56 protein-coding genes and 2 tRNA genes (1 of these 58 only partly in view) are annotated in these 54,843 nt (G+C 64.4%); 32 read left to right on the top strand and 26 right to left on the bottom strand.

Annotated elements, in window-relative coordinates:
* On the top strand, positions 1-175 hold the 3' portion of the coding sequence (locus XH98_RS18865; RefSeq protein WP_057740634.1) for a DNA topoisomerase IB. The gene continues 995 nt to the left of window position 1, outside the view; 175 of the gene's 1,170 nt are visible here — the last part of the coding sequence; the start codon falls outside the window, past its left edge; the stop codon is at positions 173-175.
* 104 nt (positions 176-279) lie between these two features.
* Here the strand turns inward: XH98_RS18865 and XH98_RS18860 are convergent, their stop codons facing one another.
* A complete protein-coding gene (locus tag XH98_RS18860; RefSeq protein WP_271599556.1) occupies positions 280-735 on the bottom strand; it encodes an SRPBCC family protein in 456 nt (151 codons plus the stop codon).
* A gap of 101 nt (positions 736-836) precedes the next feature.
* Here XH98_RS18860 and XH98_RS18855 point away from each other — a divergent pair, with 101 nt between their 5' ends.
* Complete coding sequence (locus tag XH98_RS18855) at positions 837-1,937, top strand: adenylate/guanylate cyclase domain-containing protein (protein ID WP_271619559.1); 1,101 nt, start codon at positions 837-839, stop codon at positions 1,935-1,937.
* Between the two features lie 90 nt (positions 1,938-2,027).
* Here the strand turns inward: XH98_RS18855 and XH98_RS18850 are convergent, their stop codons facing one another.
* The 6 genes from XH98_RS18850 to tsaD all read right to left on the bottom strand — a co-directional run bounded on the left by XH98_RS18850 (position 2,028) and on the right by tsaD (position 7,327).
* Positions 2,028-2,978: a tetratricopeptide repeat protein gene (locus XH98_RS18850; protein ID WP_271619535.1), complete on the bottom strand. Its 951-nt coding sequence runs from the start codon at positions 2,976-2,978 to the stop codon at positions 2,028-2,030.
* Positions 2,979-2,980: 2 nt separating this feature from the next.
* Positions 2,981-4,105 (bottom strand): AAA family ATPase, encoded by a 1,125-nt coding sequence (locus tag XH98_RS18845; RefSeq protein WP_271619534.1) that lies wholly within the window; start codon positions 4,103-4,105, stop codon positions 2,981-2,983.
* Between the two features lie 51 nt (positions 4,106-4,156).
* Positions 4,157-4,723: a hypothetical protein gene (locus XH98_RS18840; RefSeq protein WP_271619533.1), complete on the bottom strand. Its 567-nt coding sequence runs from the start codon at positions 4,721-4,723 to the stop codon at positions 4,157-4,159.
* A gap of 131 nt (positions 4,724-4,854) precedes the next feature.
* Positions 4,855-5,268 carry an EVE domain-containing protein gene (locus XH98_RS18835; RefSeq protein WP_271619532.1) on the bottom strand — a complete coding sequence of 138 codons (414 nt, stop codon included), beginning with the start codon at positions 5,266-5,268 and terminating at the stop codon, positions 4,855-4,857.
* Between the two features lie 2 nt (positions 5,269-5,270).
* Positions 5,271-6,251, bottom strand: coding sequence for an NAD(P)H-dependent glycerol-3-phosphate dehydrogenase (locus XH98_RS18830; RefSeq protein WP_271619531.1), 981 nt, complete (start codon positions 6,249-6,251; stop codon positions 5,271-5,273).
* 2 nt (positions 6,252-6,253) lie between these two features.
* Positions 6,254-7,327 carry a tRNA (adenosine(37)-N6)-threonylcarbamoyltransferase complex transferase subunit TsaD gene (gene tsaD, locus XH98_RS18825; protein ID WP_271619530.1) on the bottom strand — a complete coding sequence of 358 codons (1,074 nt, stop codon included), beginning with the start codon at positions 7,325-7,327 and terminating at the stop codon, positions 6,254-6,256.
* A gap of 150 nt (positions 7,328-7,477) precedes the next feature.
* On the opposite strand from tsaD, the gene XH98_RS18820 reads away from it, so the two are divergent.
* The 5 genes from XH98_RS18820 to XH98_RS18800 all read left to right on the top strand — a co-directional run bounded on the left by XH98_RS18820 (position 7,478) and on the right by XH98_RS18800 (position 12,028).
* Positions 7,478-8,239 carry a uroporphyrinogen-III synthase gene (locus XH98_RS18820; RefSeq protein ID WP_271619529.1) on the top strand — a complete coding sequence of 254 codons (762 nt, stop codon included), beginning with the start codon at positions 7,478-7,480 and terminating at the stop codon, positions 8,237-8,239.
* A gap of 66 nt (positions 8,240-8,305) precedes the next feature.
* Complete coding sequence (locus tag XH98_RS18815; RefSeq protein WP_271619528.1) at positions 8,306-9,559, top strand: COG4223 family protein; 1,254 nt, start codon at positions 8,306-8,308, stop codon at positions 9,557-9,559.
* A gap of 35 nt (positions 9,560-9,594) precedes the next feature.
* On the top strand, positions 9,595-11,352 hold the full coding sequence (locus XH98_RS18810; protein ID WP_271619527.1) for a heme biosynthesis protein HemY: 1,758 nt from the start codon (positions 9,595-9,597) through the stop codon (positions 11,350-11,352).
* 99 nt (positions 11,353-11,451) lie between these two features.
* Positions 11,452-11,527, top strand: a tRNA-Thr gene (locus XH98_RS18805).
* 123 nt (positions 11,528-11,650) lie between these two features.
* Positions 11,651-12,028, top strand: a complete 378-nt coding sequence (locus XH98_RS18800) for a hypothetical protein (protein WP_271619526.1) — start codon at positions 11,651-11,653, stop codon at positions 12,026-12,028.
* Between the two features lie 72 nt (positions 12,029-12,100).
* Here XH98_RS18800 and XH98_RS18795 read toward each other — a convergent pair whose 3' ends face one another.
* Positions 12,101-13,165, bottom strand: a complete 1,065-nt coding sequence (locus XH98_RS18795; protein WP_271619525.1) for a polysaccharide deacetylase family protein — start codon at positions 13,163-13,165, stop codon at positions 12,101-12,103.
* A 253-nt stretch (positions 13,166-13,418) separates the two neighbouring features.
* Between XH98_RS18795 and XH98_RS18790 the strand changes: the two genes are divergently transcribed.
* Both XH98_RS18790 and XH98_RS18785 read left to right on the top strand, forming a co-directional pair.
* Entirely contained in the window at positions 13,419-13,712 is a 294-nt protein-coding gene (locus XH98_RS18790) for a hypothetical protein (protein ID WP_220006886.1), read from the top strand.
* Between the two features lie 164 nt (positions 13,713-13,876).
* A complete protein-coding gene (locus XH98_RS18785; RefSeq protein WP_057740614.1) occupies positions 13,877-14,092 on the top strand; it encodes a hypothetical protein in 216 nt (71 codons plus the stop codon).
* A gap of 125 nt (positions 14,093-14,217) precedes the next feature.
* Here the strand turns inward: XH98_RS18785 and XH98_RS18780 are convergent, their stop codons facing one another.
* Positions 14,218-15,900, bottom strand: a complete 1,683-nt coding sequence (locus tag XH98_RS18780) for an MFS transporter (protein ID WP_271619524.1) — start codon at positions 15,898-15,900, stop codon at positions 14,218-14,220.
* A 138-nt stretch (positions 15,901-16,038) separates the two neighbouring features.
* On the opposite strand from XH98_RS18780, the gene XH98_RS18775 reads away from it, so the two are divergent.
* From XH98_RS18775 to XH98_RS18745, 7 genes are all read left to right on the top strand, one after another.
* Positions 16,039-17,409, top strand: coding sequence for a hydrolase (locus XH98_RS18775; RefSeq protein WP_271599546.1), 1,371 nt, complete (start codon positions 16,039-16,041; stop codon positions 17,407-17,409).
* A 34-nt stretch (positions 17,410-17,443) separates the two neighbouring features.
* Positions 17,444-18,811, top strand: a complete 1,368-nt coding sequence (locus XH98_RS18770; RefSeq protein ID WP_271619523.1) for a cytochrome P450 — start codon at positions 17,444-17,446, stop codon at positions 18,809-18,811.
* A gap of 50 nt (positions 18,812-18,861) precedes the next feature.
* Entirely contained in the window at positions 18,862-20,271 is a 1,410-nt protein-coding gene (locus tag XH98_RS18765) for an adenylate/guanylate cyclase domain-containing protein (RefSeq protein WP_271619522.1), read from the top strand.
* A 240-nt stretch (positions 20,272-20,511) separates the two neighbouring features.
* Positions 20,512-20,997 (top strand): tellurite resistance TerB family protein, encoded by a 486-nt coding sequence (locus XH98_RS18760; protein WP_271619521.1) that lies wholly within the window; start codon positions 20,512-20,514, stop codon positions 20,995-20,997.
* A 231-nt stretch (positions 20,998-21,228) separates the two neighbouring features.
* Positions 21,229-22,008, top strand: a complete 780-nt coding sequence (locus tag XH98_RS18755) for an SDR family NAD(P)-dependent oxidoreductase (RefSeq protein ID WP_057740600.1) — start codon at positions 21,229-21,231, stop codon at positions 22,006-22,008.
* Positions 22,009-22,167: 159 nt separating this feature from the next.
* The gene (locus tag XH98_RS18750) at positions 22,168-22,962 is read left to right on the top strand and encodes a glutamine amidotransferase (protein ID WP_271619520.1); all 795 of its coding nucleotides are present in this window, start codon (positions 22,168-22,170) and stop codon (positions 22,960-22,962) included.
* Between the two features lie 103 nt (positions 22,963-23,065).
* Entirely contained in the window at positions 23,066-23,878 is an 813-nt protein-coding gene (locus XH98_RS18745) for an enoyl-CoA hydratase (RefSeq protein WP_271619519.1), read from the top strand.
* A 122-nt stretch (positions 23,879-24,000) separates the two neighbouring features.
* On the opposite strand, the gene XH98_RS18740 is transcribed toward XH98_RS18745, so the two are convergent.
* A tRNA-Ala gene (locus XH98_RS18740) sits at positions 24,001-24,076 on the bottom strand.
* A 185-nt stretch (positions 24,077-24,261) separates the two neighbouring features.
* On the opposite strand from XH98_RS18740, the gene XH98_RS18735 reads away from it, so the two are divergent.
* The 3 genes from XH98_RS18735 to folD are packed head-to-tail and all read left to right on the top strand — an operon-like array spanning position 24,262 to position 25,805.
* Positions 24,262-24,552: a YggT family protein gene (locus XH98_RS18735; protein ID WP_271599540.1), complete on the top strand. Its 291-nt coding sequence runs from the start codon at positions 24,262-24,264 to the stop codon at positions 24,550-24,552.
* Between the two features lie 22 nt (positions 24,553-24,574).
* Complete coding sequence (locus XH98_RS18730) at positions 24,575-24,919, top strand: DUF167 domain-containing protein (RefSeq protein WP_271619558.1); 345 nt, start codon at positions 24,575-24,577, stop codon at positions 24,917-24,919.
* 1 nt (position 24,920) lies between these two features.
* Positions 24,921-25,805 carry a bifunctional methylenetetrahydrofolate dehydrogenase/methenyltetrahydrofolate cyclohydrolase FolD gene (folD, locus tag XH98_RS18725; RefSeq protein ID WP_271599539.1) on the top strand — a complete coding sequence of 295 codons (885 nt, stop codon included), beginning with the start codon at positions 24,921-24,923 and terminating at the stop codon, positions 25,803-25,805.
* 3 nt (positions 25,806-25,808) lie between these two features.
* Here folD and ppa read toward each other — a convergent pair whose 3' ends face one another.
* Positions 25,809-26,345: an inorganic diphosphatase gene (ppa, locus tag XH98_RS18720; protein ID WP_220003554.1), complete on the bottom strand. Its 537-nt coding sequence runs from the start codon at positions 26,343-26,345 to the stop codon at positions 25,809-25,811.
* Between the two features lie 211 nt (positions 26,346-26,556).
* Complete coding sequence (locus XH98_RS18715) at positions 26,557-27,066, bottom strand: GNAT family N-acetyltransferase (RefSeq protein WP_027555342.1); 510 nt, start codon at positions 27,064-27,066, stop codon at positions 26,557-26,559.
* A gap of 266 nt (positions 27,067-27,332) precedes the next feature.
* On the opposite strand from XH98_RS18715, the gene XH98_RS18710 reads away from it, so the two are divergent.
* Genes XH98_RS18710 through XH98_RS18695 form a run of 4 tightly spaced genes read left to right on the top strand, consistent with a single transcriptional unit; the run spans position 27,333 to position 30,422 of the window.
* Positions 27,333-28,220, top strand: a complete 888-nt coding sequence (locus XH98_RS18710; RefSeq protein WP_271619518.1) for a dienelactone hydrolase family protein — start codon at positions 27,333-27,335, stop codon at positions 28,218-28,220.
* Positions 28,217-28,684, top strand: a complete 468-nt coding sequence (locus tag XH98_RS18705) for a DUF2269 family protein (RefSeq protein ID WP_271619517.1) — start codon at positions 28,217-28,219, stop codon at positions 28,682-28,684. Before XH98_RS18710 ends, XH98_RS18705 begins: the two co-directional genes overlap by 4 nt.
* Positions 28,685-28,692: 8 nt before the next feature.
* On the top strand, positions 28,693-30,012 hold the full coding sequence (locus tag XH98_RS18700; protein WP_271619516.1) for an SDR family oxidoreductase: 1,320 nt from the start codon (positions 28,693-28,695) through the stop codon (positions 30,010-30,012).
* A complete protein-coding gene (locus tag XH98_RS18695; RefSeq protein WP_271619515.1) occupies positions 30,012-30,422 on the top strand; it encodes a thiol-disulfide oxidoreductase DCC family protein in 411 nt (136 codons plus the stop codon). Before XH98_RS18700 ends, XH98_RS18695 begins: the two co-directional genes overlap by 1 nt.
* Positions 30,423-30,428: 6 nt before the next feature.
* Here XH98_RS18695 and XH98_RS18690 read toward each other — a convergent pair whose 3' ends face one another.
* The 8 genes from XH98_RS18690 to XH98_RS18655 all read right to left on the bottom strand — a co-directional run bounded on the left by XH98_RS18690 (position 30,429) and on the right by XH98_RS18655 (position 39,065).
* Complete coding sequence (locus tag XH98_RS18690; RefSeq protein ID WP_271619514.1) at positions 30,429-31,997, bottom strand: DUF262 domain-containing protein; 1,569 nt, start codon at positions 31,995-31,997, stop codon at positions 30,429-30,431.
* Between the two features lie 71 nt (positions 31,998-32,068).
* Positions 32,069-33,307, bottom strand: coding sequence for a flavin monoamine oxidase family protein (locus XH98_RS18685; protein WP_271619513.1), 1,239 nt, complete (start codon positions 33,305-33,307; stop codon positions 32,069-32,071).
* A 157-nt stretch (positions 33,308-33,464) separates the two neighbouring features.
* Complete coding sequence (typA, locus tag XH98_RS18680; RefSeq protein ID WP_220003560.1) at positions 33,465-35,291, bottom strand: translational GTPase TypA; 1,827 nt, start codon at positions 35,289-35,291, stop codon at positions 33,465-33,467.
* A 242-nt stretch (positions 35,292-35,533) separates the two neighbouring features.
* Positions 35,534-35,815, bottom strand: coding sequence for a hypothetical protein (locus XH98_RS18675; RefSeq protein WP_271619512.1), 282 nt, complete (start codon positions 35,813-35,815; stop codon positions 35,534-35,536).
* 9 nt (positions 35,816-35,824) lie between these two features.
* Complete coding sequence (locus XH98_RS18670) at positions 35,825-36,076, bottom strand: mercuric transport protein (RefSeq protein ID WP_271619511.1); 252 nt, start codon at positions 36,074-36,076, stop codon at positions 35,825-35,827.
* Positions 36,073-37,518 carry a radical SAM protein gene (locus XH98_RS18665; protein WP_271619510.1) on the bottom strand — a complete coding sequence of 482 codons (1,446 nt, stop codon included), beginning with the start codon at positions 37,516-37,518 and terminating at the stop codon, positions 36,073-36,075. The genes XH98_RS18670 and XH98_RS18665 overlap by 4 nt, the downstream gene beginning before the upstream one ends.
* Positions 37,499-38,215, bottom strand: a complete 717-nt coding sequence (locus XH98_RS18660) for a prolipoprotein diacylglyceryl transferase (RefSeq protein ID WP_271599530.1) — start codon at positions 38,213-38,215, stop codon at positions 37,499-37,501. The genes XH98_RS18665 and XH98_RS18660 overlap by 20 nt, the downstream gene beginning before the upstream one ends.
* Before the next feature lie 82 nt (positions 38,216-38,297).
* Entirely contained in the window at positions 38,298-39,065 is a 768-nt protein-coding gene (locus tag XH98_RS18655; RefSeq protein ID WP_271619557.1) for a Crp/Fnr family transcriptional regulator, read from the bottom strand.
* A gap of 185 nt (positions 39,066-39,250) precedes the next feature.
* Between XH98_RS18655 and XH98_RS18650 the strand changes: the two genes are divergently transcribed.
* Positions 39,251-39,625, top strand: a complete 375-nt coding sequence (locus XH98_RS18650; RefSeq protein ID WP_271599528.1) for a response regulator — start codon at positions 39,251-39,253, stop codon at positions 39,623-39,625.
* A 6-nt stretch (positions 39,626-39,631) separates the two neighbouring features.
* On the opposite strand, the gene XH98_RS18645 is transcribed toward XH98_RS18650, so the two are convergent.
* The gene (locus XH98_RS18645; RefSeq protein WP_271599527.1) at positions 39,632-41,179 is read right to left on the bottom strand and encodes an alkaline phosphatase D family protein; all 1,548 of its coding nucleotides are present in this window, start codon (positions 41,177-41,179) and stop codon (positions 39,632-39,634) included.
* Between the two features lie 192 nt (positions 41,180-41,371).
* Positions 41,372-42,817: a TAXI family TRAP transporter solute-binding subunit gene (locus XH98_RS18640; protein WP_271619509.1), complete on the bottom strand. Its 1,446-nt coding sequence runs from the start codon at positions 42,815-42,817 to the stop codon at positions 41,372-41,374.
* Between the two features lie 150 nt (positions 42,818-42,967).
* Between XH98_RS18640 and XH98_RS18635 the strand changes: the two genes are divergently transcribed.
* Entirely contained in the window at positions 42,968-43,270 is a 303-nt protein-coding gene (locus XH98_RS18635; protein WP_057740564.1) for a 4a-hydroxytetrahydrobiopterin dehydratase, read from the top strand.
* Positions 43,271-43,361: 91 nt separating this feature from the next.
* Positions 43,362-43,742: a YkvA family protein gene (locus XH98_RS18630; protein WP_220003569.1), complete on the top strand. Its 381-nt coding sequence runs from the start codon at positions 43,362-43,364 to the stop codon at positions 43,740-43,742.
* 72 nt (positions 43,743-43,814) lie between these two features.
* On the opposite strand, the gene XH98_RS18625 is transcribed toward XH98_RS18630, so the two are convergent.
* The 3 genes from XH98_RS18625 to XH98_RS18615 form a co-directional block, all read right to left on the bottom strand.
* Complete coding sequence (locus XH98_RS18625) at positions 43,815-44,969, bottom strand: TAXI family TRAP transporter solute-binding subunit (protein ID WP_271619508.1); 1,155 nt, start codon at positions 44,967-44,969, stop codon at positions 43,815-43,817.
* An 18-nt stretch (positions 44,970-44,987) separates the two neighbouring features.
* Positions 44,988-45,821, bottom strand: coding sequence for a hypothetical protein (locus XH98_RS18620; RefSeq protein WP_271599524.1), 834 nt, complete (start codon positions 45,819-45,821; stop codon positions 44,988-44,990).
* A gap of 335 nt (positions 45,822-46,156) precedes the next feature.
* The gene (locus XH98_RS18615; protein WP_271599523.1) at positions 46,157-47,131 is read right to left on the bottom strand and encodes an NADPH:quinone oxidoreductase family protein; all 975 of its coding nucleotides are present in this window, start codon (positions 47,129-47,131) and stop codon (positions 46,157-46,159) included.
* Positions 47,132-47,369: 238 nt separating this feature from the next.
* Between XH98_RS18615 and XH98_RS18610 the strand changes: the two genes are divergently transcribed.
* The 6 genes from XH98_RS18610 (at position 47,370) to argG (ending at position 53,505) form a co-directional block, all read left to right on the top strand.
* Complete coding sequence (locus XH98_RS18610; protein WP_271619507.1) at positions 47,370-48,209, top strand: SDR family oxidoreductase; 840 nt, start codon at positions 47,370-47,372, stop codon at positions 48,207-48,209.
* A 114-nt stretch (positions 48,210-48,323) separates the two neighbouring features.
* Positions 48,324-48,995, top strand: a complete 672-nt coding sequence (locus XH98_RS18605) for an invasion associated locus B family protein (protein ID WP_271599521.1) — start codon at positions 48,324-48,326, stop codon at positions 48,993-48,995.
* A gap of 166 nt (positions 48,996-49,161) precedes the next feature.
* Entirely contained in the window at positions 49,162-50,364 is a 1,203-nt protein-coding gene (rlmN, locus tag XH98_RS18600; protein ID WP_271619506.1) for a 23S rRNA (adenine(2503)-C(2))-methyltransferase RlmN, read from the top strand.
* A gap of 166 nt (positions 50,365-50,530) precedes the next feature.
* A complete protein-coding gene (locus XH98_RS18595) occupies positions 50,531-51,025 on the top strand; it encodes a hypothetical protein (RefSeq protein WP_271599519.1) in 495 nt (164 codons plus the stop codon).
* 269 nt (positions 51,026-51,294) lie between these two features.
* Positions 51,295-52,071, top strand: a complete 777-nt coding sequence (locus XH98_RS18590) for a phosphatase PAP2 family protein (RefSeq protein ID WP_271619505.1) — start codon at positions 51,295-51,297, stop codon at positions 52,069-52,071.
* 96 nt (positions 52,072-52,167) lie between these two features.
* Positions 52,168-53,505 carry an argininosuccinate synthase gene (argG, locus tag XH98_RS18585; RefSeq protein ID WP_271599517.1) on the top strand — a complete coding sequence of 446 codons (1,338 nt, stop codon included), beginning with the start codon at positions 52,168-52,170 and terminating at the stop codon, positions 53,503-53,505.
* Positions 53,506-53,681: 176 nt separating this feature from the next.
* Here the strand turns inward: argG and XH98_RS18580 are convergent.
* Positions 53,682-54,843 (bottom strand): OmpA family protein (locus XH98_RS18580; RefSeq protein WP_271619504.1); only part of this gene is annotated, 1,162 nt, incomplete at its 5' end.

Genomic DNA, 54,843 nt, shown 5'->3' with positions numbered 1-54,843 from the left:
CGACAAGCTCTCCAACACCCCGGCGATCTGCCGCAAGAGCTACGTCCACGACACCATCGTCACCGCGTTTGAAGAGGGCATCCTCGAGCGCTTCGCTGCGACCATGAAGGGCCAGCGCTCGCAAGCAAGGCGCGAGCAGCTCTTGGCGCAGGTGGTTGCGACCGCGGCTGTCTAATGCCGTGCTGTAGGGTGGGCAAAGCGAAGCGTGCCCACGATTTGCTGGTGGTGAAAGGTGGTGGGCGCGGCGCGAAGAGCGCGCCTTTGCCCACCCTACAAGATCTACATATTGTCTGAGACGCCTTTGTCCGGACCGGGATCGCGGCCGGCGGCGACACTGGTGAGCCGCTCCAGATAATGCGCCCAACCCTTGGCGTGCGCGGCCACCTGTTCCTCGGTCGGCAGCCCGCTATGCGTCATGCGCAGCAACGTGCCGCCATCGCGCTCGATCAGGTCGATCTCGATCAGGCTCGAACCGGGCGGCACTTCCTGGCCGCCCTCCCAGCCGAACGTGTAGGCGAGACGATGCACCGGCACGACCTCGCGGAAGGCGCCGCGGGCGACGCTGGCACGCGGGCCGATGCCCTTGAGCAGGTAAAGCCCGCCGGGATGCGGCTCGGTGGTCGCATCGGAGCCCATCCAGCTCAGGATTTTCTCGGGATCGGTCAAATAGGCGAAGACGGTGGCGCGCGGGGCGGCGATCTGGGTCTCGCGTCGCAAGACGAACGGCTCGGTCATCGGCGATCATCCCTGAGGTGATACTGGCACATGGCGGCGCCAAAGCAGCCCGTCAAGGATTGCCCGTGACAAAGGCGGCCCTCCTTCGCCATCATCGGGTCATGCAGCTCTCCCCAACCCTTGCCTGGCTTGTCGATTTCGCTTCCGAGTGTCCCGGCGCCGATCGCCTGCTTGCGGAACTCGGCGCGCATCTGCTCGCCGATGGCGTGCCGCTTGCGGCAGGCGCCCTGACGCTGGAGGTGCCGCATCCTCTGATCGCGAAGCGGACATGGCTGTGGCGGGCGGACAATGGCCGGGTGATCGAGGCCCTCGGCTTCGCGCCGGGCGGGCTCGCGCCCGATTTGCCTGACGATGCCGGCCGCCGCTGGCTGCGCGGCATCGCTGATGGCGACGTGCACGAAGATGTTGTCGGACGTGACGGGCCGCTGCTCGGCTGGATCGGGCCGCGTCCGTTCACATCAGACGACATCGAGCAGCTGCGCCAGGCCGCACGCTTTGCCGCAACGCCGCTCGCGACGCTCGCAGCGCGCGCCACGTTGCGGGCGACGCTGGAAGCCTATCTCGGCAAGCGCAGCGCCGAGCGGGTGCTGGCGGCACCCCTGCGGCGCGACCTCGGCGAGACCATCCAGGCCGCGCTGCTCTATGCCGATCTACGCGGCTTCACCACCTTGTCGGAAACCAGTCCGCCCGTTGAAATCGTCGCCGCGCTTGATGCCTGGTTCGATCGCATTGCCGGTGCCGTCCATGCCTTCGGCGGCGAGGTGTTGAAATTCATCGGTGACGGCGTGCTGGCGATCTTTCCGGTGGTCGAGGCGTCGCCACGCAGAGCCTGCGAGGCCGCTCTGCGCGCCGCAGGCGCCGCCGAGGCCGGGATGGCGTATCTCAACGCCGAGCGCGGCGCGCAAGGTCTGCCGCCGCTTGCGTTCGGCGCTGCCCTTCATCTCGGCGAGATGCTCTGGGGCAATATCGGTGCCGCCAATCGGCTGGACTTCACGGCGATCGGCCCCGCCGTGAATCTCGCCAGTCGGCTCGAGGGCCTGTGCAAGCCGCTCGGCCGGACCGTGCTGGTGTCGGGCGCGCTCGCGGCCGAGACGGACATGCCCCTGATTGCGCTCGGCCTGCACAAGCTGCGCGGCATTGCCTCGCCCTGCGAGGTCCTCGCGCTGCCGGAAGCGCAGTCTTCGACGTCGCGGCCTGCATGAGCGCAGCCAACCGCCGCCCATCCTGCAAACCAGTTTCCATGCCTCGGCCTGTGCGAACTGCGTCTGGCGCAGGTGCGGCGACCACGGTGGTCAGGTCGGGGGCGGTTCGGCAGGACGGCTCTTCGCAGGAGCATCATCCTTTACCTGTTCGCGAAGACGGTCGCGTTCCGACCTGGCGAAATCGCTGTCGGGCGCCAGCGTGACCGCGGCGTCCAGTGCCGTCAGGGCCTCGCGCGGCCGTCCCGTGGTTTCGAAGATCGCCGCACGCGCCAGCAGACCGCGCGGATCCTTCGGCGCGCGCTTGCTGAACTCGTCGAAGTCGCCCAAGGCGGCGTCATAGCTTTCCTGACCCTGCAGGGCCTCGCCGCGCGCCAGGTAATAGTCGGCATTGTTGGGCAGCCGCCTGATCGCTTCGTTCAGATCGGCGACCGCCTTCGCGTAGTCTTTCAGCCGTAAATAGGCGAAACCGCGGTAATAGTAAGCGACGGCTGCAATTGCCCAGGGCGTGCTCTGGCTGGCCGTCTTGTTGAGGTCCTGGAGAGCGGTGTCGTAATCTCCGCGCGTCATGTAGATCCAGGCGCGGTCGTTCAGGGCTGCCGGATAGTCGGGCTGTATCTTCAGCGCGGCGTTGAAATCTGCCATCGCGCTATCGGGGTCCCTGTCGCGTCGCATAAATCCTCGTTGCGTATAGACAGATGCCAGCCTCGAGCCGGATATCTTGCCGCCCTCGATCAGCTTGGTGCAAACCGCCTCCGAGCCGACGGTGCTGTTGGCAAAGCAGCTGAAGACCTCGAGGTCCAGCGCATTGGCCGTGGTCGTCTTGATGGGGGTTGCGGTCGATGTAGCCGCCTTCTGCACGATCGGCTTGGCCCAGCTCCCGGTGTTGCCCCAAGCGCCGGTGTTGACCGGCTTGCTGAGGAGAATCCAGCCCGCGATCAGCACGGCCATCGCGGCGGGCCATGCGTACCACGACCACCGATACCAGGGATCGATGTTCCACAATGCTCCGTGGAAGGCGACGATACGCACTGCGGGCGTCATGATCAGCTGTCCCGGATGGCCGATTGAATATCACTGAGCTCGAACTCGGCGACGCTCGCATTGGGATCTCGCGACGTGCGCAGGGCATGCGCCTCGCGGGTCTTTTCCAGCAAGGTCCGCATCGAGCGCGCATTGCCCCATTGCGGATCATCGCGTTGCGATTCGATCCATGGCGCCAGCGCGGCCTCGAAGCCGATCGGCAGCAGATATTGCTGCTCGGAAGCCATGGCACGGAAGATTTCGCAAAGCTCAAGTGCGTCGTAGGCCGGGAAGTCGATCGTCTTTGTGAAGCGGCTGGCAAGCCCTGGATTGCTGGCGATGAAGCGGTGCATCTCGGCGGGATAGCCGGCGACGATCACGACCAGGCGATCGCGATGGTCTTCCATGTATTTCAGCAGTGCCTCGATGGCCTCGCGACCGAAATCGCCCTTCCACTCCGCAGCGCTCAGGCTGTAGGCCTCGTCGATGAACAGGACGCCGTCGAGCGCGGTGCGGCAGACGTCAAGCGTCTTCGGCGCGGTCTGACCGACATAGCTCGCGACGAGCTGGCTGCGGTCGGCTTCGATCAAATGGCCTTTCCGCAGCACGCCGAGGGAGCGATAGATGTCGCCGATAGCGCGTGCCACCACGGTCTTGCCGACTCCCGGAGGTCCGGTGAACACCATGTGCCGGCTCGTTGCGAACACCGGCAAGCCCTGCTCGCGCCGCCGATGCTCGACCTCCAGGCTCGCGAGCAGCTTGTTGATCTCTGTTTTGACCGAGGCGAGCCCGACCATCATGTCGAGGTCGTCGAGTGCATCGTCCGCGGTGCGCGTCACCATCCGGGTCTCGCCGGTCCCGGGATCGGTGGTCAGCCTGCGGCCATAGGTATAGCCGCTTCCGATCGGGACGAAGCCCGATGCCGTGGGGTCGGCCCCGAGACGAGAGGCGATGTAGCCGACGCTGGTCGCAGCGACGGTCGTCAGCGCGATGCCGACGAATCGCAGCGCCGTCATCTCCGAGAAGAGCGACCCGATCCAGCCGAAAAAGCCGATCTGCGGATTGAACAGCAAGGCGCTAACCCCTGCCGTCACCACGCCGATCAGGATAAACGCGAGGATGAAGCGCGCGTTCAGAAAATTCTGCATTCAAGTCTCACTTGGAAAAGGTCACTTGCAACACTCACTTGCGCGCAAATCTCACTTGCAGGGAGGACGCGCAGGCCATCGCACCGTGACGGTGGTGGAGCCGGTGGCCGGCTCCATCCGTGCCGTTGGATAAAGCGATACGAGCAAGCCCTTGGCGTTGCCCTCTACGGTCAGCGGGTCCAGCCCGCCGCTGTCAGGCAGCGGATTTGGCAGGGCAATTCTCTGCGGCTGGTCGGTGACGTGGAACGAAGGCGATCGATATTTGCTGGTGCGAAACGTGACGGTTCCTCCGGCAGGATTGCCGGGAGTCGACACCGTGATGAACGCGACGGGATAACGGCATTGCCGGCTGTCGGATTGCGCGATCCGCTGGTTATCCGGCGTCAGGGTCGGGATGGCATCGGCAATTTGCTCCTGGGGCACCAGCGCGATGATCGGCGCGTCGGGCTCCGCGCGCATTGTCAGAAACCATCCGATGAAGGCTCCCAGGATGGCGACGCCGGCCAGCAGCATCGCCGGCATCGATGAGGCATCTTTTCCAGGACGGAATGGAAAGGCCCCCAGGCCATCGGTGGACCCTGGCGATTGCTCGCCGCCGTCCCTTTCCTGCATCGCCATGACGCGAGAAGACCCGTTGAACGTCCATTCCTGTGCCGAATCTAGGAACTCTGTCGGCAGATATCAATGGTTGTAACGGCGCCCTCCCACTATCACAAACTTGTCACAGGTCGGCCTTCAATTGGGGCGAATTATACCCCGCCCATCTTGCAGACGAGCTTCCACTCATCCGCGGTCACCGGCTGCACCGAGAGGCGCGAATATTTCACCAGCGCCATGTCTGCGAGTTTCTTCTCGGCCTTGATCGCGGCCATCGTCACCGGCGTCTTCAGCGGCTTGTCGGCCTTGATGTCGACGCAGACGAATTTTTCGGTCTTGTCGGTCGGATCGGGGTAGGCCTCCTTGATGACCTCAGCGATGCCGACGATCTCCTTTCCTTCGTTGGAATGATAGAAGAACGCCTTGTCGCCCTTCTTCATGTTCACGAGGTTCTGGCGCGCAGTAAAGTTGCGCACGCCGGTCCAGGCTTCTCCCTTGGCGCCTTTCGCGACCTGCTGGTCCCAGGACCACACCGACGGTTCGGATTTCACCAGCCAGTACGCCATGCTTATTCCTCTGCCTTGAAGGGTCGGGTCAAGAGCCCTGATATCGCTGCGTCGATCGTGCTTCGGCCGCCCAGGATCGACGCGACCGCTTCCGATACCGGCATCTCGATGCCCTGCGAAGCTGCAAGTTCGATCAGGACCGGTGCGGTGAACTCGCCCTCGGCCAGCTTGCCGGCCGGTGGCTGCTCACCTCGGCCCAGCGCGAGCCCGAGCGCGAAATTGCGTGATTGCGGGCTCGCGCAGGTCAGGATCAAATCGCCAAGACCGGACAGGCCGGTGAGCGTTTCGCTGCGCGCGCCGAGAGCGCGGCCGAGGCGCGTCAGCTCGGCGAAGCCGCGGGTCGTGAGCGCAGCCTGCGCGGACGCGCCGAGCTTGCGCCCGACCGCAATCCCGACCGCAATCGCCAGCACGTTCTTGGCCGCGCCGCCGATCTCGACGCCGCGGATGTCGGTGGAATGATAGGGACGGAATGTCGGTGAGCCCAGCGCCTGCACCAGGCTGCTTGCGAGCGCATCGTCCCTGGCCGCGAGCGTCACGGCCGTCGGCAAGCCGCGCGCGACGTCGTCGGCAAAGCTCGGGCCCGACAGGATCGCAGGCTGCGCATGGGGCGCGGCTTCCGCGATCACGTCGGTCATGAATTTATGGGTGCCGTGCTCGATGCCCTTGGCGCAGGCGATGACAGGGACAGGTTTTGTGAGATACGAGGCCAGCATGTTGACCGCGCCGCGCAGATGCTGTGCCGGCGTCGCGATCAGCAGCATCTCCGCGCGCGATGCCGCCGCAAGATCGCTTGTCACCACGATGTCTGGTGCGAGGCGCACGCCCGGCAGCCGCGGATTGTCGCGGCTCGATTGGATGCGCGCGGCATGCTCGGCGTTGCGCGCCCACAGCGTCACGTTCCGTCCGGCCCGCGCGGCCATTGTCGCCAGCGCCGTGCCCCAGGCCCCGGCACCGATCACCGCGACGGAGCGGAATGCGGTCATGGCTAGTATCCCGCCCGCGTCTTGCCGTAGCCATCAGGCGCCGTAGCGTTGGCGTCGAGCAGCCAGCGCGCGCGCGGCTGCGCTTCCATCGTGTCGGTGATGCCGAGGGCAAGGCGCTCGGCGCCGGCCCAGGCGATCATCGCGCCATTGTCGGTGCAGAGCGCCGGCGGCGGCATGATCAGCTGCGTCCCCGCTTGCCGTGCGACATCATCAAGCGCGCCGCGGATCGCCTGATTGGCGGCGACACCGCCGGCGGCGACCAGGGCGCGCGGCGCGCCAAACCGCTCGCGGAACAGTTTCAGGCCAACGCTTAAGCGGTCGGCCGTTGAGTCCAGCACTGCAGCCTGGAAACTGGCGCAGAGATCGCTGATGTCCTGCGGCGTGATTTCAGTGAGCCGGCTCGCTTCGGTACGCACCGCCGTCTTCAATCCCGACAGCGAGAAATTGGCATCGGGACGATGCTGCATCGGCCTTGGAAACGCAAAGCGCGAGGCATCGCCATTCGCGGCCGCGCGCTCGACCTCGGGGCCGCCGGGATAGGGCAGGCCCAGCATCTTTGCGACCTTGTCAAAAGCCTCGCCGATGGCGTCATCCACAGTGGTGCCGAGCCGCACATATTGACCGACGCCGGTGACCGCGACGATCTGGGTGTGGCCGCCGGAGGCGAGGAACAGGCAATATGGAAATTCGATGCCGTCGGTGAGACGAGGCGTCAGCGCGTGCGCCTCGAGATGATTGACCGCGACCAGCGGCGTGTCATGCACCATCGCGATTGCCTTCGCGGTGGTGAGCCCGACGATGACGCCGCCGATCAGGCCCGGCCCTGCAGCGGCCGCGACACCGTCGAGCTGGGCGAAGCCGATGCCTGCATCGCTCATGGCGCGATCGATGATGCCGTCGAGCAAGTCGACATGGGCGCGCGCAGCGATCTCCGGCACGACCCCGCCGAAGCGGGCATGCTCCTCGACTTGCGATCGCACGACATTGGACAGAATCCTGCCGCTGCCGTCGGGCGCGCGCTCGATCACGGCCGCCGCGGTCTCATCGCAGGTGGTCTCGATGCCCAGTACCAGCATTGGCGAATTGTTATCCAATTTGCGCCCTTGCGCTCATCCGTAAAGCAGAGTTCTGCTAACGCGGTAGCATTCCGGGGTTGGCTTAGGCAATCGTCACGCGCCGCCATCCCGCGCGAATGCTCCACCGCCACGTGTTTCGGGAACAGCGCGATGTCCATTCTTGTCACACGGCCGCATCCCGACAACGCGGCAACGGCGGAAAATCTGCGCGCGCGGGGACATGTGGTGCTGCTCGCGCCGGTGCTCAAGTTCGAGCCGGTCGCTTTCCATGACGAGAGCGAGGCCGGTTACGGCGCCATCATCGTCACATCGGCCAATGCGATCCGCGCCGTCGCGCCGCAATTGCAAGATCCTGGCCTGAAGAACCTTGGCCTCGTGGGGTTGCCGCTGTTCGCGGTCGGCGAGCACACGGCTTCCGTGGCGCGCGAATTCGGCTTTACGGACGTGATCGTCGCCGGTGGCGATGCCGCATCCTTGCGCGACAGGGTGATGCAGGCTGTGCGTGACAAGCGCGTTAGCAAGAACAGCACGCTGCTCTATCTTGCGGGGGCGGATCTGTCGCGGGATCTCGGCGGCGAGCTCGGCGCCGAGGGGTTTAGCGTGATCACGCAGACGACCTATCGCATGGCCCCGGTCAAGATTCTGCCGCGCGAAGTCTGCAAAGGCTTCGCCGCCCATGGCATCGAGGCGGTGCTGCATTACTCCAGGCGCAGCGCGCGGGCCTTCCTGGACGCGGCCCGGGACGAGGGTGTCGAAATCTCGGCACTGGCAGTCCCGCAATGCTGCCTGTCCGAGACGGTCGCAAGCGTGCTGCGCGATGCCGGTGCATCGCAGGTCCTGGTCGCCGCGACCCCGGACGAAAATGCCCTGTTCGACGCCTTGGAGCGTGCTTTGCGGACCCGTTTGGCGTAAGAGGACGGGCCGAATCCGACGCAATCGGGCTCGTCTCTGGTAATGCAAGTGTGAGGAACCGTCACGATGGCCGACGACAAGCCTGAAGACGCAGGCAAGCCTGAAGACGCCGGAATGCCCCCCGAGTCCGGCCGTGCCAAGCGCACCCCACCGACCATCGACCTCGAGGCGACCGAAGTCACCACCCAGCCCCAGGACGTGGTGGTCGAGCCGGAGGCCGGGCCGTCGGCCGAGCAGGCCAATGCCGGGCAGGCCAGTGCCGAGGACGCCGAGGTCGAAACCGCCAAGGCCGAAACCGCCAAGGCGGAGCCGGAGCGCGATGAGGCTCAGGCCGCCGCTGCGCCTACAGCCATTTCACCCTGGGTCATCGCGCCATTTTCAGGCGCCGTTGCAGCTGCGGTTGTGATTGCGGTCGGCTGGATGCTGGGCTGGCCCACGGTGCAGGCGCCGCCGGCCGCGCCACAGGTGACGAGTGCAGCCGTCGATGCGCTGAGCGGGCGTGTCGCCGCAGTCGAAGCCAAAGCGGGCAAGCCCGCCGCCGATCCGGCTGTTGTCGCGCGGCTCGATGCGCTGGAGAAATCCGTCGGCACCTTGCGCGGCGATATCGCCAATCTGCGCGCGCAGTCCGACAAGACGGCGAGCGCATTGAACGATGCCAGATCCACGCCGCCCGACACCGTGGCTTCGTCCAGCCTCGCCGCCCTCGACGCGCGTATCTCCCAGCTCGAGCGCGCCAGCACGACCGCCCGCGCCGAGCTCGCGCAGCAGGGCGAAAAGATCGCCGACGCGAAAGCGATGGATGACAGGCCGTTGCGCCATGTGGTTGCCGCCACGCTGCTCGACGTCGCCGTTCGCCATAACGATCCCTATGAGGCACAGCTCGCCGCCGCCCGTTCGTTTGCAGCGAAGCCCGAGGTCTTGAAACCGCTCGATGCGTTCGCCGCATCAGGCATTCCGACGCCGGTTGCCCTGACCCGCGAGCTCCTCAACATCGTGCCGAAGCTGTCGCCGCCGCCGGAAGCGCCGAGCAGCAATGCCGGCATCGTCGAGCGTCTTCAGGCCGGGGCGTCGAAGCTCGTCCGCATCGAGCGCACCGACGGGGCCGGCAACGACCGCGGCGCCGTCGTCGCGCGGGTCACGGCGGCGGCGCTGCGCAATGATTTCGCCGAGGCGCGCCGCGAACTGAAGGCGCTGCCCGAAGCTGATCGCGCGCCGGCGCTGGCCTGGCTCGACAAGGCCGATGCCCGCGACGCCGCGCTCGCGGCCTCCCGCAAATTTGCCGACGACGCTCTGGCTGGTCTCACCAAGCCTGCTCAATAAGACTCGCGCAACACTCCGCGCGTATGGGGATCACCATGCTTCGCATCGTCCTCTTCCTCGTTCTGATTGCGCTTGCAGGCGCCGGCGCGGCCTGGGTCGCCGATCAGCCCGGCAATGTGGTGCTGACCTGGGGCGGCTGGCGCGCTTCGCCGAGCATCCCGGTGTTCGTGCTCTGCCTCGGTATCTTCGCGGTCCTGGTGGTGTTCCTGTGGAGCATCCTGACCGTCATCTGGAGAATGCCGGGACGGGTGCGCCGCCGGCGGCGCGAGAAGCGTCATGCGCGGGGGCGCCACGCCATCACCCACGGTCTGCTCGCGATCGGTCATGGCGATACCGCGCTCGCCCGCCGTCATGCTGACGCGGCGCGGCGGCACACGCCGGATGATCCGCTCGCGCTGCTCTTGCACGCGCAATCGGCCCAGCTCGACGGCAATCGCGACGAGGCCCAGCGCGCCTTCCGCGCCATGGCCGAGCGTGAGGACACCCGGCTACTCGGCCTGCGCGGCCTGTTCATCGAGGCGCAGCGCGCCGACGATGCGGTCGGTGCTGTGATGATCGCGGAGGAAGCGCTCAAGCTGTCGCCATCCTCGACCTGGGCCTCGCATGCCGTGCTCGGCTACCGCTGCGCGCGCGGCGACTGGGGCGGCGCGCTCGCGATCCTCGATTCGAACCTGTCCGCCGGGCTGATCGACAAGCAAGCCTACCGCCGCCAGCGCGGCGTGCTGCTCACGGCGCGCGCGCTGGAACTGGAGACCATGGACCGCGACGTCGCGCGAGAGAGCGTGATGGAAGCGGTCAAGCTCGCGCCGACGCTGGTGCCGGCCGCGGTGCTTGCCGCGAAGTTCGAGAGTGAGGCGCATCAGGTGCGCCGCGCCATGAAGCTGGTCGAGGCCGCCTGGCTCGCCAATCCGCATCCCGATCTCGCCGATGCCTACGCGCATGTGAAGCTCGGCGATTCCGCGCGGCAGCGCCTGCAGCGGGTCGAGACGCTCGCGGCCAAGACGCCCGCCGACAAGCCCGGCCATGTCGAAGGACAGCTCGCGATCGCGCGCGCCGCGATCGATGCCTCCGAATTCGCCCGTGCGCGCGAGGTGCTGTCGCCTTATGTCAACAATCCGACCCAGCGCGTGGCGCTGCTGATGGCCGAGCTCGAGCGCGCCGAGCACGGCGACAGCGGCCGTGCCCGCGCCTGGACCTTGCGCGCGGTCCGCGCCCGCCACGACCCGGCCTGGACCGCGGACGGCTATGTCAGCGACCGCTGGCGTCCGGTCTCGCCGGTCACCGGCCGCCTCGACGCCTTCCAGTGGCAGACGCCGGTGGCGAGCCTGCCCTCGGATAAGGGGACGACGATCGAATCCTCGGCCTTCGAGGAAGCCATGCTTGCCGCCCCGCCGCCGAAGCGCGTGACGGCAGCCAATGAGGCGCCTGCGGAACCGGTGGTGATCGCGCCGGCGCCAGCTCCAGCCCCCGCCCCGGCCGCGCAGGACAACGCGCCGCCGGTGGCCAAAGAAACCGCCAAGGAAGAGCCCGCGGAGATGCCTCCCGAGCCGGTCAAGCCGGCCCCTGAAGCCGCCGAATCATCGCCGGTGGCTGCAACCCCGGTGTTCCGCACCCGCGCCGATCTCGGCAAGCCGGCACAGGCGCCGATCGAGACCGTGATCCCGATCGTCCGTGCGCCTGATGATCCCGGCATCGATGACGATGGTCCGAGCGATGAATTTACGGAACAAATCGGCACGCCGAAGGCCCAGGCCGGCGGCTGGCGCGGATTCTGGTCCCGCTGGGGCGCGTGAACCGCATTTCACACCTCCCTTGTCCTTGCCAATTCGGGCCATGCCCGATATCAGGGGCGCGCGTATCGGGGCCGGCTTCGCCGGGCTCCGGCAGGGTTCGCCGCAATAGCTCAGTCGGTAGAGCACGTCATTCGTAATGACGGGGTCGGGGGTTCGAATCCCTCTTGCGGCACCAGCCTTCGCAGGCTGCGCCTGCTTCGGCTCGGCAAGCCGCAGCCTGCGCTTGCGTGATTTTTCTCACATAAGCTCACGCGTCTCCTCCTTAGTGTCGCCTCACGCAAACACGGGGAGATTTGACATGCGCAAGATCATTCTGGTTGCCGCCATGGTTCTGGCCTCTGCGTCTGCCCAGGCCGGCGGCTCACGCAGCCTCTCGCTGGCCGCGGCCAACGACCAGGCTCCGGCACCACAGGCCACAGTGGCGCCGACCGCCGCCACCACGCAGGTGAGCGAAGCCGCTCCAGCGGCTGCGGCTCCTGTTTATGTCGATCGTCCTCCGGCGGTTTCGACCACCGCGCCAGCCACGACCCCATCAGCGACCGCGCCAACATCAACACCTGCTGCCACCCAGCCGGCGCCGAAGACGACGGCAAAGGCGGACAAGCCCAGGCATCACAGGACCTGGACCGAAGGCCGGATCATCAGCGAACTGCATCGCCACGGCATCTACTGGTGAGGCCGCTCTTCTTCCAAAACAAAATGGCCGGGCTGAGCCCGGCCATCGCATTCTTGTCGAACCTCAAAACGCCTAGCGCTGCGAGACCGTCTGCACCACGCTCGAGATTGGACGCCCGTTCGTCGCACTCGACGCCGGCACCTTCAACTCTCTAAGCACCGCTTCATCATACTCAGGCAGCGAGTCGAATGTCGTCTTCGCCTTGATCTGCACGACCTTGTAGCCGCCGGCCTTGAGGCGCGCGAGCAGCGTCGGCAGTGCTTCGCCGGTACGCTTCTGGAAGTCGTGCATCAGGATGATGCCCTTGCCGAGCTTGTCGAGCTTGGTCATCACGTTGCTGATGATCTTGTCCGGCGTGCTCTCCTTGCGGAAGTCGAAGGAATCGAGATCGGTCGAGAAGATCCCGACATTGCGGCTGCCGAGATAGCTCACCAGCGCGGCATTCTGCGACAGTTGCGGGAAGCGGAAGAACGGCGACGGATTGGTGCCGAGCGCCCACTTCACGGCACTGAAGCCCTTCTCGATCTCGTCCTTGGCCTGCTGCTCCGTCATCTTCTTGCCGTTCAGGTTGAAATGCGACCAGGTGTGCGCACCGACCGTATGGCCCTGCGCGAGCACCTGGCGCAGGATTTCCGGATGGTAGGTCGCATGCTTGCCGACCGAGAAGAACAGGCCCTTGGTGCACTCATCCGCGAGCGCCTTGAGCACCGCCGGGGTGTTGACCGGCCACGGACCGTCGTCGAAGGTCAGCACGACCTCCTTGTCGGTGAGGAAATCAAACTGCTTGTACTGCTCGAAGCCGAAGCCCGGACCGCCGGTCGTGTCGATCTCGACCACGCGCGAGACGCCAAGGGCATTCGGATTGCTGCAGTTCGCCTGCTGAACCGGTGCCACTGCGGGGGCGGGTGCGGGGCTGGCTGCCGCAGCGGGAGCGGCCGGCTTGCCCGCGATCGCCGCGGTGGTCTCGACGTCATCCTTGGCGGCGAGCTTGGCCTGCGCCGGCAGAGCATCGGCGGCACGGGCAGCTGTTGTCTTGGGGGCGCCCTGGTCGGCGCGGGCGGAATAAAAATACCAACCTCCGGCGATCACGATCGCCGCAACCACACTGGCCAGCATCAGGCCCAACGCATTACGCATCGCTACTCTTTCCAATTACGCAACCAAACCAGCGGAATTTCCCGCGTCGCGAGCCATTAATGCGAAGGAACAGTTAACGTGACACCAACGCGGCAGCGGTTCTGGAGGAATTTCAGGTGGGTGCGCCAAAGTGACCGAAGTCACAGAGGCGCGCTCGCCCGTGACCGTCATCACAGTGGAAACTGTTTTGCTGGAGCATCGTAGTTCCCATCAACAACGGGCCCCGCTGCGGCGGTGCCAATGGGAGCTGCAAATGACCAAGTCGTTCACTGCCAAAATCCGCGACACCAGCCTCGCTTTGGGCTTTGCCGCCATCGTCTCGATCGTCTCGACGACCTCGAGCTTCGCCTTCACCGCCGAGGCGCAGCAGATGTGCACCGGCGACGCCTTTCGCCTGTGCTCGTCGGAGATCCCCAACATTCCGAAGATCACCGCGTGCATGATCAAGCATCGCTCGGACTTAAGCGCCGGCTGCCGCGCGGTGATGGACAAGGACCTCGCCAAGGGCGCGTCACGCAAGGTTGCTGACGCTCAGGACGGCCAGTAAGGGCCCGAGCCGTTCGGTCGCTTCGAGCTCCCCTCGCGATCCGCTTCGGCTCAACGCCGGAGCCATCCCGCCGGGCCAGCCTGTCTGGCAACAAAGCCGTTGCGGGTGCGGCATCACCGCTCTAGCTTCGCCCGCACAGCTTTCCGGGTACGAGGCATTATGCGATGAGCCGCCTTTTTTTCATTGTCCCTTTGATCCTGTGCGCCTCAGGCGCCCTCGCGCAGCAGCAGCCCGGCCATGATGCCTGCGCGCGCGACGTCACACGTCATTGCCGCGCCGTGATGAGCAACGGCGATAGCGCCGTGCTCGCCTGCCTGAAGGAGCATCGCGCGCGCCTCAGCAAGGCCTGCGACAAGGTGCTGACCGAACACGGGCAGTAAACAAACTCCTCGTCATTCCGGGGCGCGCCGCAAGGCGCGAACCCGGAATCCATTTCTCCCCGCTTATGCTGTTCGATGGATTCCGGGTTCGCGCTTCGCGCGCCCCGGAATGACGGGGTGAGCACCTAGGTGCTGCTCCCCGCCGCGACAACGGGCAACACCTCAGCGCTCGCGCGATCCGGCGTCTCTTCCTTCCAGCGTACCGAGCCGAACGGCCGCTCCAGCATGCGGCGGATCCGCACCGGATCGGGGCCGATGTGGAAATCGATCGCCTGCTGATGCAGCGCACGTTCGGACTGGGTCGAACGGTTGCGCTGGCGTAGGTAATCGAACCAGGTGGGGCAGTGATAGCGCTCGGTCCACAATTCGGGATCGGCAATGTCGCGCGCGATCGACCAGCCATAGGCGCCGTTGCGCTGCCGGGAGAGCTGCACGTCCTGCATCACATTGTGGAAGGCGCGCGCATTCTCCTGGGCGACGCGATATTCGATCTCGACCACCAGCGGTCCGCTGCGCCCCGTCAGCGACAGCTTGACTTCAGGATCGGCCAGCACCTCGGCATCCTCGTTGCGGGCGCCGACGCGCGGCATTGCAAGCCAGATCCCCAGCAGCGGTGAGATCAGCATCAGGCCGGCGGCCGTGAGCAGCGCGACCTCGACGCCGGCGTAGTCGGTGAGATGGCCCCAGCCCCAGGCGCCGATCGCAATCCCGCCGGAAATCGAGGCCTGGAACGCGGCGAGCGATCGACCGGCGACCCAGCGCGGCGCGGAGAGCTGCACGCCGATGTTGAACAGCGCCACCGCCGCCATCCAGACCGCACCGGCCAGCACCAGCGCGGCCGCGGTCAGCACCGGCTCGGTGCTCAGGGCGATCGCGGCCATCGCAAACGCCATTGAGATGGTGCAGGCGCGGATCGCAGCTTCGCCGCTCATGCGCTTGCGCAGCTCGTGGATGTTCAGTGCGCCGACCACCGCGCCCATGCCGAACGCACCCAGCATGATGCCGTAGGTCTGCGCACCGCCATGCAGCAAGTCGCGGGCGACCAGCGGCATCAACGCCATGATCGCGCCGCCGATCAGGCCCATCACCAGCGTGCGCAACAGCACGATCTTGATCGGCGGCGAGTTGGTGATGTAGCGGAAGCCCGAGACCATGGCGCGGTTGAGCTTCTCCCGCGGCAGGCGCGAGGGCTCGACCACGCGCCGCCAGAGCAGCAGCACCACCAGCAACGGCAGATAGAGGATCGCGTTGCAGGCGAATGCCGCGACCGCGCCGGCGGCGGCAACGATGACGCCGCCGACCGCGGGGCCGAAGCTGCGAGCGATGTTGTAGCTGATGCCGTTCAGCGCCACCGCCGACGGCAGTGCGTCCGGCGGCACCTGCTCGCTGACCGAGGACTGCCAGGCCGGACCGAACAGCGCATTGCCGCTGCCGACCACGAAGCAGAAGGCGAGCAGCGATTCCGGGGCGATGAGCTTGAGCCCGGCCAGGATCGTGAGGGCCGACGCGCCGGTCAGGGCGATCATGAGGGCCACCAGCGTCACGATGCGGCGGTCGTACATGTCGGCGATGGCGCCGGCCGGCATCGAGATCAGCATGATCGGCAGCATCAGGGCGGTCTGCACCAGCGCCACCTTGTCGGCGGAGGCCGCCATCTGCGTCATTGCCCAGGCCGCACCCACGCCCTGGATCAGCAGGCCGAGATTGGAGAGCAGGCTGGCCAGCCAGATGCGCCGGAACACGGTGTACCGCAGCGGCGCGGTGATGCCGTCGGCGGAACGTCTCTGACGGTTCGTCTGCTCGGTCATATACCCTTCCAAGTCGTCTGGCAGAAATGGCTTGAATAATTCCGGCAGGCCCAGTGATGCCCGCGAAAGTCGTTCGCTGTCCAGTGGTTAGGCCGCTATAAGCAGTGCAAAGACTTAGGTTTTATCGGGGAGGATTGAATGAAGCTGTCACGACGGACAATCCTGCAAGGCGCAGCCAGCCTGCCTTTCGCGGTTGCGAGCTTGCAGATGGAGGCGCTGGCGCAGACATCGTCGACGGCCGGCAGTTCCGAGGTGCCGCCGATCCTGTTTGTCCATGGCAATGGCGATTACGACGCCCTCTGGATCACGACGCTGTGGCGGATGGAATCCAACGGCATCGCGCGCGACCGTATGATGGCCATCAATTTCACCAATCCCAGGGCGCGTGACGACGATGCGGTCGAGCAGCCCAACCGGTCCTCGACCGAGGAGCAGCGCCGCGAGCTTGCCGCGGCCATCGCTGAACTGAAACGTCGTACCGGCGCGGCGCGCGTGGCGCTGGTCGGCAATTCGCGCGGTGGCAACTCGATCCGCAACGTCATCAAGAACGGCGGCGCCGGCGATGTCAGCCACGCGGTGCTGTGCGGCACGCCCAATCATGGCGTGTTTGCGCTCGACGCTTTGCTCGGCAGCGAGTTCAACGGACGCGGGACCTTCCTGCGCGGTCTGAACGAAGGCGAGAGCGAGGTGACGCCTGATGTCGCCTTCCTTACCCTGCGCAGCGACGGCATGGACAAATATGCGCAGCCCGACGGCCGCTTCATGGGCAAGCCGGGCGTGCCGACCAATGTCACCGCCGAAGGGCCGGAGCTGAAGGGCGCGACCAATCTCGTGCTCGGCGCGATCGATCATCGCGAGACGGCGTATCATCCCCGGGCGTTCCGCGAGATCTACAAATTCATCGCCGGTCGCGAGCCCGCGCGCATCGCGATCACGCCGGAGCGGACGGTCCATATCGGTGGACTGGTCACGGGCGCCGCGGATGGCGCGCCGACCAATCGCCCCGTGGCCGGCGCAACCGTCGAGATCTACCATGTCGACCGCGAGAGCGGGGAGCGCAAAGGCGAATTGGTTTACCGCTTGACCACGGGCGCCGATGGACGCTGGGGGCCGGCCGAGGTCGATCCCGCCTCGCCGCTCGAGATCGTCCTGACCTCGCCGGACGCCCCGATCACGCACTTCTACCGCTCGCCCTTCCCGCGTTCCTCCAATGTCGTGCACCTGCGCGCCGCGCGGCCCTTCCTTCCGCAAGAAAAGGATGCCGGCGCGGTCGTGATCATGTCGCGCCCGCGCGGTTATTTCGGGCTGCCGCGCGATACCGTTCTGCTCGATGGCCGCGAGCCCGCGGACGTCACGCCGGGCGTGCCTACGGATGCGACAGCAACCCTGCGCCTTCCGGCCAGCGAGGTCGGGCGTAACATCGTGGCCCAGTTCAACGAAGAACGAATTGTGGCGCGCGCCTGGCCGGCCTCCGAGAACAGGATTGCGGTTGCGGAGCTGACTTACTAGCTATTTGCTTGCGTCAGGTCTGCGGGAGAGAGCCATGAACATCGCCAGCATGCGCCGGCCTATCATCCCGCCGACGCCGCCGCGTGCGCCCGACAACATGTCGTTCTTCGGCCGTATCGCGGTGATCAAGCGGAACATGATCGCGACCTGGGGGCAGCGCGCCTATGAGGAAGAGGTCATCCAGGGCCGCTTCTTCCTGCACAAGAGCTTCATCCTGAACCAGCCGGATGCGATCCGGCACGTCCTGCTCAGCAACTACCAGAATTACACGCGGACCCCGGCGGGCATCCGCATGCTGCGTCCGGTGCTCGGCGAGGGTCTCCTGCTCGCCGAGGGCCACGCCTGGACATTTCAACGGCGCACCCTGTCGCCGGCGTTCACGCCGCGCGCTACCGCCAATCTCGTCCCGCACATGACGGCGGTGCTCGACGAGACCATTGCCAAGCTCGAGACCCGAACCAACGAGCCGGTCGATCTGCGCGAGATCATGCAGCGCATGACGCTCGAGATTGCCGGACGCACGATGTTCTCGTTCGGGATGGACCAGCACGGTCCGACCCTGCGCAACTTCGTCATGGAATATGGCGAGCGGCTCGGGCGGGCCCATTTCCTCGACATGGCGCTACCGGTGTCGTGGCCGACGCCGATGGATCGGGCCCGCGCCCGCTTCCGCAAACGCTGGACCCAATTTGTCGCGATGCTGATCGCGGAACGGCGTGCGGTGGGAAAGAAGCACGGCGCGCCTCCGCGCGATCTGTTCGATCTCATGGACGAGGCGCGCGACCCCGAGACGGGCAAGGGCTTTTCCGACGAGCAGCTCGTTGACGAGGTCGCGACCATGATCCTGGCGGGCCATGAGACCACCGCGACCGCACTGTTCTGGGCGCTCTATCTGCTGGCGCTCGACCCCGACACGCAGGAAGAGGTCGCTACCGAGACGCGCGGCGAGCATCTCGACAGCATGGTCGATATCGACCGGCAGAAATTCACCCGCGCGGTGATCGATGAGACCATGCGGCTCTATCCGCCGGCCTTCCTTGTTGCGCGCGCCGCGCGCGGCAAGGACATCGTGGCCGGAGCCGAGGTCAACAAGGGCGACATCATCATGATCGCCCCCTGGCTGCTGCACCGGCACGAGAAGCTATGGGATCAGCCGAACGCTTTCATCCCGAAACGCTTCATGTCGAAGGAGCCGCCCGATCGCTTCGCCTATCTGCCGTTCGGTGCCGGCCCGCGCGTCTGCATCGGTGCGCCGTTCGCGCAAGCCGAATCCGTGCTGGCACTGGCACGACTGATCGGCGCGTTCCGCGTCGAGCTGGTGGACGCAGCGCCGGTCATTCCGTTTGGCGTCGTCACGACCCAGCCGGACCACTCACCCATGTTCCGCATCACGCGGCGGTGATAGACCGTCGTCTGGCCGCCGGCGTGATCCACCCCAGATAGAGTTGCACCATGACCGACATCCAGGCCCAGATTTCCGTTCTGAAGCAGACCGCGGATCCTGCCGTCGTCGAGGCCATCGCGCAGCTGATCGCCAATGGTCAAGACCGCGACCTCAACCGCATCAACGCATTGGATTTTGCCGATCGGACCGGGCTCGATCAGGAGAAGGTCATTTCCGGATTCCTGCATGCCTCGCGTCTCGGCCTGTTCGACATCGGCTGGAACGTGCTGTGTCCCGGTTGCGGAGGGGTTCTGGGCGCGCACACGACGTTGAAATCACTGAAGCACGATGATTACAATTGTGCGCTCTGCGCGGCCGGATACGAGGCGTCGGTCGACGAGATGGTCGAGGTGGCTTTCACCGTCAGCCCGCAGGTCCGCCGCATCGCCGCTCACGATCCGGATACGCTGCCGATCTGGGAATATGTGCGGCAGATGTTTTGGAGCTCGGGCGTCGACATCAACGAAGAATCCTTTTCGCGCCTGATCAACGAAGTGACGCTGGAAGCGTTGGAATTGCCTGCAGGCGAAAAGGCGATCCTCTCGCTGAATCTGCCGAGTCAGTTCATCATCGTGTTCGAGCCGGTCACCCATTCCGCGCATTTCCTGGACGTCCAGGGCGAGCCGACCAGCGAACGCCAGCAGCTTTCGATCATGTTCAACAAGCTGGAGGCGCCGACGGGGACTACCGTGATGCGTCCCGGGCCGCTGCGCCTCACGCTCGAGAATCAATCGGGCGGTCGCGTTCTGCCCTCGGTCTGGATTGCCGCCGACGCGATGCACGAGATGATCGGCAAGCGCAAGCCGATCCTGACCGCCAAGAGGATGCTGTCGAACCAGACGTTCCGCGACGTCTTCAAGGCCGACAATCTCAATGTCGATCAGCGATTGAAGATCACCTCGCTGACTTTCCTGTTCACCGACCTGAAGGGCTCGACGGCGCTGTACGAGCGCGTCGGCGACCTCAGCGCCTTCGATCTCGTGCGCGCGCATTTCCGAGCGCTGCTGGAGATCATCGCCGCCGAGAAGGGCGCCGTCGTGAAGACGATCGGCGATGCCGTCATGGCGACCTTCGTCAGGCCCGAGCACGCGATCACGGCGGGGCTGCGCATGCGCGCGGCGATGGATGATCTGAACAAGCAGCGCGGCGCCAACGATCTCATTCTCAAGATCGGCATCCATGAAGGCCCGTGCCTTGCGGTGATGCTCAACGAGCGGCAGGACTATTTCGGCCAGACCGTCAACATCGCCGCGCGCGTGCAAAGCCTGTCGACCGCGCAGGAGATACACATCACCGGTCCGGTGCTCGACGCGCCGGCGGTGGCCGAGATCCTGCAGCGGCGCGAGATCAAGCCGATCCAGAAGCAGGCGGCCCTGCGCGGCATCGCCGACAAGATGGTGGTGTACGAGATACCGTGAGGGACGGGGGTGATCGCCATATTCTCCGTCGTCATGCCCGGCTTGACCCGGGCATCCACGTCTTTCGTTGCGGACATACGTGGATGGCCGGGACAAGCCCGGCCATGACGAGAGAACAGATTGCCGAAACGTAATGCAGCGCGCGGAACTGACGCACGTTGCGCCGGTTGAGTTTCCCGCTCATATAAGGCTTGTAGCGGCCGCGCTTGCTGCGGCGTCATCGATTTTCGGTAGGACCTTATGCTCGACGGCTTGCGCCAATTCATCGCCGACATTGTTGCTCCCCATGGTCAGGACCGCGCCTTTGGCGACAGCGACTACCGCCTGGCGGCAACCGCGCTGCTGGTCCACGTGGTTTCCCTGGACGGCCAGCCGACGCCGGCCGAGCAGCGCAAGCTGCACAGTCTGATCGAAAGCCATTTCAAGCTGGACCGCGGCACCGCCGACCGGCTGATCGCGGATGCGACAGAGGTGGAGGGCGAGGCGGTCGATCTCTATCACTTCACCAGCGTCATCATGCGCTCGCTCGATGAAGAGGGGCGCAAGCGCATCGTCCAGATGATGTGGGAGCTGGTCTATGCCGACGGCCAGGTCACCGAGTTCGAGGACAACGTCGTCTGGCGCGCCTCGGACCTGCTCGGGGTTTCCCAGCGCGACCGGATCGATCTCAAGCACGCCGTCGCCGGGCGTGCCGGCGGGCAGGTCACGGACGCCCTCGGGGGCTGAGCAGTCGCCCATGCGGCACGGATGGCCGGTTGTCCCGACCACATGACGAAACTTTAATGTAACGTCGCGCCGCCCCGAATTCGGGATCCCCCTGAAATCCCGTGGGTTTTTCCTCCTTCCGCGTTGCTCTCGGGTTGCCATGCTGCCCTCCCCGCTTGCCTGTCGCGCGTGGCCTATGCTCCAGTTCCCGCTGTTTCGGGGCCCAAAAAATTACATCAAGAGACTGCGATCGTGACTGAGCGGGTAACGTTGATCACCGGTGCGTCGGCGGGCATCGGCGCGGAGCTGGCGCGCGTGTTTGCCGCGAATGGACATCGTCTCGCGCTGACGGCGCGGCGCGCGGACCGGCTCGAAGCGCTCGCGAACGAGCTCGCTGCGACATGCGGCAAGAGGCCGATCGTGATCGCCTGCGATCTCCAGCAAGCCGACGCCGGCGAGCGGATCGCCGCTGCGCTCGCCGCCGAAGAGGTCGAGCTCGACAATCTCGTCAACAATGCCGGTTTCGGCGTGTTCGGTGATGCGATCGAGCGCGACCGCGACGAGCAGGTCGGCATCGTCGATGTCAACGTCCGGGCGCTGACCGATCTGTCGCTGCGCTTTGCCGATCAGCTCGTCAGGAACAAGGGCGGCCTTCTCAATGTCGGCTCGGTCGCGGGCTTCCTGCCCGGTCCCGGCATGGCCGTGTATTACGCCTCGAAGGCCTATGTGATTTCGCTGACCGAGGCGTTGCGGGCGGAGCTCGCACCGCGCGGCGTGCGCGTCACCGTGCTGTGTCCGGGACCGGTGCAAACCGAATTCCAGGGGCGTGCCGGGGTCGGGTCCGGGCATGATACGGCGATTCTCAACGTTCCGGCCGCCGACGTTGCGCGGCAGGCCTATCGTGGCTTGATGGCAAACAAACGGGCAGTGCTGCCGGGTCTCGGCATCAAGATTGTGCCGTTCGCGCTGCGCTTCTTCCCGCGCGGCTTCATCCTGTCCGCCACCAGCCGGTTTCAACGGCAGCGGAGCTGAAGCAAGCCCGAAGCACCCGTAGTGGCCCGGAGCTTGCTTCTACATCAATCAGGAGTGCATCAAGCAGGAGTGTGGGCTGCGTGTGTGCGCAAACTCACACGATGTTAACCTTCGCTTAGCTATGCTGGCGGCTTGAACCGATAGCACTCGCAAAAGGCCATGTCGTTTCGGATGGACAGGTTTGGTGGCGCAGAAGTGGTGTCCTTCCGACGGAGGGCGCCGAGCGCGGCCGCCGCCGATCCGCGCCTGCCGGTTCTGATCGTTCTCCATCAGGAATCCTCCACACCTGGCCGCGTCGGCAATGCGCTGCGCGCGCTCGGCCATCGCCTCGACATCCGCCGTCCGCGATTCGGCGATCCCCTCCCCGATACGCTCGATCAGCATGCCGGAGCGGTGGTGTTCGGCGGGCCGATGAGCGCGAATGATTCGGATGATTACATCCGCCGCGAGATCGACTGGATCGAGATTCCGCTCCGCGAACAGCGGCCGTTCCTCGGCATCTGCCTGGGCGCGCAGATGCTGGCGATGCAGCTTGGCGCGCGCGTCGCGCCGCATGCACAGGCGCTGACCCAGATCGGCTATTACCCGATCCGCCCGACCGCGGCAGGTCGCGCGCTCTGTCCGGACTGGCCGGCGCAGGTCTATCATTGGCACCGCGAAGGCTTCGAGCTGCCTGATGGCACCGAGCTGCTTGCGGAGGGTGATGACTTTCCCAACCAAGCATTCCGTGCCGGCAACGCCTTCGGCGTGCAGTTTCATCCTGACGTGACCTACGCCATGATGCATTGCTGGACCACGCGTGGCTATGACGGTCTCGGCGCGCCCGGCGCCCGCGAGCGGCATCATCATTTCGCGGACCGCGCGGTCTACGATGCCGCGGAACGCGCCTGGCTCGATCATTTCATCGATGGCTGGCTGGCGCGCCGGCCGGTGCTGGCGCAAGCCGCCGAGTGATCGCGCCTTCACGCAAGCCCTCGCCTCGTTCCTGACTATGCTAGGCTCTCGCCGCCGTTGAGCGCGCGCGCGAACGCGCGCCGGCCGACAAAGGGAGAGCGCCATGGCCTATGAGCACATTCTCTATGAGGTGAGCGATCGAATCGCGACCATCACGCTCAATCGCCCTGATCGCATGAATGCGTGGACGCCGACCATGGAGCGCGACGTGCGCCATGCGATGGAAACATCAAGTGCCGATGACAATGTCCGTGTCATCGTGCTGACCGGCGCGGGCCGCGCCTTCTGCGCCGGCGCCGACATGGATGCGCTGAAAGGGCTCGACCCCAACGATGTCAGGCGCGCTTCGAGCCTGCCGCCGTTCGACATGAACCGCCGACCGGATTGGCAGACGCGCTACGGCTTCTATCCATCGATCGGCAAGCCTGTCATCGCGATGCTCAACGGCGCGACCGCCGGAATCGGCCTCGTCCATGCGCTCTATTGCGACCTGCGCTTTGCCGCGGACAATACGGTGTTCACGACGGCCTTTGCGCGGCGCGGCCTGATTGCCGAGCACGGCATCAGCTGGATGCTGCCGCGCATCGTCGGCCACGCCAATGCGATGGATCTCTTGCTCTCGGCGCGCCGCGTCTCGAGCGACGAGGCGCTGCGAATCGGTTTGGTCAACCGGCTCTGCGCGCCCGACAGGCTGCGCGAGGAAACCTACGCCTATGCCCGCGATCTCGCCGATTTCGTCTCGCCGAGCGCGATGGCCGTGATCAAGCGGCAGCTCTACGAGGTGCCGTTCCAGACGCTGGCCGAGGCCACGATCGAGGCCAACAGGGAGATGATGGTGGCGCTGAACGGCAGCGATTTCCGGGAGGGCGTGGCGAGCTTCATGGAGAAGCGGACGCCAAGGTTTACGGGGAAATAGGGGGGTGCTTCGGGGAAAAGTCCGCCGTCGCCCTTCGGGCTATGGCGGGACAGCCCTCGCTCATTCGCTACGAGAGAGCACGGCTGGCTTGCCTAGCCGTAGCTCGCGAAGCGAGCGAAGGCTGGTGGAGCCAGGCGGGATCGAACCGCCGACCTCGTCATTGCGAACGACGCGCTCTCCCAGCTGAGCTATGGCCCCTTTGCTGGCCGCTCTGGTGAACGCGGCCGACAACCGGGCGCCATTTAAGTCCCCGCCAAGGTCAAGTCAAGGACAGGTGTAATGGGGGTTTTAGCCATCCGGATGCCGACTTCCCTTGTTTGGGTCGGGGGGAACCGATATCTAGCCAAGATCACCCCGCGGCAGGCCCAGAGAGTGTTTCGCTGATGCGTCCGATAGTCTTCATTCTGATCCAGATCATCAATCTCTACATCTATCTGCTGATCGCATCGGCAATCCTGTCCTGGTTGATCGCGTTCAACGTCGTGAATACTCGCAACCAGTTCGTTGGCGCGATCGCGGAATTTCTCTATCGGATTACCGAACCGGTCCTGGGGCCTATCAGGCGCCGGCTGCCCAGCATGGGCGGGCTCGACGTCTCTCCGATCGTCGCCTTCTTCATCCTCTGGTTGATCCAGCTCTATCTCGCTGAATACGTTTATCCGAACGTACCCTAGGCGGTGGAACCGTGATGGAGCCCTGAGCGCCTTGACGGAACCCTGGCGCATCTCCACCACGGGCGTCAGCATCGCGCTGCGGGTGACGCCGCGCGGCGGACGTGACGGCGTCGACGGGATCGAGCAGCTTAGCGACGGCCGCAGCGTGCTGAAGGTGCGCGTGCGGGCCGTCGCCGATGGCGGCGAGGCCAATCGCGCCGTTCTGGCGTTGCTGGCGAAATCGCTTCGTGTGCCCAAGGCCAGCGTCAGCCTCGTGTCGGGAGCGACGGCGCGGCTGAAGCAAGTCGCCATCGAGGGGGACCCGGCAAGGCTTGTCCAAGCGTTGCGCGAGCTCGCGCCAGTCAAATCGACAGACGAGGGGAACTGACATGACTGCCAAGATCATCGATGGAAAGATCATCGCCGCGGACCTTCGCGCCCGCGTCGCCGACGAGGTCGCCCGCGTCAGGCGCGAGCACAATCTGGTGCCTGGCCTTGCCGTGGTCCTGGTCGGCAACGATGCCGCCAGCGAAGTCTATGTCCGCTCCAAGCATACGCAGACTCAAGCCGCGGGCATGGCCTCATTCGAGCACAAGCTGCCGGCAGACGTTTCGCAGGCGGAACTGCTGACCGTCGTCGCAAAGCTCAATCGCGATCCCGCCGTGCATGGCATCCTCGTGCAATTGCCGCTGCCCAAGGGCCTCGACACCGAGGCCGTGATCAATGCCATCGATCCCGCCAAGGATGTCGACGGCCTGCATCCGAACAATGCGGGTCGGCTCGCCGGCGGATTCCAGGCCCTGTCGCCCTGCACGCCGCTCGGCTGCATCATCCTGACCAAGAGCGTGCACGCCTCGCTCGAAGGCCTGAACGCCGTCGTGATCGGCCGCTCCAATCTGGTCGGCCGCCCGCTGGTGCAATTGCTGCTGAACGAGAACGCCACGGTGACGATCGCGCATTCGCGCTCGCGCGATCTGCCCGGCATCGTGAAGCGGGCCGACCTCGTCTATGCCGCGGTCGGCCGGCCGGAGATGGTGCGCGGCGATTGGCTGAAGCCGGGCGCGACCGTGATCGACATCGGTATCAACCGCATTCCGAAAGACGACGGCAAAACCCGTCTCGTCGGCGATGTCGCCTATCAGGAAGCGCTTGGCGTTGCCGGCGCGGTGACGCCGGTGCCGGGCGGCGTCGGCCAGATGACCGTCGCCTGCCTGCTCGTGAATACGCTGCGCGCGGCCTGCGCGATCGCAGGCCTGCCGAAGCCGGCGGTGTGACGATCAGCCCTTCTTCTTCTTCTCGCGCTCGATGCCTTCGAGGATCAGCTTCGCGGCTTCCTCGGGACCGCCCCAGCGCAGGATCTTCACCCACTTGCCCTTCTCGAGATCCTTGTAGTGCTCGAAGAAGTGCTGGATCTGCTGCAGCGTGATGTCGGGCAGGTCGGAATACGACTTCACCTTGTCGTAGCGCTGCGTCAGCTTCGACGACGGCACCGCCAGAATCTTCTCATCGCCGCCGGCCTCGTCTTCCATGAACAGCACGCCGACCGGGCGTACGCTCATGACGGCGCCGGGAATGATGGCGCGGGTGTTGATGATCAAGACGTCGCAGGGGTCGCCGTCGTCGGACAGGGTGTGCGGGATGAAGCCGTAGTTACCGGGGTAACGCATCGGCGTGTACAGGAAGCGGTCGACCACGAGCGTGCCGGCTTCCTTGTCCATCTCGTATTTGATCGGTTCGCCGCCCACCGGGACTTCGATGACGACGTTGACGTCGTGGGGTACGTTTTTTCCGATCGAGATAGCATCGATACGCATAAGGCAGGCTCCGTTGTCGCCGAGGTTAAATCGCGCCCGGCAGCGATTTTGGCGCTGTCATACGCGGGCTTGGCCCCTCGATCCATCGTGTTTTTGCGAAATAATGAATCCCGCGATCACCTGCGCAAACGCTGGCGGTATCGGCGGGTGGAGCGGCTGCCGGCCAAGATCCCAGCAGTTCAATTGGCCCAAACCTTGACTGGTCCGGATCTTAATTGGTCCAGGCGAAGGCAACCTTGTCGAGCGACTTCGGCCCGAACCGCTCCGAGGAGCGTGCCACCATGCGGCCGCCCAGGGCCCGGTAGAACTCGGTCGCCGGATCATTGTCCGACAGCGCCCACACCACCATGCTCTTCAGATTGCTCTGCATGAGATCGCGCCGGGCGGCGGCGAACAGACGGCGGCCGAAGCCGAGGCCCTGAAACTCCGGACGCAGGTACAGCTCATAGATCTCGCCGTCGAAATGCAGGCTGCGGGCGCGGTTACGGCCGTAATTCGCATAGCCCGCGATCTTGTCGCCGAACACCAGCACGCTGACGCGGCTGCCCTTGCGGATTGCGCTGTCCCACCATTGCGGACCGCGGCGGTTGATCAGCTTCTCGAGCTCGGCACCGGGAATGATGCCCTGATAGGCGGAACGCCAGGCTTCGTCATGGGTGGACGCCACCGCAGTCGCATCTGCAGCTTTGGCCGGCCGAACCTCGATCAGGGTTGTGCTCATGAACGCGATCAAATCAAGTCGCCGCGCCGGCGGCAAGACCTATCGTTAATTATCGGTTAACCTGTGGACTTTCTGCATCAGTATTTGAGCCATGTTGTGCCGAAAAAAGACAAGACGCCACTTCGATCGGCACCGGCGTGCCATCAGTCGGTGCAAAACTGCTTTGCGGCAACGAATGAACGGCAACGGCAGCGCAGAAAGTCCGCCCCAAATGATTCGTTCCTACTAGTGTGGCCATCGCCGTTCGTGCTCCCTTCCGGCAACCCATGCGACTGTTCAACATCCTTGCGCGCCTGCCTCTGCTGGTTCTGCTGACTGCGTCGCCTGTGTGCGCGCAGGTCACGTTCGGGGCATCGGGCCCGGAGGGCGAGCCGCTTCGCCGACAAGAATGGCGCGTGCCGTCACCGGATACCGATTTTGCCGCGCGCGCGCTGCTGTTTCGCCCCGTGGGCGCCGGCCCGTTCCGGCTTGCCGTGATCGCACATGCGTCAACGCAGAACGTGCTTCGTCGTGCGCAAACGCCGCAGCCGGAATATCGCGCCCTGGCAGCGTTTCTCGTCGCGCGCGGCTTTGCCGTGCTGGTGCCGGAGCGCCTCGGGCATGGCGGGACCGGTGGCCGCTATGTCGAAGATCAAGGCGGCTGCGACGAAGCGGATTACGCGCGCGCCGGCCGCGCCACCGCGGCGGAAATTTCGCTCGCGCTGGACTATCTGCAAAAGCAGGATTTTATTCGTAAGGATGCCGCGGTCGTGATCGGGCATTCCGCCGGCGGCTGGGGCGCGCTGGCGCTTGCGCATGCCGATCCGAAAGCGATTGCCGCGATCATCGCCTTTGCACCCGGGCGCGGCGGTCATGCCAATGACGAACCCAACAAGATCTGTGCGCCGCATACGCTGCTCGCTGCGGCGGCTGAATTCGGCAAGACGGCGCGCATTCCCGTGATATCGCTGGTTGCAGCCAATGACAGCTATTTTGCGCCGGCATTTTCGAAAACACTGGCGGATGCGTTTCGCAGTGGCGGCGGCAAGGATGATGTTCGCACGCTGCCATCAGTGGGCAGCGAAGGCCATTGGATGATCGAGACCGAGGCCGGCGTCAAAGCTGCAAGCGGCGAGCTCGATCGCGTGCTAAGGCCGGTGGCGAAGAAGCCATGATGCTGTATTTCCTGGTCAAATATCTGCACGTGATCGGCGCCATCATCATCCTCGGCACCGGAACCGGCATCGCCTTCTTCATGCTGATGGCCCATCGCACCGACAATGCCGAGTTCATTGCACGCACGGCATCGGTGGTGGTGATTGCGGATGCGATCTTCACGCTATCGGCGGTGATCGTGCAGCCGGTTACCGGCGGCCTGCTGATGATGCTCTCGTCCACGTCGATCATGGAGCGTTGGATCCTCGCCTCGCTCGTGCTCTATGCCATTGCAGGCCTGTTCTGGATTCCTGTCGTCTTCATGCAGATCGAGATGCGCGATCTCGCGCGCAAGGCCGCCGAGCAGAAAGCCGCGCTGCCGGAGCGTTACTTCGTCCTGTTTCGCCGCTGGTTCGCGTTCGGCTTTCCCGGCTTCGGCGCGACGATGGCGATCCTCTGGCTGATGATCGCAAAGCCGTACTGAGGAATCCGATGAACCAGCGAACCATTTTGGTGCTCGGCGCCTCCGGCCTGATCGGCCGCTTCGTCACCGACGATCTGCGCACGCGAGGTTTTCGCGTGGTCGGTCTCGCGCGCAAGCTGTCGCCGGCGCAGACGATGAGCGCGCTCGATATCGAGCTGCCGATCCTGTCGCTCGATGCGCCCGCGCTGATACGCCTGCTGAGCGAGCACGAGGTAGACGTCGTCGTGAACTGCCTCGGCGTGCTTCAGGACGGCCCCGGCAGCGACACCAATGCCGTGCATCGCGATTTTGTCGGGCGTCTGCTTCAAGCCATTGCCGGCAGCGGTCGTGTGATCCGGCTGGTGCACATCTCGATTCCCGGCAACGCGGATGCTGATCGCACCGCTTTCGCCATGACCAAGCGCGAGGCCGAGCGGCTGATCGCAGCATCCGGCATTCCCCATGCCATTCTGCGGCCCGGCTTCGTGGTCGCGCCGTCAGCCTATGGCGGCAGCGCCATGCTGCGCGCGCTCGCCGCGTTTCCGCTGGATCTTCCGGCCAAGGAGATGGCGACGCCCTTTCAGCCCGTTGCGGTCGAGGATATCTCCGCGACCATCGCCTGGCTCGCCGCGCGTGAGATCGATGATGCCTCCGTGAAGGCCGTGAGCTGGGATCTCATGCAATCCGAGCCTGTTACGATGGCCGGCGTGGTCAAGCAGTTCCGCCGCGCATTCGGCACGGCCGGCTGGCCTGACATCGCGATGCCGTCCTTCATGCTCGATCTCGGCGCGAGACTGGGCGATCTCGCCAGCGCGCTCGGCTGGATGCCGCCGCTGCGCTCCACCGCGATCGCCGAGCTTCGCCGTGGCGTGCGGGGCGATCCCTCGGCATGGATCACCGCCACCGGCATCGCGCCGAAGACGTTGGCGGATGCGATCGGGCGCCATCCCGCCGCCATCCAGGACGTCTGGTTCGCGCGGCTGTTCCTGACCAAGGCGCTGATCATTGCGAGCCTGGTCGGGTTCTGGCTCGTCTCCGGCTTCATCGCCCTGTTCGTCTCCTACCGCGCCGCGGCCGGCATCCTGACCGCGCACAACTTCCCGCCCGCGCTGGTCGATCCCGTCACGACAGGCACCAGCCTGATGGACATGAGCATCGGCGCGCTGATCGCCTTCCGCCGCACCGCTGCGATCGGCCTGGTTGCAGGCATCGTCGCCTCGCTCGGCTACATGTTCGGCGCCGCGATCCTGACGCCTGATCTCTGGATCGAGCCGCTCGGCGCGCTGGTGAAGACCGGGCCGGCGATCGTGCTGATGCTGGTCGCGCTGCTCATGCTGGATAATCGCTAATGTCAAAATGGCCCGATGACGACGTGATCCTGTATGACGGCGTCTGCATCTTCTGCTCGCGCTGGGTGCGCTTCGTCGCGCAGCGCGACACAGCGAAACGATTTCGCTTCACGCCGATCCAATCGGTGTATGGCGCCAGGCTCGCCCGCACCTTCGGCATCGATCCTGAAGATCCCGATACGAACGCCGTCGTTCACGGCGGCAAAGCGTTCTTGAAGTCCGACGCCGCGCTGACTGTGCTGTCGCATCTGCCAGGCTGGAGCTGGGTGCGCGCACTCTTCGCCGTCCCAAAGCCGTTACGCGACCCCATCTACAGCCTCATCGCGCGCAATCGCTATCGCATCTTCGGCAAGTATGATGCGTGCTTCGTGCCGGATGGCGATTTGCGGGAACGGGTGATTGGAGACTAGTTCGTCCTAATTCTTAATTGAGGTGTTGCAGTATGGATGGGTCATCTGTCCATTTTCAGCGCCACCAACGCCTCCGTCCCTGACGCGCTCGATATGATCATAAGACACAGATTTGGCTGGTTCGATCAGCCCATGACAGATCGAGCACCTGAGAGCTGAGCGCAACGAGTCACGAAGATAAATCTGTGATTTCGTTTCGGCAGAGAATTGAGTTGAGGTGTTGTTTTGCGAGATCGCGAGTATTTTCGATTGAGCATTTGGAATGACTACAGCAACCAAATTCTCGTCGCTTGGGATTGCATTCTTGGAGCATTCGTCCACGAGGAATTTGAACAGATCGGCGGATCGTTCAAACCTTGTCTTACTTCGGGCAATCTGGAGCGCTTGGGTTATAAGAGGCTTCTTAGAGACCAGACACGTCTCCATTAGCTCTCTCGCCTTAGTGAATTTCTTGAAGAAACCAGAATCGTTGTTCTTGATCCTTTCTTTGAACAGATAGAGCATCCCTAAGAGAAGGTCCGGGATGTGACGTCCTTTCTCTGAATAGAAATATACAGCCGGATGTAGGCCAAGACTGGCTGCATCATTGCCCGTCACTCGAGTCATCACATCCAGACATTCGTCGAGAACGGCAATCGTCTTAATACCGTCGGCATCGATGGCAAATTCAGCGATCGGCTTTCTGCTCTTGCCAACGTCGGCACACATCGTTGAAATCAAATTCATCAACAGATCGAGCGCGACAATAGGCGATTTGGTTCCACCCAAAGGGAGATCGAGGGTTCTTATTGGTTGATTGACCTCAGGCGTGAAGAACAAGTCGTGGAGCTTCTTCGACTTTTGTTCAATGGTACCAATGTTATTTGGCGGGAATTTTGACCAATATTTGTGGCCCGTTCCCGCCCGGACAATTGATCTGGCCGCAATTGCCACCGAGCAAGCTCTATTGCGAAGTAGAAGCTCTTCCGTGTCGTCCAGGGGCGTACCCTGAGTATTGATCTTAAAGAACGAAGTTTCGGCCTTTTCTGCATCCCCATTCACCCACTGAAGCGAAAGAGATCGCGTGGCCATGTTTCGAGCTCGCTGTACGAGCTTGGGTTCATGATCATCAGGATGGATCAGGGCTCGTTTTACATCGACGTATTTTCCAATCTTTTGCTCGATCAAGTCGCGCGTTTTGGAAGCGATTTTTCGTTGCGCTGTACTAATTTCGTTCGAGTAGAACGCTAAGGAAATCTGTCCGTCGCCGTAGTCGTCTTCTATCCAAGCGCGTAGGGTGCTAAGCCGATGACCTCCATCGATCACAAAAACAAACGATTCCGATTGCCAAAGAATGATCGATGGGATGAGTTCATTGTCTAGAAAGCTTTCAAGAAACGAGACTACCTGTACCGGCGTCCAATGATTAGTCTCTCGCTGAAAATCTGGCTTGCGCAATAGAGGAACAAGCATTCCCGTTCCGCTCAGTGTCTCTATAGAAAGAGACTTAATCGGCTCCGCCGATGCAACTTGAGACCCCTTAACAGCAAAATCGTCGCGACGAATCATCGCGTCTAAATTGACGGCGTCAGACATTGTTTCCCCCGAAACTAGTACGAGCTAGCCTAGGTTCTGTTTGGTCGCCAGACAATAGCAACGTCAGGGTGTTACACTAAAGAAGCACGCACCTCCTTCGCCGCCCGCTCCCCGCTATCCCGCGCCCCATGCGCCGTCGTGAAGAACGTTGGCGACGTTGCTTCGCCCGCAAAGAACAGCCGTCCATCCACCGGCGCCGCGAGCACGGCGCGATCGCCGGCATGCCCGGGCAATGCGTGCGAATACGACCCTCGCGCAAACGGATCGCGCCCCCAGCGCGACTCATACAGCGGCTTCAGCTTGCGGCGGATATCGTTGCCGAGAAAACCTGCGATCTCGTCGATGCTGTGCGCCGCGATGGCGCCGTCGCCGGCATCTTCCAGCGCGCGGGCAAAGCTGCCGCCGAAAAAGCCTTCGATGCAGGGTTGGCCGAACGGGCGGATGTGATAGGTGCCCATCTCGGTGCGCATGGTGGCGCCGCGCAAGCTTCCTTCTTTCGGGAAGGCTTCGGCGCCGTCGAGCGCGAGCGTGACCTTGTCGTCGACGCCAAGGGGCAGGCCGGCTGCGGCATCGACCTTGGCCGGAAGAGGCGGAGAGAAGCGGATCGCCTCGTCAGCGATCAGATTGGTCGGCACGGTGACGATCACCCTGTCGGCGGTCAGCGTGCCCTGTGATGTCTCGATGCGCACGCGCCTGTTCGAGTGATCGATCAGCGTGGCATTGCAGTTCAGCGCCACCGGGCAGGGCGCGCCATAGGCCGCGATCAGCGCGCCATAGCCGCGGCGGACGCGCCAGTTGAGCTCGCTGTCCTCATAGGCGTCCCAGTCGAGCGTCGACATGTCCTTGAGTTCGCAGCCGTTGATATAGGTCGAGATCGCGTCGATCATCGGGTTCCAGCGATTGCCGGGCTCGAGGCTGAGGCTCGCCGGCTCGTCCTTGCCCTTTTGCGCGGCCCGCCAAAGCCGGTCGTAGAACGCGTCCATCGCGCGCATGAAATCGTCGCGCAGGCTTTGCGGAAACGCATTGCCATAGGCGCGCTCGCGCCAGGGCGGCAGGTCCTTGTTGAGCTCGAAACCGAGTGTTCGCGCGATCGGCACGAAGGAGTTCTTGTCGGCCGAATGCAGCCAGCCGCAGCCGACGTCGAAGGTTACGTCAGGCGAGGCTTGCACGGTCCAGGCGCGCCCGCCGAGCCTGTCACGCGCCTCCAGCACGATGACGGAGAGACCGGAGCCACCAAGCGCATGCGCCGCGCCGAGGCCGGCCGCACCGGCTCCGATGATGGCGACATCGACGGAGGAGGGGAAGGACATGAATGGGCTCTAGCATGTCTCTGATACGCGCTAAAGGCACCACAAAGTGGCGTTTCGTAGGGTGGGCAAAGGCGCCCTTGCGCCGTGCCCACGTTCTTAGAATTGGTGGGCACGCTTGCGCTTTGCCCACCCTACGGCACTGCGGCGTGCGGCGGCCTTACGCCACCGCTTCCTTGGCCTTTTCCGCGCGCTTGCGCTCGTTCGGATCGAGATGCTTTTTGCGCAGGCGGATCGACTTCGGGGTGACCTCGACGAGTTCGTCGTCCTCGATATAGGCGAGCGCCTTTTCCAGGGTCATACGGATCGGCGGGGTCAGGCGCACGGCTTCGTCCTTCGAGGTCGTGCGGATATTGGTGAGCTGCTTGCCCTTGAGCACGTTGATCTCGAGATCGTTGTCGCGGGTGTGCTCGCCGACGATCATGCCCTTGTAGACCTTCCAGCCCGGCTCGATCATCATCGGGCCGCGGTCTTCCAGCTTGAACATGGCATAGGCCACCGCCTCGCCCTGGTCGTTGGAGATCAGGACGCCGTTGCGGCGGCCCTGGATCTCGCCCTTGTACGGGGCGTAGCCGTGGAACAGGCGGTTCATGATCGCGGTGCCGCGGGTGTCGGTGAGCAGTTCGCCCTGGTAGCCGATCAGGCCGCGGGTCGGCGCGTAGAACACCAGGCGCTGACGATTGCCGCCTGATGGCTTCATCTCGATCAGCTCGGATTTGCGCTCGCTCATCTTCTGCACGACGACGCCGGAATGCTCCTCGTCGACGTCGATCACGACTTCCTCGATCGGCTCCAGGGCGCCGCCGGTGGCTTCGTCCTTCTGGAACACGACGCGCGGACGCGACACCGAGAGCTCAAAGCCCTCGCGGCGCATGGTCTCGATCAGGATCGCGAGCTGTAATTCGCCGCGGCCCGAGACTTCCATCGCATCCTTGTCGGCGGATTCGACGACGCGGAGTGCGACATTGCCTTCGGCTTCACGCAGCAGACGGTCGCGGATCATGCGGCTCGTCACCTTGTCGCCCTCGGTGCCGGCGAGCGGGGAGTTGTTGACGATGAACGACATCGACACGGTCGGCGGATCGATCGGCTGGGCCGGCAGCGGCACCTCGACGGTGGGATCGCAGAAGGTGTCGGCGACGGTGCCCTTGGTCAGGCCCGCAATCGCGACGATGTCGCCGGCTTCGGCTTCATCGAGCGGCGTGCGCTCGAGGCCGCGGAACGCCAGGATCTTGGTGATGCGGCCGGTCTCGACCAGCTTGCCGTCGGCGTGAAGCACCTTGACCTGCTGGTTCGGCTTGAGCACGCCCGACGAGATGCGGCCGGTGATGATGCGGCCGAGATAGGGGTTGGCCTCGAGGATGGTGCCGATCATGCGGAACGGGCCTTCCTCGACCTTCGGCGGCGCGACATGGCGCAGCACCAGGTCGAACAGCGGCTCCATGCCCTTGTCCTGCGGACCCTCGGGGCTCTCGGCCATCCAGCCCTGCTTGGCCGATCCATAAAGGATCGGGAAGTCGAGCTGCTCCTCGCTGGCGTCGAGCGCCGCGAACAGGTCGAACACCTCGTTGATGACCTCGGTCGGGCGCGCGTCGGGACGGTCGACCTTGTTGATGACGACGATCGGCTTGAGGCCGACCTTGAGCGCCTTGGAGACCACGAACTTGGTCTGCGGCAGCGGGCCTTCGGCGGCGTCGACCAGCACCAGGGCGCCGTCCACCATGTTCAGGATGCGCTCGACTTCACCGCCGAAATCGGCGTGGCCGGGCGTGTCGACGATGTTGATGCGGGTGTCCTTCCACTGCACCGAGGCGGCCTTGGCCAGAATGGTGATGCCGCGCTCGCGCTCCAGATCGTTGGAGTCCATGGCGCGATCCGTCACCTTCTGGTTCTCGCGGAACGTGCCGGACTGCTGGAGGAGCTTGTCGACCAGGGTCGTCTTGCCGTGGTCGACGTGGGCGATGATGGCGACGTTACGAAGATTCATGAGTGAGCTTCTTTGCGGTCGGACAATGGGTTAAGCGCGATCTCGCCGGTCAGACCGGGACCTCTTCGCGGGAACAACGCTGGAAACGTGGAAAACGGGGCCTGCTTCGCCCAAAAAAGGAAACCCGGCCATGTCGATCGGGCACCCCGTGCGTTTGCGGCGCAATATATGCAAAAACCGCCAAAAAACAATGCGTTCTTTGCCGGTTGGTTGACTGAATTTTGTCCGGGAATTCCCGGGACTTAAGGTCGGGTTGCGGGATCGGTGGGGGCTTTTCGCCCCTTGATGGCCAGCCCGATCAGCGCGGCTCCTCCGATGGCGATGAGTAGTCCCAAAGAGACCAGCGGTGCGACGTCCGAGTCGATCTTTCCGCCTTCCACCAGGGACATCCCGCCGAACAGCAGTGCGCAGAGCCCCGGTAGCAGCATGATGACGCCGAGGACCGCCATGAGCGCGGTCAGGCAGCCGCTGCGCTGCGGCGGGGCGGCCGGAGGAGGCGGGGGCGGGGGGTCGATGGTGCTCATCGTGCCACGCTACTGACGGGGCTTCGGTGGGGTCGCCACGCGAATGAAGAGGAAGATCGCAGTTCCGATCAGGACCAATCCAATCAGGACGAATGCGCCGCCTTGGCCGGCGAATGCGATGAAGCATAGGCCAGGGAAAAGCAGCACGATGCCGGTGACCACCATGAAAGCGGTCAGGCAACCGTCGCGCCGTGGCGGCGCCGTCGAAGATGTGTCCTCTTGAGGGGGCAGTGTCGGAGGAGTCGTGCCGGTATCGCTCATCGCGGCACCTCCTCGCCTTGGCGTGCCTCGCGATAGGTCTGGCCGGCCAGCGCGGCGCGGATGCCATCGATCTTGCCGTTCCGGTAGAACAGGTTGTAGGTGTCGAACGGGACGATCGCGCCGCTTTCAGTGACGAAATGGATGCAACTGCGCTTGACGTTGCCGACGCAGAAATTGAAGCGATCGAGAAACTGCACGATGGTGACGCGGAATACGTTCTCGTAGGTCAGCCCTTGCGGCACCTCGAAGCTGGGCAGACAGCACAGCAATTCGCAGACGCGCTCGGAGGTGTTGAGCGGACCTGATGACAGCGAGAACAGATCGACGAACTTCTCCCGCAGCATCGGATATTCTTCCGGGCTGATGGTGTTGGGCATCACCGCGACGAGCTGCTCCTGCGGAATCAGCGACGTCAGCGGAAGCACCTTCTCGCCGTTGCGCAGGCCGTAGCCGATCGAGATGCTTTCGGGGTTGCAGGGCAGCGGGATCATGTCCTTGTCACCGAACACGCCGGTCTCGATGACGCGCTGGCGAATCTCCGACAGCATGATGCGGTCGGCCTTCTTGTCGAAATTTTCGTTGCGACCGGCATCCTGCACCGGCTGCAGCGTGACACCCCGAACGCACTTCCAGCTCAGCGCATGGCGAACGATATCGCCGATCTCGGCATCGTTGATGCCGCGTTTGATGGTCGCGACCAGCGTGGTCGAAACGCCGAAATGCTCGAGATTTTCCAGGGCCTGCTGGCGGATCTTGCGCAAATCCGCGCGACGCAGATTGACCAGCGCATCGCGTTGAAGCGAATCGAACTGGAGATAGACCTCCAGCCCGCGCTTGTTCTCGGCGAGCCGTGCCACGAAATCCTTTTCGCGGGCGATGCGCAGGCCATTGGTGTTGATCATGACATGGCGGATCGGGCGGGCGCGCACGGCGTCGAGGATCTCGAAGAAATCAGGGTGCAATGTCGGTTCGCCGCCGGAAATCTGCACGAGGTCGGGTTCGCCCTCGCTGGCAACCAGCGCGTCGAGCATCTTCTCGACCGTCGCGAGCGGGGTGAATCTGGTTCGCGTGGGCGCCGATTCGGCGAAGCAGACCGGACAGGTGAGATTGCAGTGCTCGGTGATCTCGATCAGCGCCAGGCAGGAATGCTGCTCGTGGTCGGAGCAGAGACCGCAATCATAGGGACAGCCGAATTCGGTCCGGTGCTGGAATTGCAGTGGCCGGTCGCCCGGCTTGATGAAATCCTTGCACAGACGCCAGTAGGCCGCGTCGGTGGAAACGAGCGTCGACTGGACGCCGTGCTCCCTGCAACGCTTTTCGTACCAGACCTCGTTGTCGAGAATCTGGATCTTGGTCGGCACCAGCTTCAGGCAGACCTCGCAAAGGGACTGGGTCTGTCCCCAGAAGATGTAGGGGCGCGACTTACGCAACGGCGCGTTCATGTACAGGTCTCGCTTGGGGCGCCGTCGCCAGCATGATTGCGGCGTAGAGCAGGATGGACAGCGACAGCAGGTGAAACAGTGTGAGGGGGCCGATCAGCGTGCCATAGGGCTTGAGGAATTCCCAGAGGAAGCGCTGCGCTCCGTAGAAGAGCAGAACCAGGTAGAAACCATTGGTGATCGCGTACGCGTTTCGGTTCAAGACCGCCAGCACATAGAGCAGCACGAACACGCCCATCGCGGCGCTCTCGTAGAGCTGCACGGGATGGCGGAGAATGCCGTCGCCGAAATCGTGGCCCCAGGGCAATGCCGTCGGCGTGCCGTAGGTAAAATCGTCGAGGCCTGCAAAATAGCAGCCGAGCCGCCCGATTGCGATGCCGAGAGCCAGCGGCAGTGCAAACCGTGCGCCGGTGCGCACGCCGATCCCCGTGGACCATTTGTAGAGCTCGACGGCCGCGATGCCGCCGGCGAGCGCGCCCTCGACCGATCGCGCAATGCCGCTCTCGCCCGACAGCCACAGATTAGCGGACCCGAACAGATAGGCGCCAAGGCCGGCGCCGAACATCAGCGCGGCGATATAGGGCAGCGCGAAGGATTGCGCCGGAAACCGCAAGCCTTGTCGCGACAGCCAGTAGACTGCTGCGCCCGCCGCCAGCCACGCCGCAACATCGAAGACAGTGTGAAGAAGGGCCCCGCTCATGCAGGGTTAGTATAACACGGCGAACGTACAGCGTCGCGCACCGGCATCCTCGCCCAGAGCAGGAGAGGCAAGGAGGCGAGCGTCACCCCGTGCTGCTCGCTTCCTCGGTCGGATAAACCCCGCGCAGCACCTCCTCGAAATGCAGCTTCACGGCGTCGTTGCAGAGGCAGGCGCGCAGCCGCAAGCCGTCATGATTGCGGACCAGGATCGCGCCGCGCCTGGTGTCGAGCACGCCTTCCGCCTTGAACGATTGCAGCACGCGGCTGGCATAGCTTCGCCCCACGCCGAGCAAGGTGGCGAGCTGCTCATGCGTCAGGGGCACGCTGTGCTCATCGCCGGTCCGCTCCATCGCTGCGACGATCCATTTCGCCGTGCGCTGCTCGATCGAATGGATCGCGTTGCAGGCGGTCGACTGGAAGATCTGCGCCAGCATGCAGTCGGCATAGCGGGCGAAGATGTTGCGCAGCGACGGCGAGCGCGCCTTGGCCGCGTCCAGCTTGCCGACGTGAATATGCGCGAACGGTCCGCCGAATTTCACGCAGATGCGGGTATAGGCCGGCAGAAATCCCTCGCTGACGATGCCGCCCACCGCGCCTTCGCGGCCGACCAGGATGGTCTCGACGTCGCGGCCGTCTTCGTTCGGGACGAGAAACGTCGCGAGCGACGGCCCGCAGGGAAAGTGCACGACCTGGACATCGTCGCCGGGATTGTAGAGCAGCTGGCTCGCACCGACGTCGCCAACGGTGATATGCGGTGCAAGCAGCGCATAGTCCGCCGCATTCAATCGCCGCAGCAGATTGTTGGCCGGGCGGCTGTCGATCTCGCTCGTCTTGCTGATCCGCGCATCCATCGCAAACTCCCCCATCCTCCTCTCCACATTAGCGAGTTCCGGCCACGGCCTGTGTGCACATGTGGACAGACTTCAAAACTGTTCTGTGGTGAGTTTCGTTCCGGGAACCCTCCGATGCGCTGGGCGCAGGTATCGCATGAGGTTGTCCTGACGGTGACAACATGCAGCCCTCGATAGCCAACATCATGATACCTGCCTCCCCGGCCGACATCCCTGCCGATGTTCTGATCGTCGAGGACGATCCGATCATCGCGATCGATTTTGAGGATCGGCTGCTCGGATTTGGCGTGAGCAGCGTGCGCACCGTGGGGTCGGTGGCGCAGGCGCTGGATGCGATCGCAAGGCGTGCGCCCGACTTCGCGCTGCTCGATGTCGAGCTGATCCGCGAGAAGAGCTTTGCGATCGCCGAGCGGCTGGCAGCGCTGGAGATTCCCTTCGTCTTCGTCACGGGCTATGGCGCGGAGACCAGCATTCCCGCGCAGTTCGCCGCGCGTCCGCGGCTGCAAAAGCCCTGCTCCAGCGATGCGCTGGAGGCGGCTTTGCAGGCGCGCGGCGGCTAAATCAGCTCAGGCGAGCTTCGGCTCGAGCGTGGTCGACCACAACGCGACGTCGGCGCGGTCGCGCAAGGTCACCGTCATCTGGCCGGAGGCGCCGTCGATCTTGACGTGGCCGAAGAACTGCATTCCCGCGGACGGCGGCAGGTTCTGCTTGTCGAGGCCGGGCGCCTTGACGAAACGCACCTCGGGGCCAAACGTGTTGTCCATCTCGCCGGGCCCGAACGTTCCCGCATGCAGCGGACCCGACACGAACTCCCAGAACGGCTCGAACTCCTGGAATTGCGCCTTGTCCGGATTGTAATAGTGCGCGGCGGTGTAATGCACGTCGGCGGTCAGCCACACCGTATTTTTGACCGGCGCCATCTTGATGAAGCGTAGAAGGTCGGCGATCTCGAACTCTCTCCCGCGCACCGGGCCGTCGCCCTGCGCGAAGGCTTCCGACCCCTTCTTGTTCGGCGCATCGTCGTAAACGAGGATGCTGAGCGGCATGTCGGAGGCGATCACCTTCCATGTCGCACGCGAATTGAGCAGGCCGCGCTTCAGCCAGGCCATCTGCTCGGGCCCGAGGAAGTAGCTGGCCGGGCCGTATTCGGTCTCGAGATTGGCGCCGTTCGGGCCGCGATAGCTGCGCTCGTCGAGCACGAACACGTCGAGATGCGGGCCGTAGGAGATCTGGCGATAGACCCGGCCCGGCTCATTGATGCTCTCGCGCATCGGGTACATTTCGTGGAAGGCGCGGCCGGCGCGCGCGGCGAGCAGCGAGATGTCGCGCACCTTGTAGGTCGCCGGCAGATCCTTCGACAGCGACCAATTGTTGGTCACCTCGTGATCGTCCCATTGCACGAAGATCGGCACCTCGGCATTGAAGGCGCGGACATTGTCGTCGGTGAAATTGTATTTGTGCGCGGCACGAAACTCGTCCAGCGTCTCCGCAACCTTGGCCTTCTCGGGGATGGTGACGTTCTTCCAGGTCTTGCCGTCGGCAAGCTTGACCTCGGAGGGGATCAAGCCGTCGGCATAGATCGTGTCGCCGGAATGCAGGAAGAAGTCCGGGCGATGCTTGCGCATCGCCGAGAAGGTGAACATGCCGCCGTCATCTGGGTTGATGCCCCAGCCTTGGCCGGCAACGTCGCCGCCCCAGACGAAGCTGACGTCGCGGCGGTCGGCCGGCGCGGTGCGGAAGCGGCCGACCACCGGCTCGCCTTCGATCGCGGTGTGGGAGAGGTCGCGGAAGCGGACGCGATAGAAGATGTCCTGTCCGCCGGGCAGATTGTCCACCAGCATCTTGGCGGTGAAGTCGCTCTCCGGCAGCGCCGCGATCGGCGGCAGCGCCCGGGCGCCCTTGAAAGATTCCGTCGTCGCCACCTCGACCAGCATTTGCGCGGGCCGGTCGGTGCGGGCCCAGACCACGCCGCCGTCGACGCTGACGTCGCCGGACTGCACGCCATGGGTGACCGCGGGCCGGTCGGCCGCGCGCGACAGATGCGGCATCGCGATCGCGCCGACTGCGCCGGCGCTGGTGGTGAGGAATTTGCGGCGGGAGAATTTGATCTTCATGGGATGGCTCGCTGGCTAGCGGTCTCGCGCACATTTGGCGCCGTCATTCCGAGATGGTCCGAAGGGATCACGATGCGACCCTGAGGACCAGACCCGGAATCTCGAGATTCCGGGTTCGCGCTTTGCGGGCCCCGGAATGACGGTGGAAGCTATATTGAGCCAATGTGACGCGGCAATTACGGGCGCAAACGTCTATGCGTTGCCGGCGGCCCGGAATTGCGCGCCGGCGCGTTGCAGGTTTTGCGGCAGGCTGGCCAGCACCGCCTTGCGGTCGGCGACCGCGGCGTGGAATTGGTCGAGCGCGATGTTGAAGGCGGTCAGCGCGCCTTCCTCGATGGCGCCGTGGTCGTAGCAGCGCAGCGTGTCACGCAGGATATCGTCGGCTTCGGTCTGCATCTGGTCGAGCTCGTCGGCCGTCTCGCTCTTGCGGGCGGCAGTGAGCATGTCGAGCAGGCGTTCGCGTAAATGGCTGTTATTGTCGCGCTCGTCCTTCTTCAGATAGCCCGCGAACCAGGCGCCGAGCGAGCCCATGGCCGAAAGCGCCATCAGGCTCCACCAGATATAGTCGCTGTATTTGTCGAGGAAGGTCTTCTCCTCGCCGTCGACGAAGGCGGCGGCGCCCGGATGCACGGGGATCACCGCGTCCTTGTCGGTGTCGGGCGTCTCGATCTTGGCGGCCTGCGGGAAGTCGGTCAGCAATTGCTGGCGCACGGCGAAGAGCTGCCGGGTGAAGGCCGCAACCGTGGTCTCGGACAGGCCTTTGCGCGCCACGATGTGGTGCGAGAAGCTGATGGTCTTGACCTCGTCCTCCGGACGATCGGGCGAGCCGCCATAGGTCCCGGCGGGAATTTCCGCGGCTTCATAGACCGGATGGTTCTGCGCGATGGCATCGGCCGAATCGATCGCGAGGAAAGTCGGCGTGCCGGCATCCTTGGCGGAGGTGGCGATCGCATCCGCCGTGATCTTGCTGTTGACCGGGCCGGCCGCAAGATAGACGTCGACCTTCTCCGCCTTGATCGCCTCGGCCACTTCGGTCGCCGGGAATTGCACGATCTCGACCTTGGCGGGATCGACGCCGTATTGCTGCAGGATCACCTTGAGCAGATTGACGTTGGCCGCCGTGCGGCCGACCACGCCGACGCGGTGACCGGCGAGCTGCGAGATCTTGGTGATCTTCGCGCCCTTCTTCTTGCCCTTGCCGGGTACCGACCACAGCACCACGACATTCTTGCGCAGCGTTGCGACGGCTTGCGCGTTCTTGGGGACCTCGAGATCACCGCGAACGATGGCAAGATCAGCCTTGCCTTCGGCGAGCTGCTCGGCGCTGGCGGTGGCACCGTCGGTCTGGATCGGGCGCAGCCGCACAAAACCTTTGCTCTGCGCAAAGGCCTGCGTCAGCGTCTGGACCACCTTGACGTCGTCGCTGTTGGCGGGACCGACCGCGATCTTCAAGGTCACCGGCCGCATTGCGAAATAGTAGCCGCCGGCGAGCGCGCCGATGATGGCGAGCACCAGCGCCAGAGACACGAGCGCGGTCTTCCGCGCCGCGGATCGCGGCGAAGGCGGAGAGGGGGCTTCAGCCAGGTTTGAATCCCCGGTCATCGATCTCCCAAACAGGCGCTTCAGGCTCAGTTTCATCTTGGCCGGCGATTTACGCCCGCAATTGTAGCAAATTTCTTGTCCGCCGGGGTTACATCTCCGTCATGGTTAGCGGATCGGCCAAATCCAAGGTGAACCCGGACCGTAAGCACGGTGTTAGGGTAAAGTTCCCCTGAAACGGAGGTCATCATGGCAGAACGTCTATCGGCGGACGCCCGCAAGCAGGCGCTGGGCACCCTCCCCGGCTGGGCCGAGGTCCAGGACGGCAAAGGGATCGGGAAGACCTTTGTCTTCAGGGATTTCAACGAGGCCTTCGGCTTCATGACCCGGGCGGCGCTAACAGCCGAAAAAATGGATCACCACCCGGAATGGCGCAATGTCTACAAGACCGTAGAGGTGGTGCTGTCGACCCATGACGCCGGCGGTCTGACCAAGCTCGACATCGAGCTTGCCACGGCGATGAATGCGATTGCCAAGCTGACGCAGGGCTGACGTCTTGCGGGTCCGGGCCGCATCCCCATCTTGTGATCGTCACCGGATGCGGCCTTCGGTCGCGCCGCCGTAAGCGGGAGTTTTGGGAAAGATGGCTGCCGAACACAGCGTCGGCTTCGAGCCGGCGGATCGGCTCGCGGAAGATCGTGACAGCGTGCGCCGCCGCTTCTGGCGCAAGCTGAAGCGCGTCGCCGCGCATCTGCCGTTCACGGAAGATCTGCTCGCGGCCTATTACTGCGCGTTCGACCGGCAGACGCCGCGCCATGTCCAGGCGTCGCTCTTGGGTGCGATCGCCTATTTCATCCTGCCGTTCGACTTCATCCCCGACGTGATGCCGGTGCTCGGCTTCACCGATGACGCCGCCATTCTCGCCACCGCCATTCGCATGGTCGCGAGCCACATCACGCCAGAGCACCGCGAAGCGGCGCGCGCTGCATTGAAGCGTGGGGTGGATGAGGGGGAGGCCGCGTAGCCGTCCCTATGTCGTCCTGGCGATAGCCAGGACGACTCTGAAAGAGATTCCACCACCCACCGCGCCCCACCGCTACTTCTTCTCCGCCCGCGCCTTCTCCGCGTCCCACGCCTGGAATTGCCTGAACAGCGTTTCCCTCTCTGCGTCGGTCACTTTCGCGGCCGCGGGGGTTTGCTTCAGGAATGCCTCGAAGCGTTGCCGCGTCACCGGCTCGATGCCATGTTTGTCGAGCCATTGCTGTGCCACCGGCAATCTGTTCCAGCCGGACAGGGGGGCCGCCAGCGAGACCTCCTTCCACTTCGGATGGAAGGGCGGGTTCTGGAGCGCGGGGAATTTCGTGAAGAAGGCGTCCACGAACAGTGCGAGCTTGCGATAGCGCTCGGTGTTCGGGGTCCAATTATAGGCGGCAAGCACCGCGGGCACCGCGATCGTGTCCACGGTCTCGCCCTCCTTGATCAGGTTCGGATAGTCCTTGGCGTTCAGCGTCGCCGGCAGATAGTCGCTCTGGAGCGGCTTCGCATAATCGACCCCCGCAAGATGGAAGCGTCCGTCATTGGCGAAGTTCGAGACCGATTTGTAAGGCTTGCCCCCGACCACGATGACGGCGTCGATCTCGCCGGCTTTCAGCTTCTCCATCGCGATGCGCTGCTCGACATAGACGAACTTGGCCTTGATCCCGAGCCGCTCGAACACGGTCAGCGCGGTGACGAAGGTGCCGCCGTTCGGCAGGTCCACGCTGACGGTCTTGCCCTCGAGATCCTTGAGCGTCGCGACTGACTTCGGCGCGATCACCTGCATCTCTTCGTTGTAGAGCTTGGTCACATAGGTGAACTGCTTCTTGATATCCTTGGCAAAGCCCCTGCGTTCGAGATAGTCGAGCGTGTCGGCACGCACGACCCCGAGATCGACGCCCTGCAGGAACAGAATGTCGGCCACGCTCTGCACCGAGCCGCGGCCGACGATCGGCAGCACGCGGATCTTGTTGCCGTCGTCGAGCACGGAGGCGAGATCGGCGCCGAACTGCACATAGGTGCCGCCGATCGTGCCGGTGATCAGTGTGACAGTGTTGGCGTTCAACGACTGCTTGGTCGAGGTCGAGCCGAACTGGAAGATGGCCTTCAGTCCGTCCGAGACCTTGGCCGGATCGTATTCGGTCTGCTCGGCGCGTGCCGCGAATGCACAGATGGTCATGATGGCGGCAACCGCCATTTTCAAAGCGTTACGCATGATGTCCTCTAAAAAGCTCTAGTTGCGAAACTGGGCGAGGCGCTGCCCCGCCTCCGCCGATCCGAGCGCCGCGGCCTTCTGGTACCAGTCGCGCGCGGCGGCCGCGTCGCCGGCGATGCTCCGCGCGTCGCTGGTGCCCAGCACGGCCGGGTCATAAGTCTGTCCCAGCAGGAACGCGGCCGTTGCATCCTGCGCATTGGCCGCGCGTTCGAGCAGCAGACGGGCTGCAACGATATCGCCGATCCTCAACAGGCTCTTCGCGCGCGTCATCAGCCCGGCCAGCGTGTCGGCGTCGAGCGTCTTGACGGGCGCAGGGGGCGCAGGCGGCGCAGCGACGGGTGCGGGTGCCTGGGCTTGCAGCGCCGACTGATAGGCGGTCGCGATCGCTTCGCGGCTCGGCGTTGACGGTGCAGGGAGGTCTTGGGTGTCGGCGCTCGCCAGCTTGGTGTCGGTCACGCGGACCGGATGCTCGAGCGGGATCTGCCGTACGGCCGGCGGGCTGGTCGACGCCATGGCCTGCTCCGCGATGCCCACCCAGCGACCGGCATTGGCGGCCAAGAGGCCGCGAAAGTCGGACTGAAACAGTGTGACCAGAGCCGCCAGGGTGGATGCCGCCAGAACGGCCGCGAGAACACGCGGGACAAATCTGGAGCGCAATTCCACCGGTGCATATTCGCGTGGGTCCGGCGCACCGAGCGGATCGGACAAGAAGAGTGGAATTGGATCGTCCTGTGAAAGTTCAGCCCGCGCGGCGCGAGCACGGATAAAGGACGCGGTTGGCGGATGTGATGCGGCTCGATTGGAGTCGAGCGCCCTCGACTCCTTCGACGGGCGATGCGCCGTCGTCTCCATGGTGATGCTCCCCATTACTACGCAACGCAGGGGCATTCCCGGCTTCAGTCTTCTTGCTTTTGTCCAGAAGTGTCCCGCAAATGGAACCGGTAAAACGCAGTTTGAATCAGCCCAAAAAACGACGGCGGTTTGCGCGAATCGGGAAAAAGTTGGGTTTGATTGGGGCGGCGCGGGGGAATGCACCGCAATTTCGGCGGTGATGGTTGAGGGAGGTTCAACCACACGGCGCCGCGCTCGAGCACAGCGTAGAGGGAGTGGACGCGCGACAACACACGCCAATGTCATCCCGGCTTTCGCCAGGACGACTTGGGGGCAGTCTTCGCTATTGCGTCACCTCACGGATGCAAGATCACCTTGCCCATGGCCTGGCGTCCCGCCAGCACCTTCAGTGCGTCGGCGGTCTGCGCCAGCGGGAAGGTGCGGTCGACATGCGATGAGATCTTTCCTTCCGCCGTCCACTTCACCAGCTTCTCGAGATTGGCGCGGTTCTTTTCCGGATTCTGCCGGGTCCAGGCGCCCCAGAACACGCCTCTGATATCGCAGCCCTTCAAGAGCGCCAGGTTCAGCGGCATCTTCGGAATGTCGCCGGCTGCAAAACCGATGACGAGGAAGCGGCCTTCCCAGGCGATCGAGCGCAACGCCTGTTCGGCATACGCACCGCCCACCGGATCGAAGATGATGTCGACGCCCTTGCCGCCGGTGAGCTTGCGCAGGCCTTCCTTCAGATCTTCCTTGGCGTAGTTCAGCGTCAGCTCGGCGCCGTGCGCTTTGGCGAATTCGAGCTTCTCTTCGGACGAGGCGCAGGCGATCACCTTCAGGCCCATCAGCTTGCCGAGCTCGCACGCGGCAAGGCCGGTGCCACCGGCAGCGCCGAGCACGGCAAGCGTCTCGCCCGGCTTCGGGCTGGCGCGATCCTCCAGCGCATGCAGTGCGGTGCCGTAGATGATGATGATGCCGGCCGCGCGGTCGTAATCGAGATTGTCGGGAATCTTCACGATACCGGCTGCCGGCAGCGCGATCTTTTCGCGCGCGCCGTTGTGACCACACGAGGCGACCACGCGATCGCCGACTTTGAGATCAGTCACGCCGGGTCCAACGCTCTCGATCACGCCGGCGACTTCGGCGGCGGGCGAGAACGGGAACGGCGGCTTGATCTGGTACTTGCCCTGGATCATCAGGATGTCGAAGAAATTCAGCGCCGCCGCCTTGATCGCGATCACGGCCTCGCCGGGACCAGCCACCGGATCCGGCACATCGGCGAGCACGAGATCGTCGGGCTGGCAATATTGCGAGCAGAGGATGGCTTTCATGGCGACACCTTCTTGAGAAGTAAGTACTGGGGCGTTTCGAGTGGAATTATAGTTGGGCCGGTTTTGCCGGATTTGCCGCGACCGGACAATCCGGATTCTTTGTCTGAGGCTATGTTCGGCCTATCCTCGTCATTGCGAGCGCAGCGAAGCAATCCAGAGTCCGTCCGGCGGAAATAGTCTGGATTACTTCGCTACGCTCGCAATGACGGAGCAAGCAGAAACAGCGAGGATTCAAACGATGTTTGAAACAGGTCTGCTTAGGGACAAGCGCATCCTCGTCACCGGCGGCGGCTCGGGCCTCGGTGCTGCGATGGGGCGCCGCTTCCTCAGCCTGGGCGCCGAGCTCGTGATCTGCGGCCGCAAGCTCGACCGTCTCGAAGCGACCGCGAGCGAGATGCGCGCAGAGACCGGCGGCAAGGTCACGACCATCGCATGCGACGTTCGCGATGGTGCCGCGGTCGACGCGATGATGGACGCGATCTGGCGCGAGGCGCCGCTCGACATCCTCATCAACAACGCCGCCGCGACCTTCATCGCGCAGAGCGAGCATCTGTCGTTCCGCGCGGCCGATGCGATCCTGGCACCGACGCTGCATGGTGCGATGTACTGCACGCTCGCTGCCGGCAAGCGCTGGATCGATGGTGCGCACAATGGTGTCGTGCTCTCGATCCTCTCGACCTCGACCATCACCGGCCGTGCCTTCACGGTCCCGTCCGCGATGGCGAAGTCGGCGGTGCTGGCGATGACCAAGAGCCTCGCGGTGGAATGGGGCCCGAAGGGCATCCGCACCGTCGCGATCGCGCCGGGGCCATTCCCGACGCCGGGCGCGTCGGGGCAGCTCCGCCCCGAGGGCCGCGACGAAGGCTGGACCACCCGCAACCCGCTGGGACGCGTCGGCCAGCATAGCGAGCTTGCCGACCTCGCCAGCTTCCTGGTCTCGGATCGCGCCGGATACATCAACGGTGAGATGGTGGTGATCGACGGCGGCGCGCATTTGCGCAGTTCCGGGGCCGAGGACCTGTTGCGATGGACTGATGCGCAATGGGCGGAACAGCGCGCCGCGCGGTCCAAAAGCTAACCGTGGTTTCCCGCTAACTGCCTTCCCAAACTGGACTTTCCCGGTTATCCCTGCGCGGGGACAAATCGCCGCCGGGCCATCTTCCAGTCACAATATTGAGGGAACCACTCCAGCATGTGGCGGGCGCTCTTTTTTGCTTTGATGACTGGCGTGGCGGCGTGGGGGTTGGGTGAATCCGCGCGCGCCCAAACCGCGCAACCGGCGCCGAAGGCGGCGGCCAAGCCAGCGGCACCAGCCGCCAAGACTGAAGCCAAGTCCGAAGCCAAGACTGAAGCAAAGACGGCCGCCAAGCCCGAGAGCAAGCCGGCCGCCCCTGCAGCGGCAGTCGCCGGTGGCGCGGAGCCGACGCTGATCGGCCAATTCGGCACCTGGGGTGCCTATGCGGCGACACCCAACGGCAAGAAGGTCTGCTTTGCGCTGGCAAAGCCTTCCTCGTCGAAGACAAATCCGCCAAACCGGCCGCGCGACCCCGCCTATGCCTTCGTCTCGACCCGGCCGGCCGAGAAGGTGAACAACGAAGTCTCGGTGATGATCGGCTACGCGCTGAAGCCGGGCTCGGAATCGACCGTCGAGGTCGGCGGCGCCTCCTTCGCGATGTACACGCAGGGCGACGGCCTCTGGATCAAGAACGCGGCCGAGGAGGAGCGGATGGTGGAGGCCATGCGCAAATCCGCCGATCTCGTGGTCAAGGGCGTCTCGGCCAAGGGAACGGAGACGACCGATACGTTCTCGCTGAAGGGTCTCGCCCAGGCCCTCGACAAGATCGCGCAGGATTGCCGGCGGTAAGGCTAAGTAATTGCCACGGTCGCAATCGGCGGTTCCGGTTGCTATATAAAGCCAGTTCCAGATCTCTTCCGTCATTCCGGGGCGATGCGCAGCATCGAACTCGGAATCTCGAGGTTCCAGGTTCAGCTCTTCGAGCCCCGGAACGACCAACCCATTAGGCCCATCAATGCAACCGACGACCGAGCCGCACAACGCAATCCTGGTGGAGAAGACTCCGCTCGAAACCTATGTGCCGCCGGCAAAGCCGTCGCTGATCGGCCTGTCGCGCACTGAACTTGCCGACCGTCTCGGCGAGATCGGCGTCGCGCCGGCACAGCGCAAGATGCGCGTGCAGCAGCTCTGGCACTGGCTCTATTTCCGCGGCGCCCAGAGCTTCGACGACATGACCTCGATCTCGAAGGGCATTCGCGCCGAGCTCGCGCAGCATTTCACCGTCGACCGGCCCGAAGTCGTGGCCGAGCAGATCTCCAACGACGGCACCCGCAAATGGCTGCTGCGCCTGCCGAGCGGCGACGTCGTTCAGAAGGCGCATGAAGTCGAATGCGTTTACATCCCCGAGACCGATCGCGGCACGCTCTGCGTCTCCTCGCAGGTCGGCTGCACGCTCAATTGCTCGTTCTGCCACACCGGCACGCAGCGCCTGGTGCGCAACCTCACCGCCGGCGAGATCGTCGGCCAGATCATGGTTGCGCGCGACCGTCTGAATGATTGGGCTGACCGCGAGGACGGCACGCGCCGCGTCACCAATATCGTGATGATGGGCATGGGCGAGCCGCTCTACAATTTCGACGCGGTGCGCGATGCGTTGCTCATTGTCGGCGACAATGAAGGCATCGGCATCTCTCGCCGCCGCATCACGCTGTCGACCTCGGGCGTGGTGCCGAACATCGTGCGCGCGGGCGAGGAGATCGGCGTCATGCTCGCGATCTCCTTGCATGCGGTGCGCGACGAGCTGCGCAACGAGCTGGTGCCGCTCAACCGCAAATACCCGATCGAGGAGCTGCTGCAGGCCTGCCGCGATTATCCCGGAGCCTCGAACGCCCGCCGCATCACCTTCGAATATGTGATGCTCAAGGGCGTCAACGATTCGCTCGACGATGCAAAGCTGCTGGTGAAGCTGCTCAAGGGCATTCACGCCAAAATCAACCTGATCCCGTTCAATCCCTGGCCTGGCACCGCCTATGAATGCTCGGACTGGGACCAGATCGAAAAATTCTCCGAATACATCTTCAACGCCGGCTATTCCTCGCCGGTGCGCACCCCGCGCGGCCGCGACATCCTCGCCGCCTGCGGCCAGCTCAAGTCGGAGACGGAAAAGCTCTCGGCCCGCGAGCGCCAGGCGCTGCGCGCCATGGCGATGACGGATTAGCAATGGCAATGCCCTCGATGCTCGTCATGGCCGGGCTTGTCCCGGCCATTTATGTTTTGAGTTCGTCATTCCGGGGCGCGCGCAGCGCGAACCCGGAATCTCAAGATTCCGGGTTCGACGCTGCGCATCGCCCCGGAATGACGGTGATACTCAAGGGGGCTCTCAGATGTCCCTGATCGGCCGCCTCATCGTCATCTTCATCGGCTTTCTCGCCGCCTGCTTCGTCGGCGGCATGATCGTCGTCGGCGCGCTGCTGTTTCCTGAGTTCTCCGATCTCGGAGCCGGTCCTGTCGATCAGGGCACGATCGACATTCTGCTCGGCTTCGGCTTCATCTTCGTCTCCGGTTTTGCACTGGTGCCGGCGGCGGTGATCGTGGCGATCACGGAAGCGCTCTATATCCGCAGCGCGCTCGCCTATGCAGTCGGCGGCGGCCTGGTCGGGCTCGCCTGCTATCTCGGCCTCATCCCGTTCCATCCCGATACGTTCCAGTTCGAAGGTATCGTGCGCCGGCATCTGGAGATCATGACCGGCGCGGGCATCGTCGCCGGCGTTGTCTACTGGCTGATCGCCGGCCGCAATGCCGGCGCCTGGCGCATCCCGCCGGCCCCGCGCCGGCCGCCTCCGCCGCTCCCGTCGAATTCAAGGCCGGATATGCGGTGACTTGCGGAGTGTAGGAATGATGCGAAGCTGCGCGCCAAACATTCAGTGTCGTCCCGGCGAAGGCCGGGACCCATACCCCCAGGGAGATATTTGGCGAAGTCTCGTCGTCCGGTACCGCTATCGAGTTCCTGTCGCTAGACCTCGCGGTGTGGGTCCCGGCCTCCGCCGGGACGACGTTGTTGGAGCATTGCCGTAACATCGCGATCGCTCGCTCGCCGCAGCCGAATCCAGGGTTTCCATCCCGGTCCCACTCCGCTAAACCGCGCGCCATGAACCGGACTGGACTCTTCATCACCCTGGCGCTGTGGCTCGTGATCGGCGTCGTTTTCGGCCTTTATCCCGAGCTCGATCTCAAGCTCGCCGCGCTGTTCTTCGATCCCCAGACCAAATCCTTTCCGCTCAAGCTGAATGAATGGGCCGCCATCGCGCGCGATGCTGCGATGTGGGTCTCCTGGGTGTTCGTGCTGCCGTCGCTGGTCGCGCTCGTGGTCAAGATGATCAGGCCCGACCGCCCCCTGATGGTGTCGGGACGCGCGATCGTGTTCCTGCTGGTCACGATCATCATGTCGGCCGTGATTCTCTCCAACCTCACCTTCAAGACCTATTGGGGCCGGCCGCGCCCGGTGGTGGTGACCGAGTTTGCCGGCGATCAGCAATTCGTGGCGTGGTGGGATCCGCGCGGCGATTGCGAACGCAATTGCTCGTTCTTCTCGGGCGAGGGTGCGACGGCATTCTGGACGCTGGCCCCCGCCGCGCTGGCGCCTCCGGCCTGGCGGCCGCTCGCCTATGCCGGCGCGGTGGTGTTTGGCGCCGTGACCAGCGGCCTGCGCATGGCCTTTGGCGGCCACTTCTTCACCGATGTCGCAACCGCCGGCCTCGTCACCTTCGTCGTGATCTGGTTCGCTTTCGCGTTGATCTACCGCTGGCCGCGGACCCGGTTCTCGGACGAGGCCGTCGATGCCGCCCTGACCCGGCTGAACATGCCCGCTTACCGGCTCCGCAAGCGCCTGTTCGGCCGCAAGACGGGTCCCGCACCCTCGATCTGAAGCCATTAAATGGGTGCCGAGACGTGCGAAATTTGATATTCGCGCGGTCACGTTCACCCTCACGTCAGCCCCTTGAAACCCCGAATTGGAAGCCCCATGACCACGATCCTGAAAAGCCTGCCCAAGGGTGAGAAAGTCGGCATCGCTTTTTCGGGCGGCCTCGACACCTCGGCAGCGCTGCTCTGGATGAAGCAGAAGGGCGCGCGCTGCTACGCCTATACCGCCAATCTCGGCCAGCCCGACGAGGCCGATTACAACGAGATCCCGCGCAAGGCGGAAGCGTTCGGCGCCGAGAAGGCCGTGCTGGTCGATTGCCGCACGCAGCTGGTGCACGAGGGCATCGCCGCGATTCAATCAGGCGCCTTCCACATCTCGACCGGCGGCATCACCTATTTCAACACCACGCCGCTCGGCCGCGCCGTGACCGGCACGATGCTGGTCGCGGCGATGAAGGAGGACGGCGTCAACATCTGGGGCGACGGCTCGACCTTCAAGGGCAACGACATCGAGCGCTTCTATCGCTACGGCCTGCTCACCAATCCATCCTTGCGCATCTACAAGCCCTGGCTCGACCAGCAATTCATCGACGAGCTTGGCGGCCGCGCCGAGATGTCGGCATTCATGACCGCGCAGGGCTTTGCCTACAAGATGAGCGCCGAGAAAGCGTACTCCACCGACAGCAATCTGCTCGGCGCCACGCACGAAGCGAAAGATCTCGAAAGCCTCGACCGCGGCATCAAGATCGTCAACCCGATCATGGGCGTGCCGTTCTGGCGCGACGATTGCGTCGTCAAGGCCGAGAAGGTCGTGGTGCGTTTCGAGGAAGGCCAGCCGACCGCGCTGAACGGCAAGACCTTCTCTGATCCGGTCGCGCTGTTCCTCGAAGCCAATGCCATCGGCGGCCGCCACGGCCTCGGCATGAGCGACCAGATCGAGAACCGCATCATCGAGGCCAAGAGCCGCGGCATCTACGAGGCGCCCGGCATGGCGCTCTTGCATATTGCTTATGAGCGCCTCGTCACCGGCATCCACAACGAGGATACGATCGAGCAGTACCGCATCAGCGGCATGCGCCTCGGACGTCTGCTCTATCAGGGCCGCTGGTTCGATTCGCAGGCGTTGATGCTGCGCGAGACCGCGCAGCGCTGGGTTGCCCGCGCCGTCACCGGCGAGGTCACGCTGGAGCTGCGCCGCGGCAACGACTATTCGATCCTCAACACCGAGAGTCCCAACCTGACCTATGCGCCTGAAAGGCTCAGCATGGAGAAGGTCGAGGACGCCGCGTTTACGCCGGCCGATCGCATCGGTCAGCTCACCATGCGCAATCTCGACATCGCCGATACGCGCACCAAGCTCGGTCTCTATTCGAAGACCGGCCTGCTGTCCGGCAGCGAAGGCTCGCAGATTTTCCGGCTCGAGAGCGACAAGGAATAGTCTTGTAGGGTGGGCAAAGGCGCGCTCTTCGCGCGCCGTGCCCACCACTTGCAAATGGTGGGCACGGCGCAAGTGCGCCTTTGCCCACCCTACGATTGCTGTGTCCGGGGCACGAGAACAACCAAAACAAAAATGGCCGGGATCGCTCCCGGCCATTTTGCTTTGTGGCGATCGTCTCAGCGCGGCGGCGTGACGCCGGGCGGGGGCGGCGGCAGCGAGGCCGTGCCGCCATTGAGCAGCGGCGTGATGCGACGGATGGTGACGCGCCGGTTGATGCGGCTCGGACCGTCGGTCTGCTCCTTCAGGTACTGCTTGCCGTAACCCTGCGACGTCAGGTTCTCGGCGGGCACGCCGAACTGCTGCGTCAGCAATTCGGCCGCGGCCTGCGCGCGGCGATCCGACAGCGACAGATTGTCGACGTCGTTGCCGACCGCATCGGTGTGTCCCTCGATCAGGAACACCTCGCGCGGGTTGCGCTGGATCGCACGATTGAGGCCGTCGGCGATCACCTGCAGCCGCGCCGCCTGATCCGGCGGAATGGTCCACGATCCCGTCTCGAAATTGATCGTGTTGACATCGATGCTCGGCATCGCCATGCGGACGTTCGGCGAGTAACGGATCTCGTCGAGCGAATAACGCCGCTCGATCCGCTGCACCGGCGGTGCTTCCATGGTCTCGTAGATCACATCAGGCGTCGCCTCCTGAGCGTCGACGATGTAGCGATCGTAGGGAATGTTGACGACCGGCGGCGGCACGTCGACATAGAAGCCGCCCACCGACCGCGGATCGCGGTAGCTGTTGTCGATGATGACGAGCTCGCGCCCGCCGGGGTCCCTGCGGATCCGGCGCAGCAGCGAACCATCAGGGCCGACCACGGTGATCACCTCGCTGCCATCGGGACGGATCACGACGGTGCGGGTTTCGCCGCCGACGGTCTCGGTGCGGATGTCGCGGGCACCGTAGCGGAAGCGGTAGAGATCGTTGCCGCGAACATATTCCTGACCGCCGGGGTCGCGGATGATGATGCGATCCGGTTCGGTGTAGACGGTGCGGCCGCCTTCGACGATCTCCTGCCGCTGGTTGCGGTAGTCGGCGATGGTGGCGCCGATCACGGCACCTGCGACGACGCCCGCGCCGAAGGCGAGCGGCGTCAGGTCACGCTGCTGCGGGCGCGGCGGCGGCGGCAGCGGAGCGGCCACTGCCGGCGCTGCACGGAACGCCGGCGTAACCGTCGGCGGTGCGTATTGAGCCTTGTCGGGCGGCGGAGCCGCGGCCGGCGAGGCAGGGACGACTGTCGGAGCTGCAACGCCCGGCGGAGGCGCCGGGGGACGCGGCGCG

The sequence above is a fragment of the Bradyrhizobium sp. CCBAU 51745 genome (genome assembly GCF_028128715.1).
GTDB classification, from domain to species: Bacteria; Pseudomonadota; Alphaproteobacteria; order Rhizobiales; family Xanthobacteraceae; genus Bradyrhizobium; species Bradyrhizobium manausense.
Note: the sequence above shows the minus strand (reverse complement) of the source record. Positions and strands in the feature narration are given on the sequence as shown.

What these genes read in the sequence shown, in the direction of transcription:
- XH98_RS18660 (WP_271599530.1), bottom strand. Translation starts at nt 38,215, where the DNA reads ATGAGCGGGGCCCTTCTTCACACTGTCTTCGATGTTGCGGCGTGGCTG.
- XH98_RS18775 (WP_271599546.1), top strand. Translation starts at nt 16,039, where the DNA reads ATGAAGCTGTCACGACGGACAATCCTGCAAGGCGCAGCCAGCCTGCCT.
- folD (WP_271599539.1), top strand. Translation starts at nt 24,921, where the DNA reads ATGACTGCCAAGATCATCGATGGAAAGATCATCGCCGCGGACCTTCGC.
- XH98_RS18670 (WP_271619511.1), bottom strand. Translation starts at nt 36,076, where the DNA reads ATGAGCGATACCGGCACGACTCCTCCGACACTGCCCCCTCAAGAGGAC.
- XH98_RS18860 (WP_271599556.1), bottom strand. Translation starts at nt 735, where the DNA reads ATGACCGAGCCGTTCGTCTTGCGACGCGAGACCCAGATCGCCGCCCCG.
- XH98_RS18655 (WP_271619557.1), bottom strand. Translation starts at nt 39,065, where the DNA reads ATGGATGCGCGGATCAGCAAGACGAGCGAGATCGACAGCCGCCCGGCC.
- XH98_RS18715 (WP_027555342.1), bottom strand. Translation starts at nt 27,066, where the DNA reads ATGAGCACAACCCTGATCGAGGTTCGGCCGGCCAAAGCTGCAGATGCG.
- XH98_RS18735 (WP_271599540.1), top strand. Translation starts at nt 24,262, where the DNA reads ATGCGTCCGATAGTCTTCATTCTGATCCAGATCATCAATCTCTACATC.
- XH98_RS18595 (WP_271599519.1), top strand. Translation starts at nt 50,531, where the DNA reads ATGTCCCTGATCGGCCGCCTCATCGTCATCTTCATCGGCTTTCTCGCC.
- rlmN (WP_271619506.1), top strand. Translation starts at nt 49,162, where the DNA reads ATGCAACCGACGACCGAGCCGCACAACGCAATCCTGGTGGAGAAGACT.
- argG (WP_271599517.1), top strand. Translation starts at nt 52,168, where the DNA reads ATGACCACGATCCTGAAAAGCCTGCCCAAGGGTGAGAAAGTCGGCATC.
- XH98_RS18645 (WP_271599527.1), bottom strand. Translation starts at nt 41,179, where the DNA reads ATGAAGATCAAATTCTCCCGCCGCAAATTCCTCACCACCAGCGCCGGC.
- typA (WP_220003560.1), bottom strand. Translation starts at nt 35,291, where the DNA reads ATGAATCTTCGTAACGTCGCCATCATCGCCCACGTCGACCACGGCAAG.
- XH98_RS18640 (WP_271619509.1), bottom strand. Translation starts at nt 42,817, where the DNA reads ATGAAACTGAGCCTGAAGCGCCTGTTTGGGAGATCGATGACCGGGGAT.
- XH98_RS18665 (WP_271619510.1), bottom strand. Translation starts at nt 37,518, where the DNA reads ATGAACGCGCCGTTGCGTAAGTCGCGCCCCTACATCTTCTGGGGACAG.
- XH98_RS18745 (WP_271619519.1), top strand. Translation starts at nt 23,066, where the DNA reads ATGGCCTATGAGCACATTCTCTATGAGGTGAGCGATCGAATCGCGACC.
- XH98_RS18675 (WP_271619512.1), bottom strand. Translation starts at nt 35,815, where the DNA reads ATGAGCACCATCGACCCCCCGCCCCCGCCTCCTCCGGCCGCCCCGCCG.
- ppa (WP_220003554.1), bottom strand. Translation starts at nt 26,345, where the DNA reads ATGCGTATCGATGCTATCTCGATCGGAAAAAACGTACCCCACGACGTC.
- XH98_RS18850 (WP_271619535.1), bottom strand. Translation starts at nt 2,978, where the DNA reads ATGACGCCCGCAGTGCGTATCGTCGCCTTCCACGGAGCATTGTGGAAC.
- XH98_RS18855 (WP_271619559.1), top strand. Translation starts at nt 837, where the DNA reads ATGCAGCTCTCCCCAACCCTTGCCTGGCTTGTCGATTTCGCTTCCGAG.
- XH98_RS18685 (WP_271619513.1), bottom strand. Translation starts at nt 33,307, where the DNA reads ATGTCCTTCCCCTCCTCCGTCGATGTCGCCATCATCGGAGCCGGTGCG.
- XH98_RS18605 (WP_271599521.1), top strand. Translation starts at nt 48,324, where the DNA reads ATGTGGCGGGCGCTCTTTTTTGCTTTGATGACTGGCGTGGCGGCGTGG.
- XH98_RS18840 (WP_271619533.1), bottom strand. Translation starts at nt 4,723, where the DNA reads ATGGCGATGCAGGAAAGGGACGGCGGCGAGCAATCGCCAGGGTCCACC.
- XH98_RS18620 (WP_271599524.1), bottom strand. Translation starts at nt 45,821, where the DNA reads ATGGAGACGACGGCGCATCGCCCGTCGAAGGAGTCGAGGGCGCTCGAC.
- XH98_RS18830 (WP_271619531.1), bottom strand. Translation starts at nt 6,251, where the DNA reads ATGACCGCATTCCGCTCCGTCGCGGTGATCGGTGCCGGGGCCTGGGGC.
- XH98_RS18750 (WP_271619520.1), top strand. Translation starts at nt 22,168, where the DNA reads ATGTCGTTTCGGATGGACAGGTTTGGTGGCGCAGAAGTGGTGTCCTTC.
- XH98_RS18835 (WP_271619532.1), bottom strand. Translation starts at nt 5,268, where the DNA reads ATGGCGTACTGGCTGGTGAAATCCGAACCGTCGGTGTGGTCCTGGGAC.
- XH98_RS18710 (WP_271619518.1), top strand. Translation starts at nt 27,333, where the DNA reads ATGCGACTGTTCAACATCCTTGCGCGCCTGCCTCTGCTGGTTCTGCTG.
- XH98_RS18845 (WP_271619534.1), bottom strand. Translation starts at nt 4,105, where the DNA reads ATGCAGAATTTTCTGAACGCGCGCTTCATCCTCGCGTTTATCCTGATC.
- XH98_RS18700 (WP_271619516.1), top strand. Translation starts at nt 28,693, where the DNA reads ATGAACCAGCGAACCATTTTGGTGCTCGGCGCCTCCGGCCTGATCGGC.
- XH98_RS18625 (WP_271619508.1), bottom strand. Translation starts at nt 44,969, where the DNA reads ATGCGTAACGCTTTGAAAATGGCGGTTGCCGCCATCATGACCATCTGT.
- XH98_RS18765 (WP_271619522.1), top strand. Translation starts at nt 18,862, where the DNA reads ATGACCGACATCCAGGCCCAGATTTCCGTTCTGAAGCAGACCGCGGAT.
- XH98_RS18705 (WP_271619517.1), top strand. Translation starts at nt 28,217, where the DNA reads ATGATGCTGTATTTCCTGGTCAAATATCTGCACGTGATCGGCGCCATC.
- XH98_RS18785 (WP_057740614.1), top strand. Translation starts at nt 13,877, where the DNA reads ATGAGCCGCCTTTTTTTCATTGTCCCTTTGATCCTGTGCGCCTCAGGC.
- XH98_RS18800 (WP_271619526.1), top strand. Translation starts at nt 11,651, where the DNA reads ATGCGCAAGATCATTCTGGTTGCCGCCATGGTTCTGGCCTCTGCGTCT.
- XH98_RS18630 (WP_220003569.1), top strand. Translation starts at nt 43,362, where the DNA reads ATGGCTGCCGAACACAGCGTCGGCTTCGAGCCGGCGGATCGGCTCGCG.
- XH98_RS18635 (WP_057740564.1), top strand. Translation starts at nt 42,968, where the DNA reads ATGGCAGAACGTCTATCGGCGGACGCCCGCAAGCAGGCGCTGGGCACC.
- XH98_RS18820 (WP_271619529.1), top strand. Translation starts at nt 7,478, where the DNA reads ATGTCCATTCTTGTCACACGGCCGCATCCCGACAACGCGGCAACGGCG.
- XH98_RS18815 (WP_271619528.1), top strand. Translation starts at nt 8,306, where the DNA reads ATGGCCGACGACAAGCCTGAAGACGCAGGCAAGCCTGAAGACGCCGGA.
- XH98_RS18760 (WP_271619521.1), top strand. Translation starts at nt 20,512, where the DNA reads ATGCTCGACGGCTTGCGCCAATTCATCGCCGACATTGTTGCTCCCCAT.
- XH98_RS18810 (WP_271619527.1), top strand. Translation starts at nt 9,595, where the DNA reads ATGCTTCGCATCGTCCTCTTCCTCGTTCTGATTGCGCTTGCAGGCGCC.
- XH98_RS18610 (WP_271619507.1), top strand. Translation starts at nt 47,370, where the DNA reads ATGTTTGAAACAGGTCTGCTTAGGGACAAGCGCATCCTCGTCACCGGC.
- XH98_RS18780 (WP_271619524.1), bottom strand. Translation starts at nt 15,900, where the DNA reads ATGACCGAGCAGACGAACCGTCAGAGACGTTCCGCCGACGGCATCACC.
- XH98_RS18615 (WP_271599523.1), bottom strand. Translation starts at nt 47,131, where the DNA reads ATGAAAGCCATCCTCTGCTCGCAATATTGCCAGCCCGACGATCTCGTG.
- XH98_RS18695 (WP_271619515.1), top strand. Translation starts at nt 30,012, where the DNA reads ATGTCAAAATGGCCCGATGACGACGTGATCCTGTATGACGGCGTCTGC.
- XH98_RS18790 (WP_220006886.1), top strand. Translation starts at nt 13,419, where the DNA reads ATGACCAAGTCGTTCACTGCCAAAATCCGCGACACCAGCCTCGCTTTG.
- XH98_RS18690 (WP_271619514.1), bottom strand. Translation starts at nt 31,997, where the DNA reads ATGTCTGACGCCGTCAATTTAGACGCGATGATTCGTCGCGACGATTTT.
- XH98_RS18795 (WP_271619525.1), bottom strand. Translation starts at nt 13,165, where the DNA reads ATGCGTAATGCGTTGGGCCTGATGCTGGCCAGTGTGGTTGCGGCGATC.
- XH98_RS18770 (WP_271619523.1), top strand. Translation starts at nt 17,444, where the DNA reads ATGAACATCGCCAGCATGCGCCGGCCTATCATCCCGCCGACGCCGCCG.
- tsaD (WP_271619530.1), bottom strand. Translation starts at nt 7,327, where the DNA reads ATGCTGGTACTGGGCATCGAGACCACCTGCGATGAGACCGCGGCGGCC.
- XH98_RS18650 (WP_271599528.1), top strand. Translation starts at nt 39,251, where the DNA reads ATGATACCTGCCTCCCCGGCCGACATCCCTGCCGATGTTCTGATCGTC.
- XH98_RS18590 (WP_271619505.1), top strand. Translation starts at nt 51,295, where the DNA reads ATGAACCGGACTGGACTCTTCATCACCCTGGCGCTGTGGCTCGTGATC.